Raw genomic sequence first — 57499 nt, 5'->3', positions numbered from 1 at the left:
ACTCGTTGTTGATGTGCCAGGCGAGCAGCGCCGGATGGTCCGCGTACCGCTCGGCGATGCGTCCCGCCAGCGTCGTGGACAGGCGGCGGTACGCCGGTGAGCTCGGGCAGAAGTTGTGCCGCTGCCCATAGCCGTGCCGGCGGCCTTCGAAGTCGGTGCGGTTCACCTCCGGGTGGGCCTTCGCGAGCCAGGGCGGCAGCGCGGCCGTGCCGGTGGCCAGGACGATGCGGCGCCCTGCGGCCGCCGCCCGGTCCACGATCCGGTCGAGGACCGTGAAGTCGTAGGTGTCCGGGGCCGGCTGGAGCAGCGACCATGCGAACACGCCCACCGTCAGCGTGTCGATCCCGGCTTTCCCGAACAGGCGGTGGTCAGCGTCCCAGACCTCCTCGGGCCACTGCTCGGGGTTGTAGTCACCGCCGTAGGGGATGGCGGTGGTGGCGGGCACGCCGTTCATGCGGTGAAGTCCTCCTGGGTCTCGGCGATGATCGGACGGCTGGTGTGCAGCAGTGACAGGAGCAGCACCGGAGCGAGCAGCAGAGGCAGCGCCTCGGTCCACCACAAGGTGGCCGCGGTCGCGAGCACGAGCAGACTGGCCGCGCCGAGTGTCGCCCGGCCGTGCCGCAGCAGGAAGTACCCGGCGAGCCGCGCCGTGTCGACGGCCCGGAACGTGAACAGGGACGTGAGCACCAGCGCGTGCGCGCCCCAGAGGAGCGCGCCCACGCTGATGCCCCCGAGCAGTACCGCCCACCAGCCGGGCAGTCCGGTCGAGGCGAAGTGGGTGAGGCCGTACGCGATGACGGTCAGCCAGGCGAGCAGCGGAACCCATATCCGCAACGCGGCGGCGGTGTTGAGGCGCAGCCCTCGCAGATAGGCGCGGGCCGGACGCAGTTCCGTCAGGTTGCGGCTGCGGTGATGCAAGGCGTACAGGGCGGCGGACAGGGCCGGGCCGAGCGGCGCGAGGCACAGCGCGGCCAGCGGCAGGTTCGCCGGGTCCGCGCCGAGGAACAGGAGTCCGAGCAGGCTGGGCGCCAGCGTGAGCAGCAGCAGGCCCTCGACGGTCACCAGTGTGTGGATGAGGGCGCAGGCCCGCGACAGCGGTCCGTCGCCGAAGGCGCGGGAGGCGCGCGGCAGGGCCGCCCCGGGGGAGCCGGCCTGTGCGGTGCTCATCCGGAACCTCCGTCCCCGAGTATCCGGCCCTCGTCCCACCAGTCGGGAGCCTCCTCGGTCACCGGGCTGAGCTCGACCAGCGTCACCTCGTGCCGTTCGAGCGTGAGGACGACGTCCGCCCTGAACTCCTCGATGGGCAGGCGGAGATGGGACCTGCCCGGTTCCGCGGCGTCGTGCAGCAGGTCGAGTTGGTGCGGGCGTGGTGAGCGCGGGCTGCCCATCCGGCGCCACGCGGTGTACGCGTTGCCGCGCTCCTCGTCGACGCTGGAGCGGCGCAGGAAGACCGCGCCGCGCTCGGCGTCGCCGACCGGGACGGACAGCCGCAGCGTGTGCAGGTCTGTCCCGGGCGGCGCCCACGCCAGAACCGTGACCCGCCCGTCGGGGTGCCGGGTGACGAGATGGTCGTCACCACGGGCCAGCACATCTCGGCCCATGCGGGCCATGAACGCGTACAGGTGGTACGTGGGTTTCCTGACCTGGCGGTGCGTCAGGAGCCCGAAACCGCCGTGGAACAGGGCCGTCGGAACGCCCACCTCCTCGAACATGTCGCTGAACGTCCAATACGAGAAGGAGTCCACCAGGTCTCCGCCGGCCGCCAGGACCGGAGCCAGGTACGCGGCGTGAAAGGCCGTGTCGTGGACCGGGTTGTCCGGGCGGTAGGAGGAGTTGAACTCCGTGATGTGGACCGGAAGGTCGGCCAGCGACGTTCCCTTCAGCTCGCGCCGCGGGGCCCCGAACTGCTCCAGCAGGCGCTCGGCCGGGGCCAGCGTCTGGTACGTCCCGAACGGCACCGGCTGCGCGGGCCCCGAGGTGTACGCGTGCCGTGACACGAAGTCGACCGGCAGATCCCGCCGCTCCACGAACTCCGCGAACCGCCCGAGCCAGCCCTCGTCCGCGCCGGGCGACACGGCGGGCCCGCCGACCTGGAGGGACGCGTCGACGTCCTTCACCGCATGCGCCGTCACCTCGTAAAGACGGTGGTAGGCCGCCTGGTCGGCGCCCTCCCAGAAGTCCGGCAGATCCGGCTCGTTCCACACCTCGACCGGCCAGTCGCGCACCTCCTCGAGGCCGTAACGGTCCACGAGGTGGGTCAGTGTCGCGCGCACCAGGTCCGCCCATTCCCGGTGTGAGGAGGGCGGTGTCACGTTCCCCTGCCACCAGAAGACGGTCTGCGCGCCGGACGCCAACTCGTCCGGCATGAAACCGAGTTCGAGGAAGGGGCGGATGCCGAGCGCGAGACAGGCGTCGACGACCTGGTCGACGTAGGTGAACGAATGATGCACCTGCCGGGCGCCTTGCCACTCGTACGGCCGGTACACGCCCATCCCGTCGCTGAACAGCCCGTGTCCGCGGATGTGCCGGAAGCCGATGTCCTTCTGGAGCAGCGTGAGGGAGTCCTGGTAGTCGCGGCGCAGGGCGAGTTCGAGGCGGCCCGTGCCGACGCATGCCCGCCACGCCTCGGAGAGGAGGCCCTGCGACTCGGCCGGGACGCGGATCATCCGTTGTCCTTCTTGTACCGCTCGTAGGCCTTGTTGTGCAGATCCACGAGCTGCTGCATGTTCTTGGCCTTCAGCTCGGTGACGTAGTCGTCCCACTCGGACAGCGGCCGCTTGCCGAGCGCGAACTTGAGGGTGTTCTGGTTCATGTGGTCTGTGAGCGGCGTCTCCCAGAGCGAGGCCTGCTCCTGCTCCGCGGACTGCAGCGGGTGGGCCGGGGCGATCGGCGTCTGCTTACGCCTGGCCATCACGTCCTGGAACTTCTTCTCGTCCGGGCTGAAGGTGGAGGACACCAGCTGCCAGCTGCCGCCGTAGGTGAAGACGCCGTTGAAGAAGCCGTAGTCCTTCTGCAGATCCTTGGGTGCCTTGGGGTCGGAACCCATGAGGCTGATGCCGGGCTTCAGCTTGTACTGGCCGCCGGACTTCGTGTACGTCACGCCCTCGACGCCCCACTTGCAGAAGGCCTGGCCTTCGTCCGAGTAGAAGAGCCAGTCCGTGAACTGCATCAGCGCGACGAAGTTGTCGCTCTTGAGGGCCTTGCTGGAGATCATGAGGCCGTTCTCCAGGCGGATGCCGCCGAGCACGACTTCACCGGCCGGGCCGATCGGCACCGGAATCATCTCGATCTTCGCGCCCTTCACCTGCCGCTCGAGGTTGTAGCGGTACTTCTGCACGAGCTCCTGTGGGTTGGCGCTGATCGCGAAGGACTTCTCCGCCAGCAGCTTCTTCACCGCGTTGTCGTCGGTCTGGGTGAAGCTCTCCGGGTCCATCAGCTTCTCGGCGACCAGCTTGCGCAGGTACTCGATGACCTGCCGGAACTCGTCCGTCGCCCCGGTGAAGACGAACTTCTGCGTCTTCGAGTCGAAGGTGATGTTCTCGTACGTCCAGCCGGCCCGGACGCCGTACGCCTGCCCGAGATAGCTGAGCAGGGCGGCCGCCGGGAAGACCGTGTTGGTGCTCCAGCGGTCGGAGAGGGGGTAGCTGTCGGGGTACTCCGCCTTGATCGCCTTGAGGACGTCGTACACCTCGTCCCACGTCGACGGCAGGCTCACGCCGATCTTGTCGAGGACGTCGGTGCGGAAGGACAGCGAGTATCCGGACTTGGGCTTCTCATGGAGTCCGGGTAGCAGATAGTACTTTCCGTCGGACTGACGGATGGAGTCCAGCTCGGGCTCCAGCTTCCACCGCTTCACCTTGTCCTGGAAGTTGGGCATCAGGTGCACGTACTCGCTCACCGGCAGGATCGCACCCGACGACACGAACGCGACCTCGGAGGGGTGGTACGTCTTGGGGATCAGGAAGGGGGCGTCACCCGAGCCGATCAGCAGGCTGCGCTTCTTCTCGTAGTCGCTCAGCGGGACGTCGACGGGCTGCAGCGTGATGCCGGTGCGCTTGGTGACCTCCTTCCAGAACAGCCAGTTCTTCTTCAGCGGGTACGTCGGGTTGTCGTTGTGCAGGACGGCGAAGGACAGCGCCTTGGTCGCCTTGAACTGCTCGCCGGGGTTGTACTTCTCCATGGCGCCGTTCCGCTTCTTCGACAGGTCCTTGCTGTCGCCGCCGTCGTCACCGCTGCCGCAGCCGGTGAGCACGGCGAGTCCGGCGAATCCCGCCGCGGCGAGCAGCGACCTTCTCGACAGCTGGCCCGTGTTCGTCACGTGAACTCCTTTGTTCTGCAAGTGTGTTGGGGTGTGATTGCGTTCATGCGTGAAGTGGTTGCGCTCAGCCCTTGACCGCGCCGAGCATCACGCCCGAGACGAAGTACCGCTGCACGAACGGGTAGACGGCGAGGATCGGCAGCGCCGTGAGCACGATGGTCACGGACTGGATGTTCGCGGCGGCCTGGGTGAGCTGGTCGGCCGCGGCCCCCGCGTTGCCGCCCTCGGTGGCGCCCGCGATGAGGTTGCGCAGATAGACGGTGACCGGCATCAGATCGGCCCGGTCCATGTACAGGAACGCCGAGAACCATGAGTTCCAGAACGACACCGAGTAGAAGAGCACCATGGTGGCGATGACGGCCTTCGACAACGGCAGCACGATCCGCAGCAGAGTCCCGTACGTGCTCAGGCCGTCGATCTGCGCGGCCTCCTCGAGCTCTGCCGGCATGTTCTCGAAGAACGCCTTCATCACCAGGAGGTTGAAGACACTGATGGCGTTCGGCAGGGCGATCGCCCAGATCGAGTTCTTCAGGCCGAGGCTGGTGATCAGCACATAGTTGGGGATCAGACCACCGGAGAAGAACATCGTGAAGACGGCGATGCCGACGAGGAATGTACGCCCGCGCAGGTCCTTCTTCGACAGGACGTACGCGTAGATCGTGGTGAGGGCCATGGCGACAGCGGTGGACAGCACCGTATAGAGGACGGTGTTGCCGTAGCTGCGCCAGAACGTCCCGTCCTGGAAGACGATCTTGTACGTGGTGAGGTTGAAGCCCTTGGGCCACAGCGTGACCTCGCCCGCCCGGATCTGGTGCTCCCCGCTGAACGAGCGGGCGACGATGTTGATGATCGGGTAGAGCGTGACCACCACGACCAGTGTCAGGATCACGGCGTTGACACCTTGGAAGACACGGTAGCCGCGGGTGGGGCGGGCCACGGTCGTCGCGGCGCGGGGCCGGGTCTGGATGCTCACCACAGGCTCGTCCCCACGGTCTTGCGCGACAGCCGGTTCGCGGACGTGATCAATAGGAGGCCGATGACCGCCTCGAACAGGCCGATGGCCGCGGCATAGCTGAAGGAGTTCGACTCGACACCGGTGCGGTACAGATAGGTGGAGATGACGTCGGCCGTCGGGTACGTCAGCGGGTTGTAGAGCAGCAGGATCTTCTCGAAGCCGACCACCATGAACGTGCCGATGTTGAGGATCAGCAGCGTGATCATGGTGGGGCGGATGCCGGGGAGGGTCACGTGCCAGGTCTGCTGCCAGCGGTTCGCGCCGTCGATCCGGGCCGCCTCGTACAGGTCCTCGTCGATCGTGCTCAACGCGGCGAGATAGAGGATCGTGCCCCAGCCGGCCGTCTGCCAGACCTCGGAACCGACGTAGATCGTCCGGAACCAGCCGGGCTCCTGGATGAACCGGACCGGATCGTGGCCGAACGTCGTGAGTATGTGGTTGATCGGGCCGTCCGAGGCCAGCATCTGCACCGTGATGCCCGCGACGATCACGATGGACAGGAAGTGCGGCAGGTACGAGATCGACTGCACGAACCGTTTCAGTGCGGTGCGCCTGACCTCATTGAGCAGCAGGGCCAGCACGATCGGCACGGGGAAGCAGAACAGCAGCGTCAGCAGGCCCATCCAGAGCGTGTTCCGGAAGACCTGCCAGAACGACGGGTCGTTGAGGAACATCTGCACATAGCGCAGGCCCACCCACTCCTCGCCGAGGATCGAACCGCCCGGCTCGAAGCGGCGGAACGCGATCACGTTGCCGATCATCGGCAGGTAGCGGAAGACCAGGAAGAACAGGATCGGCAGCACCGCAAGGGAGTACAGCTGCCAGTCGCGGCGCAGTGACCGGCGCCAGGAACGACGGCCGGGCGGAAGCTTCTTGCCGGGTGGCGGGTCGGGCGGGGCGCCGGTGCGGGGCTGGATGCCCGTCATGGTGGAGGAGCTCATGCAGGGCCTTTCGTCACACGGGCAGGCGGAGGTCATCACAAGGGCGGGGAATAAGCTACCGAGAACTTTCAGGAATCTTCCGGTAACGTCGCCGCAACCTAAAGCCGCTCCCGACCCCTGTCAATGGGTTCTGCGTCAAAGGGAGTTGGCTCCGTGACCGGCTGTGAGGTGCCTGTGCCCGCCTTCGACCTGCCCCTGGACGAACTCAAGCGCCACCGACCCGAGCCCGACGAACCCGCCGACTTCGACGCGTTCTGGCAGGCCACGCTGAAGTCCGCCACCCACCCCGAACCCCTGATCCGCGTCCGGCCCGTCGACAGCGGCCTGCGGCTCGTCGAGAGCTGGGACGTCACCTTCCGCGGCTTCGCCGGAGACCCCGTCCGCGCCTGGTACACGCGTCCCGCGGACGGCGGCGAACTCATACCCGCGGTCGTCGAGTTCGCGGGTTACGGCCGCGGCCGCGGCCTCCCGCACGAGCGCCTCACCTGGGCGAACGCCGGATACGCCCATCTGCTCATGGACAACCGTGGCCAGGGCGACCAGTACGGCAACGGCGGCGCGACCCCTGACCCGCACGCGAGCGCTCCCGGCGGCCCGGGACCTGCGGTGCGCGGGCTGCTCGATCCGCACGACTACCACTACCGCCGCCTGATCACCGACGCGGTGTGTGCCGTCGCCGCGCTGCGCGCCCTGCCCGGCGTCGACCGGGACCGGATCGCCGCGGTGGGCAACAGCCAGGGCGGGGGAGTAGCCCTCGCCGTCGCCGGACTCGTCCCCGATCTCGCCGCGGCCCTGGTCACGGCGCCGCTGCTGTGCGGTATCCGGCGCGCCCTCGGCCTGACCGACGCAGGGCCCTACGGCGAGATCGCCGCCTACCTCGCCGTGCACCGGGGCGCGGAGGACGCCGCGTACCGCACGCTCGGCTACGTCGAGGGCGTCTCGTTCGCTCGCCGCGCCCACGCCCCGGCCCACTTCGGAGTCGGCCTGCGCGACCAGGTCTGCCCGCCCAGCGGTGCCTACGCGGCGTACCACCGCTACGGCGAACTCAGCGGCGCGGACCCCGTCCGGGAGATCCACGCCTACCCGTTCAACGGGCACGAGCACGGCGACGCCGTGCACGTACGTCGCCAAATGACCTGGCTCCGCGAGGTGCTGGGAGCAGGGGGCGCGTAGATTCAGGGCCAGACGTTCGGCAGGTCGGACAAAAACCCGGCTTGACCGGCGCACGGTCGACGGCATGTCCTACGGTTTCCGGAAGACATCCGGAGATCTTTCAGGATGCAGAGGTCGATGGAGGTGGGGAACGTGGCCCGGGTTGGCGGCAGAGGCAAGGCAGCCACGCAGAGCCCGGACGGGCCGGCCAAGGTGACGATCACCGAGATCGCTCGGGAGGCGGGGGTGTCGGTCCCGACCGTCTCGAGGGTCGTCAACGGGCGCTCCGACGTATCGCCCGCCACCCGGGCGCGGGTCGAGGATCTGCTGCGGCGGCACGGGTACCAGCGGCGCCCGGCTGCGCCGGGTGACCGGGCGGCCCTGCTCGACCTGGTCTTCAACGACCTGGACAGCCCTTGGGCGGTGGAGATCATCCGGGGCGTCGAGGAGGTGGCGCACGAGGCCGGGGTGGGCACGGTCGTCTCCGCGATTCACGACCGGGCGGGCGCGGCCCGGCAGTGGATGACGAATCTGCGGGCCCGCGCGTCGGACGGGGTGATCCTCGTGACCTCGGTTCTCGAACCGGGGCTGCACGACGAACTGCGGCGCCTGGGCGTGCCGTTGGTGGTCGTCGACCCGGCCGGTTCGCCGGCAGGCGAGGCGCCGACCGTCGGTGCCACGAACTGGGCGGGCGGGATGGCTGCGACGGAGCACCTGCTGGGGCTCGGTCACCGCCGGATCGGGTTCATCGAGGGCCCGCCCCGGCTGCTGTGCTCGCGTGCCCGGCTCGACGGGTACCGGGCCGCGCTGGACGTGGCCGGCGTGCCGGTGGATGACGCGCTGATCGTGCCCGGCGACTTCTACCACGAGTCCGGATTCACCGGCTGCAACCAGCTGCTGGACCTGGCCGAGCCGCCCACCGCCATCTTCGCCTCCAGTGACCAGATGGCGCTCGGGGCGATCGAGGCGCTGCGCCGGCGCGGGCTGCGGGTGCCGGAGGACATGAGTGTCCTCGGCTTCGACGACCTCCCGGAGGTGCGCTGGTCGGCGCCGCCGCTCACGACGGTCCGTCAACCGTTGGCGGAGATGGGCAAGCTGGCGGCGCGCTTCGTCCTCGACCTGGCCCGGTCCGTCGCACCGGCCTCATCACGGGTGGAGCTCGCCACGGAACTGGTGGTCAGAGCCAGTACGGGCGAGCCCCGGCAGGTCTGACGCGCTCGGCACCCATCGGGGGTGTCAATGGCCTTTTTCGTCAAGGCCGTTGACACCCCCGTCGCGTGTCCGTAACTTCCGAGATCATTCACCGATAGTTTCGGGTCACTTCCGGAAGGTGTGTGATGCCGGCCTCCGTATCCCTGTCCCGCCGCCGCGCTCGACGACCTGGACCGCCGACGAACTGCGCTCGATCCTCAAGAACCACATCACGACCGAGGTGAAGCACTACAAGGGCAAGGTCTTCGCGTGGGACGTCGCCAACGAGATCATGAACGAGGACGGCACCCACCGGGAGAACATCTTCTACAAGACCCTCGGCCCCGGCTACATGGCCGACGCCCTGCGCTGGGCGCACGCCGCCGACCCCAAGGTCAAGCTGTACCTCAACGACTACAACGTCGAGGGGCTCGGCGCGAAGTCGGACGCCTACTACACACTGATCAAGCAGCTCAAGGCGGATCGCGTCCCGATCGGCGGCTTCGGCATGCAGGCCCACCTCGCCCTGCAGTACGGCTTCCCGAGCGACATGCGGGGGAACAACCCAGCGTTTCGCCGACCTGGGCCTCGACGTCGCGATCACCGAGCTCGACGTCCGTATGATCCTGCCCGCCGACCCGGCCGAACTGACCCGACAGGCCGACTGGTACGCCCAGATCACCGACGCCTGCCTGGCCGTGCGGCGCTGTGTCGGCTTCACGCTGTGGGGCTACTCCGACCGGCACTCGTGGATCCCGTCGGTCTTCCCCGGCCAGGGCGCGGCGCTGCCCTGGGACGAGAACCTCCAGCGCAAGCCCGCCTACGACGCCATCGCCGGCGCGCTCGCGGCCGGCGTGAGCTCGGCGACCGGACACTGACCGCCGGGTGGCGACGGGGACGCTTGCCCCGAAGGCGCCAGAGGCCCTCGGGGCAAGCGCGTTGGTCACCCGAGGTCGTGGCTCACGGGATACGAGTGGCCGACCGCGATCTCGTCGATCCTCAGCTGGCGGTAGAAGGGGACGACGGTCGCCGCCGACCAGGTGCTGTCCACCTCCAGCCTGATGTAGCGGGCCGTGGTGTCGAGGTCGACGTAGCGGGTGCTGCGGGCGCTCTCCATGACGCCGGTCTTCACCGGCTCGCCCCAGTGCTCGCCGTCGTCACTGACGAAGACCTTGTAGTCCTTGATCCGGGCCGAGTCCTCCTTCCTGCCGAACGACTCGCGGTTGTAGGTGGGCGACCACTCGGTCTGGTTCACGGCCAGGTACCGGGCCTTCTTCACGCCCCCGAGATCCAGCGTGACCGAGACGGGCACCTGGGCGTTCGAGTCCCAGTACCGGGTGAGGTCACCGTCGGTGAGGTTGGCCGCCGAGTGGCCGTCCTTCGTCGACGTGGCGGTGGCCCGCACCGTGTTGGAGGGGTACAGGCCCTGGCGGTGTCGCTCCGTCTCCACCTTGAAGACCGTGTCGTACGGGTCCCAGGCCGTGATGTCCTTGAGTGTCACCGTGCCGTCGTGCTGGTCGAAGGCGATGTCCTTGCCGGTGCGCAGATCGCTGATGCGCTTCACCTTGGTGCCGTTGTCGCGAAGGCTGAGGGTGCCGGCGCCGCTCGGCCGCGTCGTGACGTGGATGTACTGGCGGGTCGGGTCCTCCTTGCTCACCGTGGTGTAGCCGTAAGCCCCGTCGTTCCAGGCCCCCGGACGCAGCCCGCCGTACAGGTAGCCGCCGCCCTCCACGCCGTGCAGCGACTCCCAGATGGGGTCGAGATACTTCGACAGGTAGTCGGTGAACGCCTGCTGCTGGGGCGGGAACGTCCCGTTCACCTGGGCCTGGAGGTCCATCAGGGACTTGTACGACGTCCCCGCGTTGGCCACGTAGCGACGGATGTTGAGCGCCGTGTCGACCGGACGGTCCTGGCCGTCGTACCACCAGGCGCCGCTGGAGGGCACTTTGTAGCAGGACTCCGTCAGGCGCGGCATGGACGTCCAGTACGCCGCCGGCATGTCGTAGTCGGGCGTCATGCCCGTCTTCTGCTCATTGGACACGGTGTCCATGATCGGCGTGTCTTCGTTGTTGTTGCTCAGGAGCATGTCCGGGCGCTGCTCACGGATCTGCTCGTAGAGGTGGTGCTGCTCCCAGTACGCGTTGTCGTTGTCGATCCAGAAGCCCTTCAGGTCCGGGTAGTTGTGCATCACTTCGAAGAAGTTGTCGTAGCTGAACTCGCCGAAGCCGGGCCTGGTCGTCAGATCGACGTCCTTGCCCTTGTACGCGGAGTAGGCGGCGGAGTCGAAGGACTCGCGGCCCTGCTCGTCGTGCCACTGCGGATCGTCGGTCATATAGAGGATGACCTTGATGCCCTTGGCCTTGGCCGCCTTGATGAGCTCACCGAGGATGTCGCGCTTCGTCGAGCAGCTGCCGGGGATCTTCGACGGCCAGGGGCGGGCGTAGCCCAGGCGGCTGTGGAAGGTGGCCAGGACGATGTAGGAGCCGTGGATCTTCTGCGTCTCCTTGACCCAGTAGTCCGGGTTCCAGCCGCTGTCGTTCACGGCCTGCTGCCAGGAGTCGCAGTCGTAGTGGGCGGGCTGTGTGTACATGCCCCAGTGCAGGAAGAGGCCCGCGGTGGAGTTGCGCAGCCAGGTCTGGCGCGGGTCGGACATGCCTGGCACCGGGTCCGCCTGCGCGGTGGCGGACGTGCCGGTGGCCGTGGCCGCGGGGGCGGATGCGGGGGTGAGCAGGAGGGGGCTGAACAGGGCGAGCAGGGCCGCCCACAGGGGCCACAGACGTCGTGGCCGGCGCGCTGGTCTGCTGGACATGAGGGGTTGTTCCTCCTTCGGGTGCAGCACCGCGCGGGCGCCGGGGCACGTCCAAGGCCCGTACGCCGTCGCGGAGTTCGGGCGCGACGGGCTCCATGGAGGCTTCGTCGACGAGCACAGCGACGCGGACCCGGTCGATGAGCGCGCTGGTGGGCGCGGGCGGGCGTTCTGCCGCGGTGACCGCGATCGACGTCACGTACGTCCTCCGGGAGGGCGACTGCAGGGACGGGTGCCCGTTCGTGAGCGTTCCCGTGAGCGCTCACGGAGTACCTTGAAGCCGCTGCATGTCCCCGTCAAGACCGGTGCGAGGGATTGCTGGACTCGGCCTTGATCGTTGCAATTGCCGTACAAATGAAGGTCGTTGACAGCATGGAGTGAGCTGCTCATCATGTCCGTGAGCGCTCACGTGAACCATCCCGCATCGACGGCGGACGACACTTGGGCAGGCAGAGAGAGGAGCCTTCCCGAGATGCCCACCCCCCGTACGTCCCGGCGCGGGCGTCACGGCGTCACCATCGACGACGTGGCCCGCTCCGCGGGTGTCTCCCGGCAGACCGTCTCCCGCGCCATCAACGACAAGCCGGAGATCGACCCGGACACCCGGGCGCGGATCCTGGAGGTCGCCCAGACACTCGGCTACCGGCCCAACCGGCACGCGCGCGGCATGGCCGGCCCGGCGACCACCACGCTCGGCCTGGTCGTCGCCGATGTGCTCAACCCGTTCTTCCCCGAGGTCGTGGCCGGGGTGATGGAGGCGGCGGACGAGCGCGGCTGGCAGGTTGCCGTGTACAGCACCGGGTCGGCCCTCGAACGCGAGCAGACGGTGGCGGCCACTGTCGCCGACCATGTCGACGCGTGCGTCGGCTACTTCTTCGCCGAGAGTGCCATCGAACGGGTGCGGGGCACCGGAATCCCGCTGGTGCTCCTGGACCACGACACCCGGCCGCCGGCCGCCGGCGGTGTCCGTATCGACTTCGAGTCCGGGATGCGGCAGGCCCTCGGGCACCTCATGGCGGCCGGACACCGGCGCGTGGTCATGCTCGATGACAAGGCCCGCGGAGACGGGGCGGACCCGCACTCCCGGCGCGCCCTGTTCCTCGCCCTGGCCGCCGAGCACGGCCTCGACGCCGAGGGGACTTCGGTCGTGTCCGTGGCCAACTCCGTGCAGGGCGGCGCCGACGGCATGGACCGCGTGCTCGCCGAACACCCCGGTACCACCGCGGTGCTCGGCTACAACGACCTGATCGCGGTCGGCGCGCTGCGCCGCGCGCTGCGCCGGGGAATAGCCGTACCGGGAGACTGTGCCTTCGTCGGGTGCGACGGCCTCATGCTCGGCGAGCTCATGGACCCGCCGCTCACCACACTCCACATCGACAAGCGCCAGGTGGGCCGGGCGGCCGTCGAGCAGGTCGCGGCGCTCGTGCAGGGCCGCGGCCCGCTCGCCGAGCGGGTGATCGTGCCGCGTCTGGTGGTGCGCGAGTCGGCCTGAGCGGCGGCCGTCGATCACGGCGATGAAGGAGGCGGCGCCGTGGTCAGCAGCGGCGTCTGTGAGTGGGCTGCGGCCGACGTCGTCGCGGGGGCAGTGCGGGTCTCAGGGGCGGGGGAGAGCGGCCAGGTACGCGCGCCAGCTGCCGTATGAGGTGATCTCGTGGGCACCCTCGACGGCCTGTGGCTCGCAGAGGAAGCCGGTGACGAAGCTTCCGTCCGCGAGTTCCACGTTTCCGAGCGCCATCGGGCGGGGCAACGCGGCGAGGAGCGTACCCAGTCCCTCGGCGGGCAGTTGCCACACCTCGGCCTCGATCGTGCCTCCGCCTCCGCCTTCGCCCACCCGGACCAGTCCCGGCTTCGGAGGGAGGGTGTTCAGTGCGTACAGCCGGTAGGCGGGCGAGGTCGTGGTGGTGCGCACCAGTCGCCCGCCCACGGCGAGCAGTTGGCCGTTCAGGGGCTGTCCGGACAGGTGCGCGCCGACCACCGCGAGCCGCTGGGGCGGGGAGGTGAGCAGCCCGGCGATGCGGACGAGCCGCTCGTCCGTGAAGGCCGGGCCGATCAGCATGACACCGAACGGGAGCCCGTTCACGTCGCCTGCGGGCACGGCGACCGCGGCCTGGTCGAAGAGGTTGGTGGAATTGGTGAAGCGGCCGAGCCGGGCATTGACGCCCACGGGGTCGGCCGCGACGTCGGCGATGGTCGGGTGGCCCGGTGCGGTCGGCAGGAGCAGCGCGTCCGCGTCGCCCAGGCCGGCCTGGGCCCGGGCGCGGAGAGAGGCAAGCTTCTGCTGGTCGGCGCAGAGCTGGTGGGCCGGGATGTCCCTGGCCCGGGAGATGATTCCGGCCACGGTCGGGTCGAGGTCCGGCGAGTCCTTGTGCGCGTCGATGAAGGCGCCGACGGCTGTGTAGCGCTCGGCGACGAACGCGCCCTCGTACAGCATCGCCGCCGCTTCCGTGAACGGTGCGAGGTCGACAGGCAGGAGCTCGGCGCCCGCGTCGGCGAGCCGCTGCGCCGCCGCTTCGAACGCCTCGGTCCAGCCGGTGTCCAGCCGGCCCAGTTGCCCGAGTTCCGGGACGGCGATCCGCCACGGTCCGGGGCGACGCGCGGCCGGAGCCGGCAGCGCCCGCCCGGACGGTGCTGCCATGAGCGACAGCGCCTGCTCGGCTTCCGGGAGCGTGCGGGCGAAGACCGTGACGCAGTCGAGCGAGGCACAGGCCGGGACGACGCCCTCGGCCGGGATCAGTCCGAACGTCGGCTTGAGACCGACGATGCCGTTGAAGGCCGCCGGGATACGGCCCGAGCCCGCGGTGTCCGTGCCGAGCGCGATGTCGGCGATGCCGAGCGCGACAGCGACCGCCGAGCCGGACGAGGAACCGCCGGACACGCGTTCCGGGGCGAGGGCGTTGCGGACCGTGCCGTACGGGCTGCGGGTGCCGACCAGGCCGGTCGCGAACTGGTCGAGGTTCGTGGTGCCGAGGACCACGGCGCCCGCGGCCTTCAGACGGGCCACGGCCGGCGCGTCGGTGTCCGGCTCGTAGGCGTAGGCGGGACAGCCGGCGGTGGTCGGCAGTCCGGCCACGTCGATGTTGCCCTTGACCGCGAGCACCGTCCCGGCCAGCGGCAGCCGCTCACCGGCGGCGACCTTCGCGTCGACCGCGGCGGCGTCCGACTCCGCATCGGCCTGCGGGCGCAGGCCGATCCACACCTCGGGCCGGTCCACCTGCGCGATGCGTGTGTAGGCGGCCCTTACCCGTTCCACTGCGGTGATCACGCGGCTGCCTCCACGGTTTCGACGGGAGCGAGGACGACGAGGGCGGTGCCCGCCTCGACCTGGCTGCCCGGCTTGGTCAGGATCTTTGTGACGACACCGTCGGCGGGGGCCGGCACCCGGGACTCCATTTTCATCGCTTCCAGCGCCAGGAGCGGCTGCCCGGCCGAAACGTGGTCGCCGACCTCGACGTTGACCTGCCAGACGGAGGCGGTGAACTCGGCTTCGACCAGGTGGCCGCCCTCGGGGACCTTGACGTCGGTGGCCTGTGGGTCGGCCTCGGCGGCCGCCGGCTCGCGGGTGAACTCGCCGGCCGCTTCCCAGGCGTCGCGCTCCGCGCGGAACGCCGCGCTCTGCCCGGCCCGGAACCCGGCGATCGACTCCGCGTTCTCGGCGAGGAACCGCTGGTACTCGGCGAGTGAGAAGGAACCCTCCTCGATTCTCGGTACGAACCGGCCGGACGTGATGTCCGCGCGCAGTTCCAGGAGTTCCTCCGCCTCGACCGGGTACCACTTGATCCGGTCGAAGAAGCGCAGCAGCCAGGGCCTGCCCGGCTCGAAGGCGCCGCGCTGCTGCCAGCCCGACCACACCTGTGTGGTGCGGCCGACGAACTGGTAGCCGCCCGGGCCCTCCATGCCGTAGACGCACAGGTACGCGCCGCCGATGCCGACCGAGTTCTCCGCGGTCCAGGTGCGGGCCGGGTTGTACTTGGTCGTGACCAGCCGGTGCCGCGGGTCCAGGGGGGTGGCGACCGGTGCGCCCAGGTACACGTCTCCCAGCCCCATCACCAGGTATTCGGCGTCGAAGACGGTGCGGTACACGTCCTCCACGGTCTCCAGGCCGTTGACGCGGCGGATGAACTCGATGTTCCAGGGACACCACGGGGCGTCGTCGCGCACGCCCGCCATGTAGCGGGCGATGGCCTCGCGGGTCGCCGGGTCGTCCCAGGACAGCGGCAGGTGGACGATCCGGCTGGGAACCACCAGCTCGTCGGGGGCGGGGAGTTCCTCCTCAACGCGCCGGGCGATCTCGAGGAGCTTCTCCTGAGGCAGGACGTCGGGATCTGTCCGTACCTGGAGGGAGCGGATGCCCGGAGTCAGGTCCTCGACGCCGTCGAGCCGCTGCCCGGCCAGCGCCTGCGCGAGTGCGTGGATCCGCATGCGCAGGGCCAGGTCGAGCTGCATCGGTCCGTACTCGATGAGGAGGTTGTCGTCGCCGCTGCGCCGGTAGGTGACCGACGGGCGGGTCCCGGTCTGCGGCAGGCGGGCGAGGATGCCGCCGTCGACGACGGCCTCCCGGTCGGCGCGCGGGGCCGCTGCCGGGTTCCGCCGCAGCCCGGCGGCGGCCTCGGTGGTCACCGGGACGAAGCGGACCGTGTCGCCGGGACGGAGCTGGCCGAGTTTCCAGCGCTGTCCGGTCACGATCGTCGCCGGGCAGACGAAGCCGCCCAGGGAGGGCCCGTCGGGGCCGAGCAGGACGGGCATGTCGCCGGTGTAGTCGACGGCGCCGACGGAGTACGGGGTGTCGTGGATGTTGGACGGGTGCAGGCCCGCCTCGCCGCCGTCGATGCGCGCCCACCGGGGCCTGGGCCCGACGAGGCGCACACCGGTGCGCGCCGAGTTGAAGTGCACCTTCCAGCTGGCGGTGTAGAAGTCGCGGATGTCGTCGTCGGTGAAGAACTCGGGGGCGGCGTGGGGGCCTTCGACCGCGCCGATGTCCCACTCGCCGGCGAAGGCCGGGCGCCGGTCGAGGGGCACGACGGAGGTCTGCGGGCGCTGCTCGCCGCCGTGCAGGACGTCGCCCGCGCGCAGGGCGCGGCCGCCGTGTCCGCCGAAGCGGCCGAGGGTGAAGGTGGCCGCGCTGCCCAGGAACTCCGGTATGTCCAGGCCGCCGGCGAACAGCACGTAGGTGCGCAGGCCGTGCTCGTCGGGTGACCCGACGGCCAGGGTCTGCCCGGCTTCGACGGTGACCGGTTCCCACTGCGGTACGGCGATGCCGTCGACGGTCACCGGTGCGGGCGCGCCGGTGACGCACACCGTCGTCGGGTGGGTGAAGCGGAGGGACGGGCCCTGGAGGGTGCACTCGAGGCCGGGTGCGCCTTCGGTGTTGCCGAGCGCGGTGTTGCCGAGCCGGAAGGAGAGGTCGTCCATCGGTCCGCACGGGGGGACGCCGACCTGCCAGTGGCCGGTGCGTCCGGGCCAGTCCTGCACGGTGGTCAAGGTGCCGGGAGTGACGATCTCGATGCGCGGCGTCGGGTCGCTGACGGTGGCGAGCGAAGCGGTGGAGTGGGCCGCCTGGCGCACGTCGGCGTCCTGGAGCGCGGCGCGCACCAGACCGAGGTTGGTCTCGATGCCGTCGAGGCGGGTCGCGGCGAGGGCCGCGTCCAGCCTGTCGAGCGCCTCGGCGCGGTCGCTGCCGTGCGCGACGACCTTGGCGAGCATCGGGTCGTAGGAGGTGGTGACCTCCGTGCCGGTTTCCACCCAGGTGTCGACGCGGACGCCCTCGGGAAAGGCGACGCGGGTCAGCAGGCCCGCGCTCGGCCGGTGGCCGCGGGAGGGGTCCTCTGCGTAGATGCGTGCCTCGACGGCGTGGCCCTGCGGTGTCAAAGGCACGCTGACGACCGTGGTGTCGCCCTGCGCGAGGCGCAGCATCCACTCCACGAGGTCGACGCCGTAGATCTCCTCGGTGACCGGGTGTTCGACCTGGAGGCGGGTGTTGACCTCGAGGAAGTACGCCTCCTCGCGGGCGGCGTCGTACACGAACTCGACCGTGCCGGCGGAGCGGTAGTTCACGGTCGCGCACAACTCCCGTGCCGAGGTCGTCAGTTGCTCGCGTACCGCGTCCGGGAGACCAGGGGCGGGCGCCTCCTCCAGGACCTTCTGGTTGCGGCGCTGCAGCGAGCAGTCGCGGTCGCCGAGGGTGACGACGCGGCCCTCGCCGTCTCCGAAGACCTGCACCTCGACGTGGCGGGCGCGCTCGACGAGCCGTTCCAGGAAGACGCCGGCGGAGGAGAAGGAGGCAGCGGCCACGCGCTGCACCCGCTCCCAGGCGTCTTCGAGGGCGTCCGCGTCGTGGCATGCCTGCATGCCGATACCGCCGCCCCCGCCGGTCGCCTTGAGCATGACCGGGTAGCCGATCGCCTCGGCCGCCGCGAGGGCGGCGTCCGTGTCGGGCAGCAGCCCGGTGCCCGGGGCGAGAGGCACACCCGCCGCATGGGCGGCGGCGCGCGCGGTGTGCTTGGCGCCGAACAGCTCCAGCTGTTCGGGGGTGGGGCCGACGAAGACCAGACCCGCTTCGGCGCAGCGGCGGGCGAAGCCGGCGTCCTCGGACAGGAAGCCGTAGCCGGGGTGGACGGCGCCGGCTCCGGAGTCCTTGGCGGCCTTCAGGATCAAAGCGGCGTCGAGGTAGGAGTCCTTGGCAGGGGCCGGGCCGAGCCGGACGGCCTCGTCGGCCAGCCGGACGTGCTCGGCGCCCCGGTCCGGGTCGGAGTAGACCGCGACGGTGCGCAGGCCGATCCGGCGAGCGGTGCGGATGATGCGCGACGCGATCTCGCCACGGTTGGCGACCAGCAGGGTGTCGAACGTCATGGGCTTCAGCTCTCGTCCGGCTCGGTGATCGTCGTCTGCAGGGCGCTCGGCCGGAATCCGTTGCAGGGGTTGTTGATCTGCGGGCAGTTGGACAGCAGCGCGATGACGTCGGTCTCGGCGCGCAGTACGACTTTCAGGCCCGGGGCCGAGATGCCGTCGACGATGCCGAGGGTGCCGTCGGTCTCGACGGGCACGTTCATGTACCAGTTGATGTTGGAGACCAGGTCGCGCTTGTCCAGTCCGTGCTTGCTGCCCTCGGCGAGGAAGTTCTCCACGCAGGCGTGCTGGGACCAGGTGTGGTGTCCGTAGCGGAGGGTGTTGGACTCCTTGGAGCAGGCGCCGCCCACGGTGTCGTGGCGACCGCAGGTGTCCTCGACGACGGTCATCAGCGGGGTGTGCTCGTTGGACAGCAGCACCGAGCCGGTGGTCAGGAAGATGTTGCCCTGGGCCTGGATGGTGTCGGGGGCGCTGTAGCGCACGGAGGTGTCGTGGGCGTCGTAGACGAGGAAGTCCGCGGCCTGGTTCCCGTACAGGTCGGTGATGGTCAGAAGCTGGCCCGTGCGCACGACGGCGGACCAGGCGGAGCGGGCGGGGACGGTCCGGTCGCAGACGACGCGGCCCGCAGGGGCGGTGGTGGCGGTCATGCGATCCCCTTGGCGTGGAGGTGCTCGGCGGTGTTGAGGAAGGCGCGGCGGGCCTCGGGCGTGGCGTCCCACAGCGTGTCGCCGGGGGCCGTCGGCCTTGCCCGGTACGCGAGGACCTCAAGCGGTCCGCAGGTGTACGCGGGCCGCGGGTCCAGTGGGTGGGGGACGTTGACGACGAGTACGGTCAGCGGCTGCTCGGCGCGCAGCGTGACGGACGTGGCGGCGCCCGCGGAGCCGGTGAAGCAGGTGGCGCCGTCCTCGCTGATCCGTACGCCCTGGAAGAAGGAGACGGACGGCGGGATGTCCCGCGGGCCGAGGCCGTTCTTGAGGGCGGCGAGTTTGAACAGCTCACGTCCGGCCGGGGTGGCCGACTGGGGAGTTCCGTCCCCGTACCGTTCGGTGTTGCGGACGAGGGTGGAGGTGCCGCTGAGGGCGTCGTGCCGGCCGGAGGTGTCCTCGGCGACAGAGGCGAGAACCCGGCCCTGGTCGGACAGGAGCAGATGCCCCTCGCCGAGGTAGGCGTTCCAGAACACCTTGACCGTGTCGGCCGCGTTCAGCCGCTCCCAGGGGCGGTCGGCGCAGTACAGCAGGACGTGTGCGCACGCGTCGCCGGTGAGGTCGGTCAGGCGCAACTCGGTGCCACGCGCGAGGATCTTGTGGGTGTAGTTGCCGCCTGCCAGGGTCTCGGCCCACACGAGATCCCCGGCTGCGATGCCCTCGGGGGGCGTCGGCCAACTGCCGGCCGGGAGTACGGGCATGGTGTCGCACTGTGTGCCGTCCTGGGCGCGGGCGTGATCGCGGGCACCATAGGCCGACGCTGTCTCTGAAGCTGTCGCCACGGTTGAACCTCCGGCTCGACGCTATTTCTGTCGTGCGACAGAAATTAGGCTCAGGCCAAGTCGGGGCCATTGCCCGGGCATTTCGGCGCGGTAACCGGCATCTCACTTCGGCGGCTCGGCCCGCGGGGATCTCGCGGGCCTGTGCGAGGATCACGGAGTGAGCCCGTCCACCACCAGAAAAGTCGGCCGCCCGCGCGCCCAGGAGCGTCCCGCCAGCGGGCTCGAGCCGCGCGAAGAGGTTCTGGCCGCCGCGGCCGAGCTGTTCACCACGCACGGCTACACCGCGACCTCCACCCGGGCGGTCGCCGAGCGGGCCGGCCTGCGACAGGCGTCGCTCTACCACTACTTCGACGGCAAGGAAGCGATCCTCGCGGCGCTGCTCGAAGGGACCGTCCGCCCCTCGCTGGAGATCGCCCGCGACCTGGTGGGCCGTACAGGAGCAGCCGCCGAGGCGAGGCTGTGGGCCCTGTGCCACTCCGACGTGACGCTGCTGTGCCGTGGCCCGCACAACCTCGGGGCCCTGTACCTTCTGCCCGAGGTGCAGACGGAACGGTTTGGCGTCTTCCACCAGGTACGTACCGAACTGAAGGCGTGCTACGGGGAGTTGCTGGCGGGAACGGAGCAGGGCGCGGCTCTCGGTGCCGAGGAGCTGGCGCTCCGAACGGACCTCCTCTTCGGCCTCACCGAAAGCGTGATCCTCATCCGGCGCGCCGACCCTGCCCGCGACGCGGCGGCCCTCGCCGTGGCGACGGCCGACGCGGCACTGCGGATTGCGGGCGTGCCGCAGCGCTCCCTGGCACGGCTGCGCCGCGAGGGGCAACAGCTCCTCGCGGCGCAATGATGACGACTCCTCACGGCGCAGTGGTGACGACGTGGCCGGGCGTGTGACCGCTCAGATACCCACGGCCTCGGCCGGCTCCTTGTGCTCCGGGCCCTTGGCCGCTGGGGAGGCGCCTGCGCGGCTCCGGTACACCGCGCCGGCGGCCACCGTGGCGCCGACGAACAGGACGGTGAACCACTGGAAGTACCAGTGGCCCCCTGCCGGGTCGTACACCTGCGCGCGAGGCCAGGACAGATTGACCGTCATGAACAACCCGTAGACGACGGCGAGCACGTTGACGAGCAGACCCCAGCGGCCGAGGGAGAACAGGGGCCGGCCCAGCTCGTCACGGTCTGTGGAATCCGTCCCGGGCCACTGGCCCTTGAGCCGGCGGACCAGCATCGGCGCAGTCACCCCGAGGTACGCGAGATACAGCATCGCGATGCACGTGGTGCCGATGGCCACGAACGCCTCCGGGGAAGCAAGGTTGAGCAGCGCGAGCGCCGCGGCCAGCCCGCCCACCACCAGCGCCGGGACGAAGGGCATGCCCGTGCGCGGCGACACCTTCGCCAGCCGCGCGGAGTAGGGCAGCATCCCGTCGCGCGCCATCGAGAACAGCATCCGGCTTCCGGCGGTCTGGATGGCGAGGGTGGCCACGGAGACGGCCACCGCCACGTCCGCGAGAAGGACCTTGCCCACCCCCTCGCCCAGACTGCTGGTGAGTACGTAGCTCAACCCCTCGGTGGCGAGTCGGCCGTCGGAGAGGCTGGGTGCGGCGAGGAGACCGCCGAGCAGCAGCAGGCCGCCCAGGGCGCCCGCCGTGGCGAGGGCGCTGAGGATGGTGCGGGGAGCGGTGCGGCGTGGGTTACGGGTCTCCTCGCTCATCTCGCCCGCGCTGTCGAAGCCGATGAGGACGTATGCCGCGGTGAACGAGCCCACCAGCAGGGCCGCCACTGTGCCGTTCTGGCCGCCCGTCTTCAGGGTCACTCCGGCACCGCGCTCGACATGGGTGAACAGCAGCACGACGATGAGGATCGCGCCGATGATCTCGGCGGTCACGCCGATCCGGTTGACGGCCGACATGACGCGGTTGTCGAGCACGTTCACGGCCGTGGTCAGCGCCAGCAGGACGAGAGCCAGCAGGGCGGCGTTGGCCGCCCCGGTCGCCGTGGTGGGCGCCGGGTCGCCGCCGACGAGCTGGAATCCGGACCAGATCGGGGGCAGCACGACCTGCAGTGCGAGTGCCGCGGCGGCGACCACGACCACCTGACCGGTCACCATGATCCAGCCTGTGAACCAGCCGAAGGCCGGGCGGCTCAGCCGGGTCGACCACTGGAAGATCGCCCCCGAGATGGGGTAACGGGCGGCGAGTTCGGCGAAGCACGCGGCGACCAGCAGTTGGCCGATGAGCACGGCGGGCCAGGTCCACAAGAACAGCGGCCCTCCGAAGGAGTAGCCCAGGGAGAAGAACTGGAAGACCGTGGTCAGGACGGAGATGAAGGAGAACCCGGCGGCGAAGGACGCGTACCGGCCCATCTGCCGCCGCAGTTCCTGGCGGTAGCCGAAGGTGGCCAGCGTGCCGTCGTCCGTGACGCCGGCCGACGGAGGGGGAGGCGGTGGTGTGGAGTCGGTGGTCACGGTCATGGCGGTCCCCTGTCGCGGAGGCGTGATCCTGCGGAGTTCCTGTCGTGCGACAGAAATTAGGGACCACCCGTTTCTGCCGGGTGTCACCGCCGTGTCCGCTCCGTTAGTGACTCCTCTCCGCGGCGGGATGCCGCTCAGAGGCGGGAAGCCGGGCCCTGCCAGGTGCTGTGGGCGGGCATGACGTCGGGCAGTCTGCGAACCTCCGAAGCCCCGTCGAGACCGGGGGCTCAGCGCCAGTCGACCCCGCCCGCGCCCATGCCCTGAGCGAGTCTTGCCTCGATCTCCTCGCGCACCTTCTGCATCACGGTCACGATCCGCCGCTCGCGCTCCTCGGTGAGCCGTGCCACCGGCACCGAGCAGCTGATCGCATCCTGCGCCGGCGCTTCGCCGCTCACGCGCAGCGCGAAGCCGAATCCGACGATGCCGGTGACGCCCTCCTCGCGGTCGATCGAGTAGCCGCGGGCCCTCACCTGTGCGAGGTCGGCGACGAGCGCGGCCAGGGTGGTGTGGGTGCGTGGGGTCAGTGCCTCGTACGGTGCGTCGGGCAGTGCCGCGTCCGGATGTTCGGCCAGCAGCGCCTTGCCGAGTGCGCCCGCGTGGGCGGGAAGCCAGCGCCCCACCCGGCTGATGGTGCGCAGATATTCGTGCGACTCGCGGGTCGCGAGGTAGGCGATGTCCATGCCGTCGAGGCGGGCCAGATGGATGGTCTCGCCGAGTTGCTCCGAGGCATCGTCCAGGTACGGGCGCACCACGCGGACCACGGGGTCGGTGTCCAGATAAGTGGTGCCGGTGAGCAGTGTGCGCAGGCCGATTCCGTAGAGCGAGCCGGTGGCGTCGGTGCGCACCCAGCCGCGCGCGATCAGGGTCTGCAGCAGCGCGTACATGGAGCTGCGCGGGACGCCCAACTCGGCGGCGAGTTCCTGCAGTCGGGCGGGCCGGTCGCCGCGGTCGGCGAGGAGTTCGAGCAGTTCGACCGTGCGAGCGGCCGACTTCACCTCGCGCACGCCGGACTCGGACGGCCGGACCACGGGCTCAACAGATTCGGACATGGGTCGATCGTACGTACCGTCCCGACCTGCGTGTCCGCGCCTGCACTTGATGCCGATTCGCTTACTCGAACCCATTGACGGAGTGGTCTCCCGAGCCTACTGTCCATCCCCATGTGCGAACGTCATCTACATACGGAGACGGCATGGTGACTCGGACCCCTCTCGCCGAAACCGCGGCGCGGCTGCGCGACGGCATGGCCCAAAGCGTGCTGTCGTTCCCGCTCACCAGCTTCCAGGCCGACGGATCGCTCGACCTCGACGGCTTTCGCAGCTATCTCGCCGGGCAACTGGAGACGAACCCCGGCGCGCTCTTTCCGGCCTGCGGCACGGGGGAGTTCAGCGCGCTCGACGAGGACGAGTACGGCCAGGTCGTCGCGACCGCCGTGGAGGTGACGGCGGGCCGCGTCCCGGTCGTGGCCGGTACCGGCTACGGCTACGCCCAGGCGCTGCGCTTCGCCCGTATCGCCGAGGACGCCGGAGCCGACGCCCTCCTCGTCCTGCCGCACTACCTCAACAAGGCCCCGCAGGACGGGCTGGTCGAGCAACTGAGCAGGATCGCCGGCCGCACCCGGCTGCCACTCATCGCCTACCAGCGCGACCACGTGACGTACGACGCGGAGACCGTGCGCCGGATCGCCGCGATCCCCGGCGTCATCGGCCTCAAGGACGGCCACAGCGACCTCGACCGGCTCCAGCGCAGCACCCTCGCCGCCCCTGACGGCTTCCTCTTCTTCAACGGCGCCCCGACAGCCGAGCTCCAGGCCCGCGCCTATGCGACGGTCGGCATCCCCGCCTACTCCTCGGCCGTCCACGCCTTCGCCCCGGAGATCGCCAACGCCTTCTTCCAGGCCCTGTCGGCAGGCGACAACAGCCGTGTCGACAAGCTGCTCGCCGACTTCTACGTGCCCTTCGTGGAGCTGCGCGACCGGCGGCCAGGGTATGCGGTGTCCCTGGTCAAGGCGGCGGCCCGGCTGCGCGGCCGCCCCGTCGGACCCGTCCGCGCGCCCCTCACCGACCCGACCCCTTCGGACCTCGCCGACCTCGAAACACTGCTCACCACCGGCCTGAACCTCGTTGGAGCCGCCCGATGAACGACCTGACGATCACCGACGTCCGGCTGACCCCGATCCTCGTCGCCGACCCGCCGCTGCTCAACGCCCAGGGGGTGCACCAGCCGTACACCCCCCGCCTGATCATCGAGGTCACCACCGCGGACGGGATCACCGGCCTCGGCGAGACCTACGGCGACACCAAGTACCTGGAGCTGGCCCGCCCGTACGCCGAGAAGCTGGTCGGCCGGTCCGTCGCAGACCTCAACGGCCTGTTCACCCTCGCGGACGAGGTCGCGGTGGCCGAGGAGCGGGTGACGAACCAGGTGGACGTGGGTGGCCTGCGAGGCGTTCAGACCGCCGACAAGCTGCGGCTGTCCGTCGTCTGCGGCTTCGAGGTCGCCTGCCTGGACGCACTCGGCAAGGCACAGGGCCTGCCGGTGCACGCCCTGCTCGGCGGCAAGGTGCGCGACGCCGTCGAGTACAGCGGCTACCTCTTCTACAAGTGGGGCGAGCACCCGAAGGGCGTCGACTCCGAGGCGGACGACTGGGGCGAGGCCGTCGACCCGGCCGGCATCGTCGACCAGGCACGCAAGTTCACCGAGCGCTACGGCTTCCGCTCCTTCAAGCTCAAGGGCGGCGTATTCGCGCCCGAGCAGGAGATCGCGGCGATACGCGCCCTCGCCGAGGCGTTCCCCGGAAGCCCGCTGCGACTCGATCCCAACGGCGCCTGGTCCGTCGAGACCTCCGTCAAGGTCATCGAGGCGCTGCAGGACGTCCTGGAGTACATGGAGGACCCCACGCTCGGTACGCCCAACATGGCCGCCGTCGCCGCCCGTACCGACGTGCCGCTCGCCACCAACATGTGTGTGACGACCTTCGACGAGGTCAAGGAGGCGTTCATGCGCGACGCCGTCCAGGTCGTCCTGTCCGACCACCACTACTGGGGCGGCCTGCGCAACACCCGCGAACTCGCCGCCATCTGCCGCACCTTCGGCGTCGGAGTGTCGATGCACTCCAACACCCACCTGGGCATCTCGCTCGCCGCGATGACACACGTGGCATCCACCGTCCCGAACCTGCGCCACGCCTGCGACTCGCACTACCCCTGGCAGTCCGAGGACGTGCTGGACGAACGGATCACCTTCACGGACGGCCAGGTGACCGTCTCCGACGCCCCGGGCCTCGGCGTCACCCTCGACCGCGACAGGCTCGCCGTCCTGCACCAGCGCTGGCTCGACGACGACGGCACGATGCGCGAACGTGACGACGCGGCCGCGATGCGCGTCGCCGCCCCGGCCTGGGAAACCCCGGCCTTCCCCCGCTGGTGACACCGACTGCCTGACGGGATCCGGGAGGTTCGTCGTGAACTACATGGACCGGGTCAACATCGGCTTCGCCAAGGACGAACTGAGCGCCGACACCGGTCTGTCGGCGGCCGCGTTCGGTGTCGGTGCGGGCATCTTCTTCATCGCTTACGCGACTTCCTCCTCGGCGTCGCGGAAGCGGGCTTCTTCCCCGCAGCCATCTACTACTTCTCCCGCTGGCTCCCCGACTCCCACCGCGGCCGCGCCACCTCCGTCTTCCTCATGGGCTCCGGCACGGCGACCGTCATCGTCGGCCCGATCTCCGGCGCGCTCATGGAGATGCACGGCCTCCTCGGTCACGCCGGCTGGCAGTGGATGTTCTTCATCGAGGGCCTCTTCTCGGTCGTTCTCGGCTTCGTCGTCCACCGCTTCCTGGACAACAGCATCGAGAGCGCCGACTGGCTCACCGACGAGGAGAAGCAGGGCCTCGTAGCCACGATCGACGCCGAACAGGCCGCCCGCGAGAGCAAGCGCGGCACCGCGAAGATCTCCCGCTGGAAGCTGCTCGCCGATCGTCAGATGCTGCTCTTCCTCTGGATCTACTTCGCGATCAACGTCGCCCTGTACGCGGTGACGTTCTGGCTCCCCTCGATCTTCGACGACATCGGCGACCTCTCCGAGTTCCAGGTCGGCCTCCTCACCTCCGTCCCCTGGCTGTTCGCGATCGCCGCCGTCTGGGTCTCCGGCCGGATCTCCGACCGCATGGGCAAGCGCCGCCCCCTGCTGATCATGCTGCTGCTCATCGGCAGCCTCGGCACGCTCCTCGCCGTCTACGTCTCGCCGTGGCTCGGCCTCGGCGCCCTCTGCGTCGCCGCGGTCGGCTTTCGTACGAGGGGGCGGCAGGAACGACAGCGCAGGAGCGGGGTGGTGGACTCGGCAGCCGGCGCCTCGGCGGCGGTCGATCCCAAACCCGCTTCCGCCTGACTGTCGATACAGAAGGCGGTGGGCGCGCCGGGGCGGCGACGGTGAGCACGAACGGCAGGACGCCGACGAGCGTGGCGGCAGCGGCAGTGCGATGATGAGTCATTGAGCAGGCCTCTCGGTCGGCGCGATGACGTGCCGTGTCTGACGACGCCGCGAGGCCGAGCGTTCACCGTGCCCCGAAACCCACCGGCCCGAGCGCATGCCGGTTGCGCATGTCGGCGTTGCCGGGTGAGGTCGGGCACATGGCCGGTTCGCCCCGCTGTTTACCGGCCCCCAGCACGGGTCCGATACACGTTGATCCGCGCAGCGCCAGCCTGTCCCCCACCGCGGGAGGTATGTCGCATGAGCTCAGTACGGCCGAACACCACCACACCCGGCAAGGCCCGGTTCGACGACATCTACAATCAGCCGGATCCGCGCGCCTACTTCCACAGGCTCGCACCACTGGAATACGAGATCCCGCAGCATGGCCAGGACGTGTTCCGTCGCGCCCGGGCCGACCGGGCAGCCGTCCACGGCACGCACGATCCCGTCACGGTGCTGGATCTGTGCTGTTCTTACGGCATCAATGCCGCGCTGCTCAATTACGACCTCAGGCTCGCCGAGCTGTACGAGCACTACACCGGCCCCGAGGCAGAATCCCTCACGACCGCTGAACTCATCGAGGTGGACAAGGAGTTCTACGCCTCCCGGCGCCGCCCGGACGCGACACCGGTCATCGGAGTCGACGCGGCGGACCAGGCCGTCCGGTATGCCCTCGACGTCGGCCTGCTCGACGAGGCCTACGCCGAGAACCTCGAGCAGGCACCGCCCGGCCCAGGCCTGCGGCGCGCCGTCGCGCGCACCGGGCTGATCACGGTCACCGGAGGGATCGGCTACATCACCAGGACCACCTTCGAGGCGCTTCTGGAGTGTGCCGAGGTCCCGGTCTGGGTGTACGCCTTCGTCCTGCGGACCGTGCCGTATCACCCGGTGGTCGACACGCTGAGCGCCTTCGGGCTGGCCACCGAGACGGACCCGGCGCGGACCTATCCGCAGCGCCTGTTCACAGGTCCGGAGGAACAGCGCTACGCCATCGAGCAGGCGCGCCTCGCGGGTAACGACCCGACCGGGCTGGAGACCGCGGGCCGGTACCACACCCAGCTGTACCGGTCCCGACCCCGCACGGTCTGAGGGCCTTCGGCCCCTGCCCGGCAGGCCCGCCCCCGACTTCTCGCCGCGGATGTTGTCTCCTCACCGGCACGGATGCGGTCATCCGTGCCGGTGCCGCCGATCGGGACACACTCGCACCACTGCCCGCCTCGGCGCACCCGGCACGCCGGACCCCGTCGCCAGGAGCGCCTGCCCACGCCGCGGTGCCGCACTCGCTCCTAAGCTGGAAGCAGCCCGCACACCAGACCGGGGAGGCCGCAGATGGCCGAGACACCCTTCGAGCAGCATCCGTCCCAAAGCCCCCGCTACCTGCCGATCGCAGAGCACGGACTCATCGGCGACCTGCGCAGTGTGGCCCTGGTGGGCACCAACGGCACGATCGACTGGTACTGCTGCCCCTCCTTCGACTCACCGAGCGTCTTCGCGGCGATCCTGGACGCCGAGCGCGGTGGCCGCTTCGAGCTGGCCGCCTCCGTACCCGCTCGCACCAAGCAGTTCTACTTCCCCGACACCAACGTGCTGATCACCCGCTTCTTCACCGAGGAGGGCGTCGGCGAGGTGCAGGACTTCATGCCCGTAAGCTGCGACGGTTCGGGCGAGGCGCCCCGGCACCGGCTGATCCGGCGCGTGGTGTGCGTGCGCGGCACCGTGCCGTTCCGGTCCCTGATCGCCCCTCGGTTCAACTACGGCGCCGATCGGCACACTCTGCGCTCCCTGGACGGCATGATCCTCTTCGAGTCCCCGGAGCGGTCCCTGGCGCTCACGTCCACCGTCTCGCTGGAGAGCGACGGCAGCGACGCGTGGGCCGACTTCAAGCTGGGCGAGGGGGAGACGGCGGTGTTCGCCCTCGACCAGCTCGGCGAACACGTGATGCCGCGCGGCTGCGCCCACGCCGAGGCCGAGCACGAGTTCAACGCCACCGTCTGCTACTGGCGACGCTGGCTGCACGAGTCGCGCTACCGGGGCCGCTGGCGCGAGATGGTGCACCGCTCCGCTCTCACTCTGAAGCTCCTCACCTATGCCCCGACCGGCGCCATCGTCGCCGCACCCACCACCAGCCTGCCCGAGCAGCTGGGCGGCGAGCGCAACTGGGACTACCGCTACGTGTGGGTCCGCGACGCCGCCTTCGCCGTTTACGCGCTGCTCAGGCTCGGCTTCAGCGGCGAGGCCGAGGCCTTCATGAACTTCCTGACGACGCACATCAGCCCCGGCGACGCCTCCGGCTCCGGGCCGCTCCAGATCATGTACGGCATCGACGGCCGCTGCGACCTGCCCGAACGCGCGCTGTCCCACCTGGAGGGATATCAGGGCTCCGCCCCGGTGCGGGTCGGCAACGCAGCCGCCGACCAGCTCCAGCTCGACATCTACGGCGCCCTCATCGACTCCATATATCTCTACGACAAGTGGGCGCAGCCCATCTCCAGCGGGCAGTGGGACGACCTGTGCCAGTTGGTCGACTGGGTGTGCGACAACTGGGACCAGCCCGACGAGGGTGTCTGGGAGACCCGCGGCGGCCGCAAGAACTTCCTGTACTCGCGGCTGATGTGCTGGGTCGCGATCGAGCGGGCCATCCGTCTCGCCAACCACCGCGGGCTGCCCGCCGACCATCGCCGCTGGCGCCAGGCCCGGGACACCATCTACCGACGGATCATGGACCACGGCTGGTCGGAGCGCCGGGGTGCCTTCGTGCAGTACGAGCACGCCGACGTGCTCGACGCCTCCGTGCTGATGATGCCGCTCGCCAAGTTCATCGCGCCCACCGACCCGAAGTGGCTCTCCACCTTGGACGCCCTCACCGAGGACCTGGTCTCCGACTCCCTCGTCTACCGCTACGACCCTCAGGTCAGCCCCGACGGACTGCGCGGCGACGAGGGAACCTTTTCCATCTGCTCCTTCTGGTACGTCGAGGCACTGGTCCGGGCCGGCCGGCTCGACGAAGCCCGGCTGGCCTTCGAGAAGATGCTCACCTACGCCAACCATCTCGGCCTGTACGCCGAGGAGATCGGCCGCACCGGTGAGCAACAGGGCAACTTCCCGCAGGCGTTCACCCACCTGTCCCTGATCAGCGCGGCCTTCAACCTCGACCGCGCCCTCGGCTGAGTCCGGGGGACTCCGGCAGGCGCTTCCCGCGCGCGCAACGCCAAGGCGGTTGCTGCCCGCTTTTGGTGTTCGTGCAGGTGAGGGTGGGTGCGGACCGCTTCGAGAGCAGTGCGTCCGGCTGCTGGGGGCGTTCCGTGAGGGGGCTCACCGGAATGTCGTACTGACCGAGTTGGTGGCAGCACAATGGAGGACAGTGTTTGCCGGAACCTGGAGGAGGTCGCCGACACGGAACGCGACGCCGGGGAGCACTTCGTCACGGCCTTCGTGCTCGAGATCCCGGACGACGGCCGGCTGGCGGAGCTCTGAGCTGCGGCCATCCGCCTCCGTTGCTGGTGCACGGGCGCCAGGTATCGGAGCTGTCGGCGCGCCACCCCGCGCCGCCGCTGGGATGGGCAGCCTGTCCGCACCGGTTCTGCGCGCGGGCCGCTTCGCCTTCGCGGCCGGGGACTGCCTGGTTCTCTACACCGACGGAGTCATCGAGGCCCGCTCGCGCGCGGGAGCCTTCTATCCGCTGGCCGAGCGGGTCGCATCCTTTCCCGTGGCGGGCCCCGACTCCCTGCTGCGCCACATCCACCGGGACCTCCTCGCCCACACCGGCGGGCAGCTCAACGACGACATCGCGCTCCTCGTCATCGAACGCACCCCCACCCGCCAGCCACCCCACCCGCACCTCGATGGTCGGCCGGCGCGGAACGGCCCGATGAGCGGCCCGACGAGGCGTCGCCGTCCGCGTCAACGCTCCCGCCGCCCCCACCGCACCTTCTGCCAGGTTGCCCTGTAGATCGTGATCCTCAAGTCTGGGCGGCTCGGAGCGACGGCACACTCTCGAGCTGTCTCTTAACCCAAATGGTGCGATACGTCACATTGCGTGTCGGCAGGGAGGGCGAAACTCCTGGGCCCCGCCGCCCGCACCGGAGCGACCCTTGTTACGGCCCGCTGGCGCTGGCACGCCGGCTCCGTCCCTGGTTGCGACCACCCCTCTTGCTGGCCGCGGCCGCCTCTCGATGGCTCTCCCAGCGCGGGTTCAGCTACGCGCTCCTGTTCGCGGCGCTCGGAAACGTATGGGTGTCGCGGTGCCGCGCGATGCTGTCGGATCGTGGACACGCGGTTGCGGGAGCAGCATGGAAGGGAAGGCCTCAACCAGCACGCGTCCTGAGTGGGCTTGCGCTGAGGAGGGAGCTCTCCAGGATGGATGTCCACGAGCCACGCCCCGAGCGGGAGGGGGACGGCGGGGCGGGGGCGGCGCCGCCGGGAGGGTTGCTAGATCTGCTCAGCGTGGCTGCGGTCGTTCTGGACGCCAGTGGCCGGATCGTGTTCTGGAGCCCTCAGGCCGATGAGGTGTTCGGGTACACGGCCGAGGAGGCCCTGGGCCGGTACGCGGCAAGGCTGCTGGTCCACGAGGAGCGGCGGGACCTGGTGGTCAAGCTGTTCGCCGAGGTGATGGGGACCGGCGAGAGCTGGGCGGGCGCGTTCCCGATCCGGCACAAGGACGGCGGTACGCGCCTGGTGGAGTTCCGCAACATGCGCCTGGTGGACGACCTCGGCGACGTCTACGCCTTGGGCATCGCTGCCGATCAGAGCACCTTGCAGCGGATGGAGACGGACCTGGCCCTGTCACAGCGCCTGATCTCGCAGGCTCCCATAGGCATCGCCCTGCTGGACACGGACCTGCGCTACGTGATGGTCAACCCGGAGCTGGAGCGCATCAACGGCCTGCCGGCGGCCGATCACCTCGGCCGGCGCCCGCATGACATCCTCACGTCCCTCGACGTCGACTCCATCGAGTCCGCGATGCGCCGGGCGCTGCTTACCGGCTCTCCTCTGATCGACCAGCGCACCGTCGGCCGCACCCGCGCCGATCCGGACCACGATCACGCTTGGTCGGTGTCGCACTACCGGCTCGAGGACGCCAGCGGGCGGGTGATCGGTGTGGCGAACTCGGTCATCGACGTCAGCGAACGCCACCGGGCAGCTGCCGAGACGGACCGGGCCCGGCGCCGCCTGACCATGATCGCCGACGCGTCCGCCCGTGTAGGCACGACCCTGGAGATCGAACACATCGCCCAGGAACTGGTGGGGGTGGCGGTGCCGGACCTGGCCGACGTGGCGTCGGTCGATGTCCTTGACGCCGCTCTGGCCCTGCGCTCCTCTCCCTCCAAGGACCCGGAGCTGTTTCGCTCGCTTGCCGTGGCCGCGGCCTATGCCACTCCGGCCGCGGGCGCCCTTCAGGCCGGCGGCCGCGCCCCGTACGGCGCGGACCGGCTGATCACCCAATGCGTTCACACCGGACGGCCCGTCGTCGTCACCAACGCCGGACAGAAGGATCTGGAGCGCATCGCCCTCGGCGCCGACAACGCGGCAATCTTCGCCCAGGCAGGCGTGCACTCCTACCTCGCGGTCCCGCTGATCGCCCGCAACGAGGTCCTCGGCGCGTTTACCCTGCTGCGGGCCCGCAACCAGCTCCCGTTCGACGCGGACGACGTACTGCTTGCCGTAGAGCTGGCCGCCCGCGCCGGCGTCGCCATCGACAACGCCCGCTTGTACCAGAGCGTCCGCAACACCGCCGAAACCCTCCAGCGAAGCCTCCTGCCCGGCGAACTCCCACAGCCCACCGGGCTGGACGTCGCCTCCCTCTACCAACCCGCACAGGCATACAGCGAGGTCGGAGGCGACTGGTACGACGTCATCCCCCTTGCGGGCGACAAGACCGCACTGGTCATCGGTGACGTCATGGGCAACGGCATCGACGCCGCCGCCACCATGGGCCGCCTGCGCACCGCCACGTCCGCGTTCGCCGACCTCGACCTGGCTCCCACGGAGGTCCTGCGGCACCTCGACAAGATCACCTGTGGGGTCGAGCACTACATCGCCACCTGCATCTACGCCACCTACGACCCGCACACCCACCGGTGCCACATCGCGAACGCCGGACACCTCCCGCCCGTCCTCGCCTCACCCGGACGGCACCCTCGACTCCTGGAGCTCCCTCCTGGTGCACCCCTCGGTGTCGGCGGTGTCCCCTTCCACACCACCGCGTTCGACCTGAATCTTGGCGACCGGATCGTCCTCTACACCGACGGCCTCGTCGAGACCCGCCGCCAATCCATCGACGAGCGCCTGAACACTCTCCTGCACACCCTGGACGAACCCCGAAGACCACTCGACGAAACCTGCCGGTGGCTCCTTGACACCCTGCGCGACCCGGACGACCACGACGACGTCGCCCTCCTCATCGCGCAAGCCACACCCGTGGTCCCCCAACCGCGCCCCACCTGACGCGGTCGGGTGGGGCAGCTCCGTCAGTGCGCAGCCAGAAGCCGCCGAAGCGTCAGGACCATTGAGTCGCCGAGCGTACGAAGACCCTCCGCGGCGGCGCGGTGCCCATGCCGTCAGCCGCAGGGTCCATCAGTCCGGCGGCTCCGTTGGGCGAGGCCGGCCCGGCTTCGGCTCCGGAGGGTCGGGCTCATCCGGGCTGGGGGGCGCGGGCGGCTCAGGTGGCGGGACGGGTGAGCCGGGCGGTGGCGGGGGATCCGGTGGGCTCGGCGGCTCGACAGGTTTCGGCCCATCGGGTGGTTCGCCGGGGTCTGGGGGCTTCGGGCGTGGCGGGGGTTCGGGCGGCGGCACGGGCGTGACGTCGGGGTCGGTTGGTACAGGCACAGTTCCCATGATCATGGCTCCTGCCGGCCGAGGCTGTGTTCGAGTTTCCATGAGGATCACTTTCGCGGCGCCGGCTCGCGGCCTCGCACACCGCTCCGTTCGGGTCCGTTCGGGCCAATCCGGCCGAGGGCGATCAGCAGCAGCCGGTCGCCACGGACGCCGACGCAGCAGCGCACACGCGCCCCATGCCACTGCTGGTGCCAGTGGTCACCACCGTGCGGCAAGCGCCTGCGTGATGCGTCATACGGTGCGGGTTTCCCTGATCAACGTCGGCAAACGGCCGTGGGGACCGTGCCGCGGGGGTGGTCTGATCGTAGGGTCGAGAACAGGCAGACGAGGCGCGAGCGAGGGAGGCAGCTGATGCCGGTCGTGACGCTGTTGCCTGCCGATGGGCCCTCGCCCGCCATCATCTACGGGCACCCGATCGCCTGGACCGAGGCGCTTGCCCAGTTCGGCCACGGTCGAGCGACGGCGCGCATCCACGGGGTGAGCGGCAGGTGCGGTGACCTGTCGCTGGACAACGTGCCTGGCAACAGTGAGGACGGTGGCGGGGCCGGGGCGGTCAGAACCGCGAATCGGGTGTTGTTCGCACGGCTCCGGCCCGACATGCGGGCCCTTGGCTGTGCGTCCGGGCTGCTGCGGACGCTGAAGAGGCGCGGCCGGTGCCTGGACGCCCACGTCTGTCTTGCCGGACTCCTCGCCAGTCCCGACGGCGGTGCGCTCGCGGCCCCTGCCCGCTACGCGCCCGAATTCGTCTGGCCGCAGTGCCGTGAGTGAGAAGTCCGGCGCCGACTACACGGTCTCTGTCGAGTTCTACGATCTGCTTCAGGCCGAAACCGACCGCCGTTTGGCACAACGGCGCTTCGCCGAGGCGGCCCGCCACGCCCGGCACGGGATCCTTGATGTCGGTGCGGGTACCGGGATCGTCACCGAGACCCTGCTGACCGCCTCCGCCGCGCCGATCCACGCGGTCGAGCCCGCGGCCCCGATGCGCGCGGCCCTGCTGTCCCGCCTGTCCGGTCTGGGCGCTGACCAGCGTGCCCGCGTCACCCTTCACCCCGAGTCCATCGAAAAGGCGGGACTCGAGGAGGTCGCAGACCTGGCCGTCGCCTCCAACGTCATCGCCTGCCTCGACCCCGCCACCCGGCGCTCCACCTGGCAGGCCGTCAGCCGCGCGCTCCTGCCCGGCGGGCTACTGCTCTTCGACCCTCCGCCCACCGAACTGCCGACCGGGCGCGAGAAGGTGGGACGGCTCGGTCCGGTCCGGGTAGGCCCGGACATCTACGGCGCGGATATCACCCGAGAACCCGACGCGGGAACCGTGCGGATGGTCTTCACCTATCACGTCGAACGAGACGGACGGGTATTGCGCCGGCAGCGGGAGACGTTCGAGCTGTGGCCGGCCAGCGCTTCGCAGATCGGCGCAGAACTCGAGGCACAGGGCCTGCAAGTCGTGCACGCCCCAAGGCCCGATCTGCTGGCCGCGCGCCGCCCCTCATGCTGAGCACGATGCGCGCGGGCAAGCGCAGGAGCACACGGACCTGTTGCGCGAGTTGATCTCGTTCATTGATGGTCATGTCGCATGGGATGTGATGCCGTGTCTGCAGCGACCGCGTCGACGCCCGGGTGGCCGCACCGTTCCACAGGGCCGACGTCTCTGTCGGCATGGGTATTCGTGCTCCCGCAGTTCACTCCTGCGGTCCCGTGTCTTCGCCCTCGCCTCGCTCGCGTGCCTCTTGTGCCTCGACCGTCGCGTCCAGCTCGCGTCGTTCACCGGCGGCACGGGCGCGGTCCTTCGCGGTGGCTTCTGTGACGTCCAGGAAGACCTGGTCGGCGAGAGGCCAGCGGTGGGTCAGGTCCGACTTGATGCGGACGAGTACCTCTTCGACTTCCTCGCTGTCCATCCCGCCGACCAGGTCGACGCGGACGGCGACGAGTGTGGATCGGGTGCCCAGGCGCATGGTCAGCAGGGTGCTGACGGTATCGATCTCCCGCTGCTCGTCGAGAAACTCGTGGATCTCGCGGCGCAGGACAGGGTCGGCAGCCTCGCCGATCAGCTGTTCGCGCGATTGGCTTGCCAGTTGGAACGCGACGAAGACGAGCAACGCACCGATGAGGAGCGAGGCCCAGGCTTCGTAGGCGATGTCGCCGGTGAGCATATGCAGGCCCACGCCGGCGATGGCGAGCACGACACCCAGGCAGGCGGTGGAGTCCTCGGCGAGCACCGTCCGCAGGGCAGGGTCGTCGCCCGCGCGGATCTCGCGCACCATGCCGCGCGAGGCGTGCCGGGCATTGCTGCGGGTCTGCACCAGAGCCCTCACGAGAGAGGATCCCTCCGCGAGGAGCGCGACGCCGAGGACGGAGAGACCGACGACGTAGCCGGTGCGTGTCTCGGAGCCGCCCGAACGCAATGCCTCGATCCCCTGGAAGAAGGAGAAGCAGCCGCCCATCACGAAGATGCCGACGGCGGCGAGCAAGGACCAGAAGTAGCGTTCCTTGCCATAGCCGAAGGGATGTCTGGCGTCCGCGGCGCGGGTGCTGCGCTTGAGAGAGGCCAGCAGGAAGACCTCGTTGAGGGTGTCGGCCACCGAGTGCGCCGCCTCGGACAACAGGGCGGGCGAGTGCGCGAAGAGTCCGCCGAGCAGTTTGGCCAGTGAGATGACGAGATTGGCGCCGAGGGCGACAAGGACGGTGACCGTCGTCCTCTTGTCCTCATCCGGACCACTTCGCTGCTGCTGGGCGTCAGGCATCGTTCCACCATGGTCGCGAGCAGGGGCGGGGCGATTCGCGCGCGAGGCCGGGCCGGGGCGCGCCTGAGCAGACGGGCCGGCCACATGGTGTTCGGAGCGCGGGCTTTGCGCTCGGTCGCGGGCCGCGCCCATCCTTGAGCTCCGGCTGACAGGAGGAGTACGGCGATGGTGGCGATACTGGGCACCGCGAAGGCGGAGTAGTCACTGCCGTGCCCTGAATGCAGTCGTGGCGGGGACAGTGCCCGGCGGTCGCAGTGCCAAGTGCCGCGGTGCACGGCTGTCCGGGCAACCCCGGCCGCGGGGCCCGTGGGCAGCGGCCCGAGAAGCACTCCGGCGGCTCTCCAGGGCCGGGGGCGTGGTGGACGGGACCGTCGTGATGGCGTGGGTCACCTCAGCAACGTAGCCAATGTGGTCGGTGAAGGAGTGGGCGGCGCGACTGGCGGCGGTGCGAGGGCTCTCCGATGCCGGCACCGAGCCGGAAGCGGCCACCCAGCTGTAGGGCCGTTGTGGACGAACGGACGACTCCGCCCTTGGCTGCCGTTCCAGGGATGGCCATGGTCGGAGATCCACAGGGAGCTGCGGGCAGACGGCCGGTAGAGCCGGCTGGTGTGCTGTTGCGAAGCTCGTCCTGTTGGAGTGCCCTGGATGCCGACGGCCCGTACGTTTCAGTGCATCTCGACGCTGAGACGTCAGCAGAGGCAAGGAGAGAGAAGATGCCCAGAGGCTCTGGTCCCAAGCGGGAACGGCAGTATGAGCACATCAAGGAGAGCGCCGAAGAGCGTGGTGCTTCGAAGGGCCGGGCGAAAGAGATCGCTGCGCGCACCGTCAACAAGGAACGCGCCCGGTCGGGCGAATCGAAGTCGGCCGGCAAGACTTCCACACAGGACAAGAAGTCGGCCCCGCAGCGTGGCGGGGAACGCTCGCACACCGGCGCGCAGGGACCGACGAAGGATCAGCTGTACGCGGAGGCGAAGAAGCGCAACATCGACGGGCGGTCTTCGATGAACAAGCAGGAGCTGCGCGAGGCTCTCGGCCGCTGACGGCTCACGGCCTGTTGTCTGGCCACCTCGCCGACCTCTGTCATGAGGCCTGGGTATCCGTGTTCGGTGAGGTGGCGGTCATCACCGGGGCGGGGCGAGCAGGGCTCGTACGCCTTTACTTGTGAGGATCACGCCGTCGTGGTGGCCAGGGTCGATGAGCAGTGCCAGGTCTTCGTCGGTGGGCCAGTTGGCTGCCAGCAGTCCAAGCTGTATCTGGTGACTTTCGAGAACGTCGGGGAGTGCCTGCCCCATTCGCTCTGCTGATGTGAAGACGGGGACGGCGCGGAGGTGTGGCGGGTCGTCGATCACGGGAAGCGTCAGTCCGCCGTCTTCCGAGTGGTCGTGAGTGTCGAGTTCGGTAGGTTCAGGAACGAGAATGTCGCAGGCGGCCAGCGTGTCCAGCGCGGCCAGATCGTCGGGTGCTCGACGGAGGTCGCGCAGGGCGTCCTGGGCGGCGGCCGCGAACAGTTCCTCGGGGATGCTGTTGTCACACATCGTTTGTCCCCTCGTGGCTCCGAGTGGGCCGCCCGGCGTGGGTTCGCCGGGTGGGGGTCTGCCATCTCCGCTCTCCGGTACCCAGGTGTGATCCAACTATGCGGCACCATCATGTCCCCGGCGAGGACGGTCCGTCACGCCGGCGATGGGGGGTGTGCTCCGAGCCGCGAGATGCGAGTGACTGCGGAGGCCGACAGCGGGCATCTGCCACCGCGCGGGCGGGTGCGGACCGCGTGTTCGCGAGCAGGAGGTACACCGACGGGGTATGCAGCCGCATCAAGCTGTCTCGTCGCTCAGGGCTCTGCGCGCTCCCTGACGACGTCGGCCGGGTTCTTGTCGTCTCGTAGCCCCAGGTAGCGAGGGTGGCGCAGCATGCCGTCGCGCGTCCATTCCGAGAAGGCGATCTGCGCCACGAGCCGCGGCCGCACCCAGTGGGCGGTCCGCTCGGCGATCCGTCCCTCGAAGGGTGAGTCGGCTGCCTGGAGGTGGTCGAGTTCCTGCCGCAGCGCGAGCAGGGTGCGCCGGTCGAACCCGGTGCCGACCTTGCCTGCGTAGCGCATCCGACCGCCCTCGTAGTAGCCGATGAGGAGCGCGCCGATACCCACCCGGCTGCCCGCGGGTTCGGTGAAGCCGCCCACCACGAACTCCTGGCCCCGGGCACACTTCAGCTTGAGCCAGTCGCCCGAGCGGCGTGACTGGTATGTACTGTCGGCACGCTTGGCGATGAGTCCTTCCCAGCCCCGTCGGCACGCGTCGGCGAGAAGTTCGGGACCGCCCTCGTTGCGATGTGTACTGAACCGCAATGGCGCCGTGAACGTGATCGAGCGTCGCAGGAGGGACTTGCGGGCGCGCAGCGGCAGCCGACGCACGTCCACGCCGTCGAGGCGCAGCAGATCGAAGACGTAGTACGTCACCGCCACCTTGCTTGCCGCGACATCGGCATGGCGGGTGAGTCCCATGCGCTGCTGGAGCCGCGCGAAATCCGTGCGGCCGTGCGAATAGGCGACGATCTCGCCGTCGATCGTGAAGTCCGTACCGTCCTGTGCGGCGAGGGCGTCGACGATCTCGGGGTATGTTGCGTCGAGCCGTCGCCCGGAACGGGACCGGAGCGTCACAAGGCCGTTCTCGCGCACCGCCAGGACCCTCATGCCGTCCAGTTTTCGCTCGAAGATCCAGCCCTGGGGGAAGTCACGCCGATCGCTGAGCGTCGCCAGCATCGGAGAGGCCGCCAGTTCGACTCCCGGAGCAGCCACGCGAGTGCGGCGGTCCAGTTCGGGCGGCAGGGCGTCCAGCAGGCCGGTCATTCCCGCTCACCACCTGTCGCGTCCCATATCGGCGCGTCCGGCGCCTCGGCGACCTGGCGCAGCGTTCGGCCGCTGCGGGCCGAGCGGGCCCGCCGTGGATCGAGGGTCCTGCCACCGCTCCCGTGTCCGTGACCCGTCCGCACGAGAAGCCATGTCGGCTTCTTGGCGACCCCGTCGCTCGCTTCCTCACGGCCGTGGAACCGGGTGAGTGCGTACTGGCCGTGCAGCTTCTTGCCGTGCAGCTCGAACGTGGCGTGGCCGTCCTCCAGGGCCTGCCCGAACGGCACCGGCCGGTTCCGCTTGTCATGGCTGGTCGGCCGGTACGTACCACGGTCCCAGACAATGACGGTTCCGCCACCGTACTCGCCCTCTGGGATCAAGCCCTCGAAATCCCTGTAGTCCAGGGGGTGGTCCTCGGTGGGGATGGCGAGTCGCTTGTCCTGCGGGTCGGGGGAGGGCCCCTTCGGGACCGACCAGGACTTCAGTACTCCCTCGACCTCGAGGCGGAAGTCGAAGTGCATCGTGCTCGCGTCGTGGATCTGCACCACGAACGTGGGCTCCTCGCCCATGGCCGGTGGCGCCTCGGCCTCCATATCGCGCTCGCCGCTCGGCTCACGCGTCCGGGCGAAATGCCGCTTCCCGCGATAGGTCCGCAGTTTGTCCTTCTCGCTCACGGCAGCTCCCTCCGCCGGGCCGCGGGTCCGTAACGGTCGAGTACCCGTCACGGTCACGGACACACGACGTCGGGCCAGTGTGTGACCTGGGGAATCCATGAGTTCGCTGCACACGCGCTGACCACGGGCCTCCGGCCCGTAGTCCTCCGCCGCGCAGCACTGCGCGGCGGCGACCCGCGACTTCTGGTCCGGGTGGTTGACGGCTCTCCTCGCGGCTGCTCGGCGGGGCGGCACGCTCGGCTCACTCCTAGCGATCCCTGAATGTCCGTGGGGTGCGTGCGTTGGAGGCGGGATCGCGGCGGAACGATCAGCTCAGAAGCCGCCCGGCCCCCCGGCGTGCCACCTTCACGGGCGCGCGACTCCGGCCATGAGGCCCGGTGACACTGTGCGACCGTCCCGCGGGCGATCTTCTTTCGTCTCTCCTACGTTGGAGGAGAAGGCGTCACACAAGACGCCACAGAGAACGAGGAGTTGTCATGGCCGGTAAGCGCGGCACGGGCAAGGCCAAGGGCAAGGCCAAGGAGATGACCGGCAAGGTCACTGGCGATCGCGGCAAGGAGGCCGAGGGCAGGGCCGACCAGGCGAAGGGTGAGGAATCCCTGCGCGAGGTCCACGACCGTGCCCGAGGCGCTGCTGAGCCCATGAAGCGCCGCCACAACTGACCTCTTCGTGAATCGCCTGGTGCGGTGACCGAGTCCTTCGCCCCTCCAGTTACGGAGGGGCGAAGGCTTGTGGCTCTCCCGCCGGGGGCAGAGGGGCCCGGGCCACGCTCACCCAGAGCACGGGTGCCCAATCGCGATGCTGAGACCCGCCCAGACCCTCGGCGGGCGCCGATGCGCCGGACCGGTTGTGTGTCGTTTCAGGCTGCCTGGGTGTCCTCGCCCTGCTCTCCGTCGCGGGTGGCTTCCTCGCGTACGCGCTGGCAGCTGGTGTGGATGAGGCGGGAGACATGCATCTGTGAGATCCCGAAATGCTCCGCGATCCGGCTCTGCGTCATGTCCTCGAAGAACCGCATGTAGAGGATGGTGCGTTCGCGTTCGGGGAGGTGTTCCAGGCCGGCCTTGGCGGCTTCCCGGTCGGTGATCACGTCGTAGGCCCCGTCGGATGCGCCGAGCGCGTCCGCGAGGCTGAAGGCGTCGTCGTCGCCTGAGGGCAGGAGCCCCGCATCGAGGGACAGGGCGCTGAAGCCGTTGATGGCTTTGAGGCCGTCGCGGACCTCGTCCTCGGTCAGGTGCGTGTGGGTGGCGATGGCGGCCACGCTGGGTTCTGAGTTGCCGCCGGGCTGCTGGGAGAGGTCGCGGCGGGCTCGGCGGACCGTGTTGCGCAGGTCCTGCACGCGCCGGGGGACGTGGACGTCCCACATGTGGTCGCGGAAGTGGCGGCGCAGCTCGCCCCTGATGGTGGGGACGGCGTAGGGCTCGAACCGGCCACGTCGCGGGTCGTAGTTGTTGACCGCTTTGAGCAGACCCATGGCCGCGACCTGCCGGAGGTCCTCGATGCTTTCGCCCTTGTCGTGGAAGCGGACGGCGATACGGTGCGCCACGGGGAGCCACGCCTCAACGACCTCTTCACACAACAGGTCCCGCTCGGGCCCTTCGCTCAGGCCTGCGAGGTGGGCGAAGGCAGTCGCCGTGTCTGGGCTGTCGTCGTGCAGACGACGCGACGGCGCGCGCCGGGAGAGTGGTACGCGGTTGTGGGTGAGCATGAAAATTCGCTCCTCAACGGTCTGCTGTGGGGGCCGCCGCGAGAAGCGAAGAAGGCGCGGCACCCGGACCGTCATCGACCGGGGAGCGGAACGCCGCTCGCGGTGGATGCCTCTGGTCCGAAGCACCGTTGTTGTTCGCCTGTCCCCTCATTCTCTCCCCGAACGACCCTGCCCTCAAATGGGGACCCGCGCGCCCGTGCGGCAGGGTCACGTCCGTTGGAGTGGTGTATTGACGGCCACTCGGCGGTCTCGTTTCGTGCGGGGCGGTCTCGTCAGCTTCTGACTCGATCGGGACGACGGCTATGAGGAGTTGGCGCCAAGCGGCACCGGACGGTCAGCCTGGTTTTGCGGTCTGCGGATTCTTTGTATGACTCACCCGTGCCTCAACTTGTCGTGTGTGTGGGCCCATTGGGGCCAAATACGCCGGAGGCGCGGACAGTCGCCAGTGGCCTGCCGGTGTCCTCCGGTCACCTGTCTCCTCGTATCAGAGACGCCGATCTCGCTCTTCGTCGATGAGCGAAGTGGACGACGGCACGACGACCCGCCTGCGTTTGGCGATGCTGGTGAAGGCCAGCACCCCGATGACGCCGACGATCATCATGATCGCGCCGACCACATCGAGGTTGACGCTCCGCATCTGCCAGTCGGTGCCGAACGTGAGAATGGCACCTGCGCCGATGAGCAGAATGCATCCGCCTAAGCCCATGGGATTCGCCTCCAGTGTCGGATGATGGTGGTGCACATTGCCTTCGGCTACCCGAGGCGTTCGCCGTCATACACGATTCGGGTCTCTTGATAGCCACTGCGGCGGCGATGTGGCGGACTTGGACGACTACATGTCCTGCGTCGACCTCCTGCTCGCGCCACGGGACTCGTCGGCGCGAGCGTGTTCCTTGTTCAGGGTGCGGGCGGCGAACTTCCTGGCCCACATTGACGGCTGGGTCCCATGCTGCTGCTCGGCTGTGACGAGGAGCTCGTGCTCGGCGCCACGCACCCGGTCGGGGTTCCCGGAGACAATCCCGGCGTCGGCGTCGAGTGCGAGGAACAGACGGCCGCGAGGTTCCCGTACGAACGCAAGTACCTGCGTCTGATCTGTCCGATTGATCGGAGGTCTTGAGGAGGTTTCTCTGCCTTCACTCTGGCGCTGCCCGGCCTGACTCAGTAACCTCCCCTCCAGTTCACGTGGTCTACACCACGAGCCTCGGAGGTGGCCAAGTGCCGCGCAGGGCAAGTCGGTTGATAAACGCGGCTGCGGCCGCACTCGCCGTCGTCGGGGCGCTGTCGGCCCCCGGCGGTGCCTCCGCGGCAGCTCCTGCGGAGGTCGCAGCCGCCCCCGCTGTGGTACCGCCCCTGCAGAACTGGTCGGGCGGAAGCGGCCAGTTCACGCTCACCCGGCAGTCCCGGATCGTCGTTGACGGTGCACCCGGCTCCCGGCTGGTCGCCGACGCGCGTGCGTTCGCCGACGACCTGGCCGCGCTGGGCGCTCGGCGACTGCCGGTCGTCGCCGGTGGCACCGTGCGCAAGGGCGACGTCGAGGTCAGCGCGCGGGACAACGCCGGCGAAGGGTTCGGAATCGACGTGACCCGGGGCTCGGTCCGCCTCTCCGGCGACGGCCCGGCCGGCGCCTTCTATGCGGAGCAGTCGGTCGAGCAGATGCTGAAGACCTCCGATGACCACGCCTCGCTCCCGGTCGGCTCCACCCGAGACACCCCCGCGCAGCGGACCCGAGGCCTCATGATCGACACCGCGCGCACGTACTGGTCGGTGGAGTCCATCAAGCAGACGATCCGTCAGCTGGCGTGGACGAAGTTCAACACCCTGCACTGGCACCTGACCGACTCGGAGTTCTTCCGGCTCGACCTGCCCGGCTACGAGGGGCTCGCGGCCGCGCAGTCGTACACCCCCGCCGATCTCCGCGCCGTGCAGGACTACGCGGCCCGCTATCACGTCACCGTGCTCCCGGAGTTCGACATCCCGGCGCATGCCACCGCGATGTCGAAGTACCGGCCGAGCCTGCGCTGGGACTGCGCGTCCATGAACGCGATCATCGACACCGCCCGGGTCGACCCCGGGTTCACCATCGACATCACCAAACCGCAGAACGTGGCCTGGCTCGACGGGCTGGCCGAACGGATCGTGGACCTCTTCGACTCACCGGTCATCCACCTCGGAGGCGACGAGACACCACGCGCCGCCACACAGGACAAGTGCCCCGAACTCGCCGCGTACGCAAAGGCGCAGGGCTACTCCCGGACCCAGGACGTCTTCCTCGCGTACGAGAACCACCTGAACGCGCTGCTCGCCCGGCACGGCAAGAAGATGCAGATCTGGGGCTGGTGGCCGCAGGCCGGGGGAGCGGGCTCGGTCACCGTCGACAAGGACATCCGCATCCAGGCGTGGCTGGGCGACGAGCAGACGTTCATCGAGCAGGGCTACGACGTCGTGGTGAGCAACGAGTTCTCGCGCCTGTACGTCGTCCCCAAGGCCATGCCGGGCACGGCCAACGGCCAGTACATCCCCGATGACGACGCGCTCTACCGCACGTACGCCGTGAGCACCTCGGACCGCGTGCAGGGCCTTGAGATGGCGCAGTGGGGCGACCGTCAGTACACGGCGCCGGAGGCGTACTCGCTGTCGTATCTGCGGCGTCCGCTGCAGATCCTCGCCTCCACCGCGTGGGGCAGTCCGCGCAGGGAGAGCTATCTCGACTACGAGGCGATGGCCGACACCGTCGGGACCGCTCCGGGCGTCGCCGAGACCGCGGACCCCGACGCGCGGCCGGTGAGCGCCACGGCGTACGGGCCCGAAGGTGTGGCGAACGCCGCCGACGGCGACCCGGCGACCGCGTTCGCCGCGGATGCCGCGGGTGCGGCCATCGGTCTCGATCTCGGGGAACACGGCGCGGTGCGCCCGGCCGCGGTGCGGCTGCTGCCCCGCAGCACATCGACCGCCGACCTCTCCTCGCTGGTCGGAGTCAGGATCGAGGGCTGCTCCGCCGGACCGGACAGCGGGTGCACGACGCTGACGAGCGTGGAGTGGACGCCGACGCGCGACTGGCAGACGCTGCCCCTGGACACCGCGCACGCCTACCGGTGGGTGCGCCTCGTCGGCGCCGCGAAGGCCAAGCCGGTCCTGGCCGAACTGGAGGTGCTCGCCGCCCCACAGGACGTACACGTCACGGTGAGAGCACCGCGCGATCTGTCGCAGGGCCACCACAGCGTGGTCGAGGCCGAGGTGACGAACACGACGGGCCGGGCCCTTCCCCGGGTCGAGGTGCGCCTGACTGCGCAGCACACCCGGGACAACACCGCCCTGGCGCACGCGATACCGGCGCGGCAGGTCACCCTACCGCCGCATCAGCGCCGCACCGTGCGGTTCACCGTCACGCCCGACGAGGCCGCGCACGCGGGCCCCTACCGGCTCGCGACGACGGCCGATTTCACCATGGGAGAGGGCAGCCGACGAGTGCGGGGCTCGGCGCTGTCGGCGCTGCCCCTGCGGGACCTGACCGAGGCCTACGACAACATCGGCATCACGCAGGACGGCAACCCTCAGCCCGGCGACATCGACGGCGCGCAGTCGAGCCTGTCCGCCGAGGGCCTCGCGGTGGCGGGCGTCGAGCGGGGCCGCACGGTCCCGGCTGACGGATTCGCCTTCGTCCTGCCGTCGCCGGATGCCACCGACCGGGACAACGCCGTGGCCGACGGTCAGCGCATCCCGCTCACCGGCCACGCCGCCCGCGTGGGACTCCTGGTCACCGGCACGTACGGGACATCAGCGGGAATCACCGGCAAGGTCACGCTCGCCTACGGCGACGGCACCACCGCCACCAGCGAGGTGACCGTGCCTGACTGGGGCGCCACGACGATTCCGTCCACCACCGCGATCGCCGCCGACGCGGGAAAGGCCAACGGCAGCGGTCGTGCCCAGACCACCCGCCCGGCGCAGTTGTACGCCGTCCACGTCGACGCCGACCCGGCCAAGCGCCTTGTCTCCGTCACACTGCCCACCGCGTCGGGGCCTCTCGGCGCCAAGGCCCCGCTGATCCACGTGTTCGCCCTCGCCACCGACGACCGACAGGGGACCTCCTGATGCGTCACCGCGTCATGCCAAGTCTGGGACACGCAAAGGCCGTTGTACCCCTGGCCTTCGCCACGGTCCTCGCGGGTGTCCTGCTTCCCGCGGGCGCCGCCACAGCAGGTGAACCGCCCGCCGTCGTCGTGCACGCGGCCCCTCACGGCGGCGGCAGCGCATGCTCGTCCAGGCATCCGTGTTCGGTCGAGGGAGCCAAGGACCGAGTGCGGCATCTGCTTCCGTCGGGGCCGGCGCGCGACGTCGTGGTGGAACTGGCCGACGGGACGTACCGCCTCGACAAGCCCTTGGTATTCGGGCCCGAGGACTCCGGCCGCGGCGCTCACCGGGTCACATGGACGGCGGCACACGGCGCGCATCCGGTGCTCAGCGGCGCGCTCAGGATCACCCACTGGAGGCTGCGCGACAAGGACAAGAACATCTGGGAGGCTCCGCTGCCCAAGGGCCTCGACACCCGTCAGGTCTACATCGACGGCCAGCGTGCGCCCATTTCCCAGGTGACCCCGGCCGACCTGGATCTGTCCTTCACTGCGGCGAGCGGCGGCTACACCACCTCGCCCGCCACCTGGGGCCAGGACCTTCTCGACGCCGTCGGCGCGGACGCACTGCGCAAGGTCGAGTTCGTCTACACCGGTGGCAACGGCCCCTGGACCCAGTCGCGCTGCCGCATCGAGTCGGAAAAGGACTCAACTCTCCTGATGCAGCAACCCTGTTGGGGCAATGTCACGAAGCGGCCGACGTTCACCCAGGCGTCGGGCTCCCTGCCCTCGATGAAGGCGGGCACGCCGCCGACCCGCATCGAGAACGCCTACCCCTTCCTGCATCCCGGACAGTGGTACGTGGACCAGGAGCGCGGCGTCCTCGACTACATCCCCGCCGCCGGTGCCGACATCCACTCCCTCGACGTGGAAGTACCCCGTCTCAGCACTCTGGTGAACGGCGCCGGCACGCTCGACGCACCGGTGCGCAACCTCACCTTCTCCGGCCTCGACTTCGCGTACGCCACCTGGCTGGAGCCGAGCAGCCCCGCCGGATTCGCCGACGTACAGGACAACTTGCGACTCACCGGGGACGACCCCACCCGGCCGCAGGGCACCTGCACCTTCGGCACGCCACCGGGTACCTGCCCGTTCGGCGCGCTCACCCGGCAACCCGGAAATGTGCAGTTCACCGCCGCCCACAACATCGTCCTGCGCGGCAACGCCTTCAGCCACCTCGGCGCGGCCGGACTCGTCCTCGAACACGGCAGCCGCGACAACACCGTCGAAGGCAACACCTTCGCCGACATCTCCGGGAACGGCATCATCCTCGGCAGCACCACCGACCCCCACCCCTCCGACGCCGGCGCCGACGACCGTGAGATCAACTCGGGCAACACCCTGGTGAACAACCTCATCCACCATGCCGGCGCCGACTACCCGAGTGCGGCCGGCATCACTCTCTTCTTCACCCAGCACACCCTCGTCACCCACAACGAACTGCGCGACCTGCCCTACACCGGCATCTCCGCAGGAGTCATCCAGGGCCACGTCGACAATGCCGCACATCCCGAGAACACCACCAACATCAACAGCGACAACACCATCAGCCACAACCTGATCCACCGTTACATGCAGGTCCTCAAGGACGGCGGCGCGGTGTACGTCGAGGGGCATCAGGGCCAGACCATCAAGACGGCCGACGGTGCGGTGGACCGGGCCGCGAGCATCGCGCACGGCCTGACCGTGTCGGGCAACGTCGCCTATGACCAGGGCAACGTCAACTTCACCTGGTACGACGACGCCGGCGCGCAGTGGCTGAACTGGACCGGAAACCTGGAGTGGGGCGCCAAACAGGCGCAGGGCGGCTGCCAGACCACCGGCCATCTCGACTACGCCGGCAACGTCCAGTCCGGCCTGACCGGCGAGTTCCACTGCTCACCGCCCGTACCGGTGGACACCCGCATCGAAGGCAACCGCGCCATCCCCAGCACGCCGGACGCCGCCGACCTGCCCGCCGGCACCGTCGCGCACGCCGGGCTGACCGGCCGCTGGCAGCGCCTGACGACCTCGACGGCGCCCGGCGTCGGCTACGCCCACAAGGCGACGGACAGCGGTGATGTCCTGGTGGCGGGCCACGGATTCGGCCCCGGCACCCGCGTCGACTTCGACGGTGTACCCGCCGCCCGGATCACCGTCCTTTCCAACGGCGTGCTCAACGCGGTGCCGGCGTCAGGCACTGACCCGGTGCGGGTGACAGTGACCACGCATACCGGTAGCGCCACGGCGGTGCTGTTGTGACCGGCACCCGTGAATGTGCCCTGAAAGGAGCACCAGCCGATCCATTGATTCACGGGGCGAGGGCGGATCTCCGTCTGTGCCTCGTGGGGCTCCAGAGCCGAAACCCAGGAGGACAGCATGCACGACAACGGGATGTCACGCCGCAGCATCATCCGCACCGTGGGCGCGGCCGGGGTCGTCGCCGCACTGCCGGGGACCCTTGCCTTCGCCGACGGCCCTGCCGTCGCAAGCGCCCGTCCGGCACTCGTCGACCCGGCGACCCCGCTCGACGCGCAACCACACGTCGGGCCCTTGGCAGCACGGGCCGCGACCACTCTCGTCTTCAGCGACGAGTTCACCGGCACCAGCGTGGACACCGACAAGTGGAACATCCTCGACGTCGACCGTGGTGACTACTGGTACAAGGCCTCCAACGTCCGGGTGACGAACAGCGCGCTCGCCATCGACATCAGCAACGTCGGCGACGGTACCTACGGCGGCGGCCGCATCGACAGCCAGGGCCGGTTCGACTTCACGTTCGGCACCATCGAGTACAGCATCCATATCCCCCCGACGCAGGGGCACTTGGCCGCCGCGTGGCTGCAGGCCAGCAACGGGGTGACCCCCGGCGGCGTGGTGGACGGCACAGCGCGGGACGGCGCCGAGATCGACATCATGGAGACCTTCAGCACCTCCGACCAGTACGGCGTCACCGTCCACTGGGACGGATACGGCGCCGATCACCAGCAGTCCGGCACCGACGTCAGCGCCCCCGGCCTGCACGACACCACCTGGTACCACACCGTCACCCTGGACTGGACATCCACTCGGATGACGTTCAGTTACGACGGCACCGTGGTCCGCACCATCACCGACCCCAATCTGATCAGTCAGGTCCGAGAGTTTCCCATCGCGTCCCACGAGGTCATCCCGTACGCCCAGGGCAACATTGCGGACGCTCCTCTGGACTACACCTCCACCATGTATGTGGACTACATCCGCGTCTGGCAGTAGTCACCCAGCCGATGACGAAAATGAACCACGCCTGCCCCCCCGTCCACGCCTCCATCGAGGAGCTGATGCCGTGGTCGAGCGATGATCCCGTTCAGCGGCGACTCGTGCGACGGTCGGCGAGGTGGGCTCAGGCCGGAGTGACCGGTTCGTAGACGGGTGATGACGGCGTGTACGTTCCGTCGAGCATGAAGCTCAAGTATCGGCCCGCGTTGTGCAGGTACTCGTCCTTGCTGGTGGCCGCCGCCTCGATCGCCGGGCTGGCCGGGCGGGCGAGGCCGGCGTCGATGAACGTGAGTGCGTTGATCGCCTGGAGGCGGACACGGACGTCGGCGTGCTCGGCGAGTGTGCGGCTGAGGAAGTCCACAGCCTCGGTGACGTGGTGGCCCTGGCGGATCAGGGACTCCGCGGCGCTGATCCGTATCTGTGCGGATGCGTCGGTGCGCAGGGTCCGCGTCAGACGCGGGAGTGCGGGCCCTGCGGCGCGACCGAGCAGCAGCAGTCCTTGCGCACCCCAGTACCTGACGACTTCATTGTCGTCGTCCAGTTCCCTCACGAACTCCGGCAGATGGCGGACATCGCGTTCGATGGCGTGCCGGGCCAGGCGCATGACGCGGCGCAGGGGGTAGGCCCCTGGCCGTCTGCTCTCCTCCCAGCCCTCCGCAGCGCTGCCCTCCGGAATGAATCCGTTGTCGTGCACGGCCACGATGTGCTCGTCCAGCGCGCGCGACAGCCGCTCCAGCGTGTGGGCGTGTGCCGGATCGCCGGCCAGGTTGTGGACCTCGTCGGGGTCGGCGTGCAGGTCGTACAGTTCCTCGGCGGGCTTGGTGCCCCAGAAGCGGTCCTGTACGGGGTCGAGTGCGCCGTCCAGGTGGGCCTGCTGCCACGACTGGTAGCCGCGGGCCAGCCACGCGTAGGCGCCGTGCTGGCCCCACGGCCGGTGGGGGGCGTAGTTGCGCAGGTATCGGTAGCGTTCGTCGCGAACCGTACGGACCATGTCGTAGCGCTCGTCCATCCGGTCGCGTCCACCGAACGCGTAGTGGGCCGGCGGCAGATGACGTATTCCTGCGAAGGGGCGGCCCTGTATGTGGTCGGGTATGTCCACGCCCGCGAGGGCCAGCACGGTCGGCCCGTAGTCGACCGACGTCACCGCGCGCCGCTCCACGGAACCGGCCGGGCGGGGCGCCAGGTGTGCCCACTTCTCGGGGAACCGTACGATCAGCGCCGTGCGCAGGCCTTCGTCGTAGCAGTGGCGTTTGCTGCGGGGCAGGACGCCGCCGTTGTCGGAGTAGAAAAAGACGATGGTGTCGTCGGCGAGGCCGGCCGCCTCCAACTCGGCGAGTTTCGTGGCGACATGGCCGTCCATGGTCTCCATCGCGTCGTAGTAGTGCGCGAAGTCGCCGCGGATCTCCGGGGTGTCGGGGAGATAGGCGGGCAGCCGGATCTCGTCGCGGCGCGTGCGGCCGTCCTGGGCGGTGAACAGGCTCGACTCGTGGGTCGTCATGTCGTTGAAGACCGCGAAGAACGGGGCGTCCGCGGGACGGTCGCGGTAGTGGGCACTCGCGCTGGACGCGTCCCAGGTGGCCGACATGTCGACGACGGCGTTGTAGTCGGTCTTGGAGTTGTTCGTGGTGTAGTAACCGGCTCCGCGCAGGTATTCGGGAAACCCCTTCAGGAATGCGGGAGTTCGGCCGAGAGCCCGCATGTGCTCGGCGGGCCCGGCGCTCTGTGGCGCGACCCCGGTCAGCAGTGCGAACCGGGACGGCGCGCACACTGGTGCCGTCGAGTACGAGTTCTCATAGCGGACGCCTTCGCGGGCGAGCCGGTCCAGGGCCGGCGTGCGGGCGACGGGATCCCCGTACGCGCCGACGAACGGGTAGTGGTCCTCGGCCACGAGCCAGAGGATGTTGGGGCGCTCGGTCGGCGGCCGGCCCGTAGCGGCACCGGCAGCCGGGGTGGTGGCGGCGCCCGCGGCGGCGGCTCCGGCCAGCGCGGCGAAGGTGCGGCGGGTTACAGGGACGTCGAAGGGTGCGGGCATGTCAGAACTCCCGGGTGCGACTGTGCAGGGCGGCAAGTGCGGTGATTGCGGGCGCTGTTCAGCGGGGGAGCGACACAGGGCGCTGGACTGCCGGGCCAGGTCGACATGCAGGCGCTCGACGAGCGTCGGCTGAAGATGCGGGTCGGCGGTGTGCATGGTCCGTGATCATGCGGGACGTGACCGCCGGACGTCAATGCATGGGGCAACTTTCTGCAGGGGCGGCCCTGGCCCGCTTGTGGCCGACCTGAAGAAGGTTACCGATCTTGCTCATCAACCGGCCTCTCCTCGAACGCGAGGCTCAGGTCGACGTTTTCCGCTCTTCACAACATCTCTTTCGAAACAACTGTTGTAGATCTATCCTCAGTGCATGGTCGCTTCCTCCGCTGCACCCGCCGAGCCTTCGGGACGGGACATCGAGCTCGACACCGCTGCCTTGCGCGTACTCGCTCACCCGTTGCGCCTGAACGTACTCACCCTGCTGCGTGAGCGTGGTCCGTCCACCGCCACCCGGGTCGCCGGCGAACTCGGCATCAACCCGGGCGCGGCCAGCTACCACCTGCGTCGCCTTGCATCGGGCGGACTCATCGTGGAGGAGCCGGACCGTGGCACCGGGCGCGAGCGGTGGTGGAAATCCGTCCATCGCCAGTCGATCCACGATCCCGCTTCCGCGCCTGCGGAGCAGCGCGAGGCCGGACGCGCATACGCGCACGCAGTCGCCCTTGCCGCCGCGGATCGCCTGCGCAGGGCTGCGCATGATGTGCCGCTGCTCCCTCAGGAGTGGCTCGACGTCACCACCTACAGCGACTTCCTTCTGTACCTGACCCCGAGCGATGTGGACCGGATACGGGCCGAGATCTTCGAGGTGATCTCGCGATATCGACATGGGGAGAGCGAGGCGCCCGAAGGGGCCTCGCCAGTAGCACTGCAAGTGCAGGCGTTTCCGGTGCCTGGCACGGCCCTGCCGCCGGCCGGTGACGCGTGAACGCGGACGTCATAGCCGCGTCCGCGCGGCCCGCTTACCGGGACGTCAATGTCCTGCGTTGGCTTACCGCGTACACCGCTTCGGTCACCGGCGACGTCGTGTACTTCCTCGCCCTGTCCTGGGCCGCCACACGCACCGGCGGGCCGTCACAGGTGGGCCTGGTGGTAGCGGCCGGAGCTCTTCCCCGTGCGGTGTTCATGCTCGGGGGCGGCGTGGTGGCCGACCGGTTCGGGCCGCGCCGGGTTGCTGTCGTCAGCGACGCGGTTCGCTGCGCGGTCATCCTGGCCGCTGCAGCCGCGGCCATGCTGGCGTCCCCGAGCGTGTGGCTGCTGGTCACGGTCGCGTTGATCTTCGGATTGGTCGACGCCGTATTCATGCCGGCGGTGGGCGCGCTCCCGCCGCGCATCACGGCACCTGAGCAACTCGCCCGGGTCCAGGGGATGCGCGGGTTGTCGATCCGGCTGAGCAATGCCGTCGGCCCCCTCCTGGCGGGAACCGTTCTGGTGATGGGCGGTGCGGCCGGCGCGTTCACAGCCGCAGGAGTTCTCTTCGCTCTCTCGCTCGTCACTCTGCTCACGGTGCGGACTACCTCTCCGGCGGAGGTGTCCCAGAGCGCCTCCGTGTGGCGTGAACTGGGGGACGGATTGCGATACATCCGCCGGCACCGGATGCTCGCCCCGCTCGTCACGGTGATCGGTCTGAGTGAAATGTGCTTCAGCGGTCCGGTCGCGACGGGCCTGGTGCTCCTGGCCGACGAACGCGGCTGGGGCGCCTCGGGCATGGGGTGGATCGCAAGCGCCTTCAGCGTCGGAGCGGCAGCTTCGGCGCTCCTGCTCACCGCCGCGACCCGGATACCGCGCGCCGGGCCGGCGATGTGCGGCGCGTTGCTCGCCACCGCTGCGGGAGCGGTCGCCTTGGGGAACGCACCCTCACTGCCCATCGCCGTCATGTTCGGTTCCCTGATCGGGCTGACCAGCGGGTTCACCACTACCCTGACCGGCGCCCTGGTCCAGACGGAGACAGACCCCCGCTACCTCGGACGGGTCACCGCGGTCACGACTTTGTGCACGCTGGGCCTCGCTCCCGTGCTCTTCCCGGCCGTCGGCATCACGGTGGCCCTGTGGGGAGCGGACATGTTCTTCATCGGATGCGGCACGATCTGCCTGCTGGCCGCAGCGCTCAGCGCTTGCGTCCCCGTGATACGGCGCGCCGAACTCCAACCATCCAGGTCCACATCGCCGACCGGCCGGTGACGGAAGTGGACAGGTTCACGCGTCCGTACCTTCGTCGGCCGGCTCCTGATCGCCCGAGAATGCCCAGTTGGTGACGTGTCCACCGGGCTGGCCCCCGTCGATGAGGACCACCTGGACGCCGTGCCGGACGCTCAGCCTGCCTGCCGCCACACCGTCATGTCCGCGGACACAAACGCGATGTCCGGCATCGCGGTCGACTTCGTCTGGATCACGAGCAGCGCGATGTCGCCGTTGCGGTGCCGGACGCAGATCTCAGTGCCCGACGCCGCCGCGGCGAGCGGGAGGCGATGGCTCGTTTGACTCTTGGTGAGGCGGCGGCACTCGTCGAGGTCCGCGCCCGGTTCACCGAAGACCATGGTGAACACGCTGGTGTCGCTCTCCAGCGCGCAGCTGACCTCCTTCGCGCAGGTGAAACGGATGTCCCCCGTGCGGTCCTTGCGCTGGACGGGTTCCTTGAAGCTCAGTGAGTTCTTCGCGTCCAGCCACTGCCCGGAGTGCGGTTCGCCCCGCACCGGACCGGCCGCGGTCGGGGTGTCGCCCGCGGTGCCCCCCGTCCGGGCCGATTGCTCGTCGGCTCCGTTGCCGTCTGCCCCCGATGTCTTCCCCGCTGCCCGAGGTGAGGCCGATGACGACGCCGACGCGCCTGCCGAGGTCCGTGGATCGGCCCCCGCCGACGTGCCCGTACGACCCGATCTCGTATCTCCGCGGTCGCGGAACACCCCCGTCGCGTCCATGACCGTCCACGCCAGAACCGAGAGGACCAGCACGGCAGCCGTCACGGCCACGCCCACGGTCAGTCTGGACCCGCGTCTTCGTGACAGGACCGTGCCCGGGTCCGTCGGCGGCGCCCATGGGTCGTGCGCCTGCCACGGCTCCGCGGCGGGCAGCGGGAGCGTGTGTACCGGCGTGGGACCGGACACCGGCGGCGGCACCGTCACCTCCGGCCCCATGACCTCTTGCCAGACCGCCGGTCCCGCGCCCGCGTCGGCGTCCTCGCCCAGTTGCTGCCGGCACCACTCCACGACCTCCGCGAGGGTGGCTCGTTCCGCTGGATCGGCGGCCAGGCAGCGGGCGATCAGCGGACGGAGCCGAGCGGGCAGCAGCGACAGATCGGGCTCGGAGTGCACGATCCGGTACAGCACGCTGACCGCGGGACCATCGCCGTACAGGGGCTCACCGAGCGCCGCGAACGCCGCGGTCTGGCCGAGCGCGAACACGTCGGTCGCCGCTGTGACCTCGCCTGCGGACGCCTGCTCGGGAGCCATGAACTGGGGCGTGCCGATGGTGGACCCGGTGGCGGTGTGTGAACTGACGCCCGTGGCCAGCGAGATGCCGAAGTCGATCACGCGCGGTCCGTCGGACGCGAGCAGGACGTTCGACGGCTTCAGGTCACGGTGCACGATCCCCGCGCCGTGGATGGCCTGGAGAGCCTCGGCGACTCCGGCCATCAGCCACAGCACCGCGGGCACCGCCAGCGCCCCGCGCCGGCCGACAGCTTCCGCCAGGGAGGGGCCGGTTACGTACAGCGTGGCGAGCCAGGGCGGTGCGCCGTCTGCGTCGCCGTCGATCAGCTCCGCGGTGTACGCGCCCCTGACCCGCCGGGCGGCCTCCATCTCCCGGCGGAAACGCCGCCGGAAGGCGGGGTCGTCGGCCAGTTCGGGCCGGACGACCTTGATCGCCACGGGTCGGCCGCCCTGCGTGTGGGACAGATAGACCCGTCCCATGCCGCCTGCGCCGAGCCGCGCGGCCAGCCGGTAACCGGCCACCACGGACGGATCGTCCGCCTGCAGCGGCTCGAATACCTCATGCGCGTCGCACGTCGCCACTCGTCACCCCCTGATCCCCGGATCACCGGACCCCGGATCCCCTTGCCCCTGGTCAGCAAGCGAGTTGCTGCCGACCGACGGCAGTAGCCTAAGCCGTCCCCGCTCCTGAGGGATCTACCTGGCGAAGTGGGTTGACGCCCGGCAAACCCTGGGCCCTTGGGCCCTCGGCGTGTCAGTCCGGCGAGCGCCCGGGGTGGTCCGGCTCGGGCCGGGTACGCGGGATGCGGAGTTCGCTGAGTACGGACCAGGCGACCGACACCATGGGAACGGACACGACCGCGCCGACCACTCCAGCCAGGATGCTGCCGGTGATAACGGAGACAGCCACCACCACGGGGTGCAGCCGCACCGCCCAGCCCAGTACCAGTGGATGCAATACGTGGCCTTCGATCTGGCCGACGACCACGATCAGGGCGAGCACCACGATCGCGGTGACCGGGCCCCGCGCGGCCAGGGCGACGACCGTGGCCACCGCCAGCGCGATGGGTGAGCCGACCAGAGGGACGAAGGCGGCGAAGAACTCCAGCAGCATCAGCGGCAGGGCCAGCGGCACGCGCAGCGCGAACAGGGCGATCCCGACCAGTACGGCGTTGGATGCCGCCACGATGATGATGCCCCGCGTGTACCCGGCGAAGGTGCGCCACGCCGCCCGTCCCGCACGGCCCCAGGTGTCCCGGGCGCCCTCCGGCAGCAGATGCTGGAACCAGTACCAGTACTTGTCCCCGGAATGCATGAAGAAGCAGGAACAGAACAGGGCAAGCGCCGCCGCGGTGAGGACTTCCACCAGCCGCCCGGCGCCGCTAAGCACGCTGCTGATGAGTCCCGAACGGTGCTGCGAGACGAACGTGGACACCTTGCCCTGCAGATCAGAGAGCACCGCGTGGCTCACGTGGAAGGGGGAGCCCTCGAGCCACCGTTGGATCCGCCCGACGCCCCCGGAGAATTCCTGCCCCAGCCGTGTCGATTCCCCCGCGATCAGGCCGCCGACCAGCACCAGCAGCCCGAGCACGACCATCAGGCTGCCCACCACGCTCAACGCAACTGCCGCGGCCCTCGGCAGACGCCGCGCCAGCAGATCAGCGAGCGGACGCAGCACCGAGGTCACGACCAGCGCGAGGAAGAGCGCCACGCCGACCAGCTGCAACCGCCCCAGGATCGTGAAAACCGCGTACACGGCCACTCCGAGCAGCAGTAGCCGCCATGCGTACGCCGCCGCCACGCGCAGCCCGCGGTTCACGGCCGTGCCGTCGTGGTCCCAGTCGCGCCGTACCGCCGACCCAGCCGTACGTGCCCGTGCCTCCGCCCCCACCCCGCGGGCGGGTCGGCTCCTCAGCACGACATACCGCCGCCGTCGCCCACCGCGACCGGAGCGGGGACGCGAGCCGGGCCCGCCCGGCTGCTGCCGCTGCGAACGACGCGAACCGTCGTCCACTTGTGTGTCACCGCCTCCCGTCGTCGAGTCGCGCAGCTACGTGTTCCCCAGAGGGCAGCTTCGGACAACGCCGTCGGAATCATGTGACTGGGCCGGAGCGGAGCGAACACAAGGGCGTCATGGACAGGGTGTGGCGGCAGAAGAGCCGTCGCAAGCCGGGACGGGGCCGGCCAAACCCCTGCCCGGGCGCCCGACACCCTCCGCTCACGGCCTCTCGGGCATGGGGCAGCCTTCTTCTCCCGCATCGGGGCGCTCTGGTGCTCGGTGTGGCTGGCTGATCGGCGACAGTGATCGGCCCTGGGCCATCCGGGCTCGGCGGCACGACAACAGTGAACTGTTGCGCCGCAGGTCAGCCAGCCGGCGAGGAGAGCGCCGACGGCTCCGACTCTTCGACTGAGGATGGGGGCGCCGGGCCGTTTGGACACATCCGGCGTGTGTCTGGCAAGGTCGCCCGTCCGTTCCCCTATGAACCGGAAGGACGTGGCGCGGTGACCGAGGTGAGCACTCGCAGTGTCCAGGAAGCCGCTGCGGTGGAGCAGCTGCGTGCGAACACCACGACGCTCTCCATCCCCAAGGGCTTCGACCTGTGGCAGCCCCAGGAGATGGAGGACTGGCTGAGCGACGTGGAGGAAGACCCGGACGTCTCGGACGTCGACTTCTACGAGGCCCGCCAGGCGGTCCTGCGAGCGATGGGCAAGGACGCCGACTGACGGTCGGAAGGCCGGACGTCCTTCATGGCGTCGGCAGGCGTTGTGCGGGATCTTGTTCCTTTCCTCCCGCGTCCGCGCAGCTCGGCGCGGCCTGGCAACTCCCGCCCCTGGTTGCCTTCTTCGTCCGCTCAGGCCCTCACGCCGCCGCCGACACCTCGGGGCGCGACGGGGGCGTGGCCGAGGGGCCCGGCGGCAGCAGCTCGGCGGTGACGAAGGATGTCACGGCCGCCAGGATCACCACGGGGATCGTCTCGGAGTTCCCGAGCAACAGGACCACCAGGGCCACGGCGCTGACCGGAAGCCGCAGGGCGGCCGCGGATGCCGCGGCCATGCCCGCGGCGGCGGCGGGGATCACCCCGAGTCCGGGCAGCGGAGCGAGCAGCACACCTGCCGCCGCGCCCAGGAAGAGTACGGG

General features: G+C 69.7%; 46 protein-coding genes and 1 pseudogene (2 of these 47 cut by a window edge). 24 read left to right on the top strand and 23 right to left on the bottom strand.

Annotated features, from left to right (window positions below; translation table 11 throughout):
* From ACWIGU_RS24395 to ACWIGU_RS24370, 6 genes are all read right to left on the bottom strand, one after another.
* A protein-coding gene (locus ACWIGU_RS24395) for a beta-galactosidase (protein ID WP_454403815.1) crosses the window boundary here: on the bottom strand, positions 1-454 show its 5' portion. Its footprint begins 1574 nt before the window's first position; only the first 454 of its 2028 coding nucleotides appear in the window; the start codon lies at positions 452-454; its stop codon lies off the left edge, out of view.
* Positions 451-1167, bottom strand: coding sequence for a hypothetical protein (locus ACWIGU_RS24390; RefSeq protein ID WP_454403814.1), 717 nt, complete (start codon positions 1165-1167; stop codon positions 451-453). Before ACWIGU_RS24390 ends, ACWIGU_RS24395 begins: the two co-directional genes overlap by 4 nt.
* The gene (locus ACWIGU_RS24385) at positions 1164-2666 is read right to left on the bottom strand and encodes a GH39 family glycosyl hydrolase (protein WP_454403813.1); all 1503 of its coding nucleotides are present in this window, start codon (positions 2664-2666) and stop codon (positions 1164-1166) included. The genes ACWIGU_RS24390 and ACWIGU_RS24385 overlap by 4 nt, the downstream gene beginning before the upstream one ends.
* The gene (locus ACWIGU_RS24380; RefSeq protein WP_454403812.1) at positions 2663-4318 is read right to left on the bottom strand and encodes an ABC transporter substrate-binding protein; all 1656 of its coding nucleotides are present in this window, start codon (positions 4316-4318) and stop codon (positions 2663-2665) included. The genes ACWIGU_RS24385 and ACWIGU_RS24380 overlap by 4 nt, the downstream gene beginning before the upstream one ends.
* A 64-nt stretch (positions 4319-4382) precedes the next feature.
* Positions 4383-5255, bottom strand: a complete 873-nt coding sequence (locus ACWIGU_RS24375; RefSeq protein ID WP_454404017.1) for a carbohydrate ABC transporter permease — start codon at positions 5253-5255, stop codon at positions 4383-4385.
* A gap of 32 nt (positions 5256-5287) precedes the next feature.
* Positions 5288-6274, bottom strand: a complete 987-nt coding sequence (locus tag ACWIGU_RS24370; protein WP_454403811.1) for an ABC transporter permease — start codon at positions 6272-6274, stop codon at positions 5288-5290.
* 174 nt (positions 6275-6448) lie between these two features.
* On the opposite strand from ACWIGU_RS24370, the gene ACWIGU_RS24365 reads away from it, so the two are divergent.
* The 3 genes and pseudogenes from ACWIGU_RS24365 to ACWIGU_RS24355 all read left to right on the top strand — a co-directional run.
* Positions 6449-7447 (top strand): acetylxylan esterase, encoded by a 999-nt coding sequence (locus ACWIGU_RS24365; protein ID WP_454404016.1) that lies wholly within the window; start codon positions 6449-6451, stop codon positions 7445-7447.
* A gap of 132 nt (positions 7448-7579) precedes the next feature.
* Positions 7580-8638, top strand: a complete 1059-nt coding sequence (locus ACWIGU_RS24360) for a LacI family DNA-binding transcriptional regulator (protein ID WP_454403810.1) — start codon at positions 7580-7582, stop codon at positions 8636-8638.
* Between the two features lie 166 nt (positions 8639-8804).
* Positions 8805-9495, top strand: a pseudogene (locus tag ACWIGU_RS24355) (endo-1,4-beta-xylanase); the annotation flags it as partial.
* Positions 9496-9560: 65 nt separating this feature from the next.
* On the opposite strand, the gene ACWIGU_RS24350 reads toward ACWIGU_RS24355, so the two are convergent.
* The gene (locus tag ACWIGU_RS24350) at positions 9561-11426 is read right to left on the bottom strand and encodes an alpha-L-fucosidase (protein ID WP_454403809.1); all 1866 of its coding nucleotides are present in this window, start codon (positions 11424-11426) and stop codon (positions 9561-9563) included.
* Between the two features lie 469 nt (positions 11427-11895).
* On the opposite strand from ACWIGU_RS24350, the gene ACWIGU_RS24345 reads away from it, so the two are divergent.
* The gene (locus tag ACWIGU_RS24345; RefSeq protein ID WP_454403808.1) at positions 11896-12915 is read left to right on the top strand and encodes a LacI family DNA-binding transcriptional regulator; all 1020 of its coding nucleotides are present in this window, start codon (positions 11896-11898) and stop codon (positions 12913-12915) included.
* Between the two features lie 102 nt (positions 12916-13017).
* Here ACWIGU_RS24345 and atzF read toward each other — a convergent pair whose 3' ends face one another.
* Genes atzF through ACWIGU_RS24325 form a run of 4 tightly spaced genes read right to left on the bottom strand, consistent with a single transcriptional unit; the run spans position 13018 to position 19671 of the window.
* Positions 13018-14685 carry an allophanate hydrolase gene (gene atzF, locus ACWIGU_RS24340; protein WP_454403807.1) on the bottom strand — a complete coding sequence of 556 codons (1668 nt, stop codon included), beginning with the start codon at positions 14683-14685 and terminating at the stop codon, positions 13018-13020.
* Positions 14682-18269: an urea carboxylase gene (gene uca, locus ACWIGU_RS24335; RefSeq protein WP_454403806.1), complete on the bottom strand. Its 3588-nt coding sequence runs from the start codon at positions 18267-18269 to the stop codon at positions 14682-14684. Before uca ends, atzF begins: the two co-directional genes overlap by 4 nt.
* Positions 18270-18274: 5 nt before the next feature.
* Positions 18275-18913 (bottom strand): urea amidolyase associated protein UAAP2, encoded by a 639-nt coding sequence (locus ACWIGU_RS24330; RefSeq protein WP_454403805.1) that lies wholly within the window; start codon positions 18911-18913, stop codon positions 18275-18277.
* Positions 18910-19671, bottom strand: coding sequence for an urea amidolyase associated protein UAAP1 (locus tag ACWIGU_RS24325; protein WP_454403804.1), 762 nt, complete (start codon positions 19669-19671; stop codon positions 18910-18912). Before ACWIGU_RS24325 ends, ACWIGU_RS24330 begins: the two co-directional genes overlap by 4 nt.
* Positions 19672-19909: 238 nt before the next feature.
* Here ACWIGU_RS24325 and ACWIGU_RS24320 point away from each other — a divergent pair, with 238 nt between their 5' ends.
* Positions 19910-20593, top strand: a complete 684-nt coding sequence (locus tag ACWIGU_RS24320) for a TetR/AcrR family transcriptional regulator (RefSeq protein WP_454403803.1) — start codon at positions 19910-19912, stop codon at positions 20591-20593.
* A 51-nt stretch (positions 20594-20644) separates the two neighbouring features.
* Here ACWIGU_RS24320 and ACWIGU_RS24315 read toward each other — a convergent pair whose 3' ends face one another.
* The gene (locus ACWIGU_RS24315; RefSeq protein ID WP_454403802.1) at positions 20645-22216 is read right to left on the bottom strand and encodes an amino acid permease; all 1572 of its coding nucleotides are present in this window, start codon (positions 22214-22216) and stop codon (positions 20645-20647) included.
* 227 nt (positions 22217-22443) lie between these two features.
* Positions 22444-23265: an IclR family transcriptional regulator gene (locus ACWIGU_RS24310; RefSeq protein WP_454403801.1), complete on the bottom strand. Its 822-nt coding sequence runs from the start codon at positions 23263-23265 to the stop codon at positions 22444-22446.
* 143 nt (positions 23266-23408) lie between these two features.
* Between ACWIGU_RS24310 and ACWIGU_RS24305 the strand changes: the two genes are divergently transcribed.
* From ACWIGU_RS24305 to ACWIGU_RS24260, 10 genes are all read left to right on the top strand, one after another.
* Complete coding sequence (locus ACWIGU_RS24305; protein ID WP_454403800.1) at positions 23409-24356, top strand: 5-dehydro-4-deoxyglucarate dehydratase; 948 nt, start codon at positions 23409-23411, stop codon at positions 24354-24356.
* The gene (locus ACWIGU_RS24300; RefSeq protein WP_454403799.1) at positions 24353-25645 is read left to right on the top strand and encodes a glucarate dehydratase family protein; all 1293 of its coding nucleotides are present in this window, start codon (positions 24353-24355) and stop codon (positions 25643-25645) included. Before ACWIGU_RS24305 ends, ACWIGU_RS24300 begins: the two co-directional genes overlap by 4 nt.
* 6 nt (positions 25646-25651) lie before the next feature.
* On the top strand, positions 25652-26605 hold the full coding sequence (locus ACWIGU_RS24295; protein ID WP_454404015.1) for an MFS transporter: 954 nt from the start codon (positions 25652-25654) through the stop codon (positions 26603-26605).
* A 342-nt stretch (positions 26606-26947) separates the two neighbouring features.
* Positions 26948-27778: a hypothetical protein gene (locus tag ACWIGU_RS24290; protein ID WP_454403798.1), complete on the top strand. Its 831-nt coding sequence runs from the start codon at positions 26948-26950 to the stop codon at positions 27776-27778.
* 240 nt (positions 27779-28018) lie between these two features.
* Positions 28019-29857, top strand: a complete 1839-nt coding sequence (locus ACWIGU_RS24285) for a glycoside hydrolase family 15 protein (protein WP_454403797.1) — start codon at positions 28019-28021, stop codon at positions 29855-29857.
* A 183-nt stretch (positions 29858-30040) separates the two neighbouring features.
* Entirely contained in the window at positions 30041-30163 is a 123-nt protein-coding gene (locus tag ACWIGU_RS24280) for a hypothetical protein (RefSeq protein WP_454403796.1), read from the top strand.
* 82 nt (positions 30164-30245) lie between these two features.
* Positions 30246-30638: a SpoIIE family protein phosphatase gene (locus ACWIGU_RS24275; protein ID WP_454403795.1), complete on the top strand. Its 393-nt coding sequence runs from the start codon at positions 30246-30248 to the stop codon at positions 30636-30638.
* Positions 30639-31045: 407 nt separating this feature from the next.
* Entirely contained in the window at positions 31046-33133 is a 2088-nt protein-coding gene (locus ACWIGU_RS24270) for a SpoIIE family protein phosphatase (RefSeq protein WP_454403794.1), read from the top strand.
* 741 nt (positions 33134-33874) lie between these two features.
* Positions 33875-34291 carry a hypothetical protein gene (locus tag ACWIGU_RS24265; protein ID WP_454403793.1) on the top strand — a complete coding sequence of 139 codons (417 nt, stop codon included), beginning with the start codon at positions 33875-33877 and terminating at the stop codon, positions 34289-34291.
* On the top strand, positions 34284-35018 hold the full coding sequence (locus tag ACWIGU_RS24260) for a class I SAM-dependent methyltransferase (protein ID WP_454403792.1): 735 nt from the start codon (positions 34284-34286) through the stop codon (positions 35016-35018). The genes ACWIGU_RS24265 and ACWIGU_RS24260 overlap by 8 nt, the downstream gene beginning before the upstream one ends.
* 184 nt (positions 35019-35202) lie before the next feature.
* Here the strand turns inward: ACWIGU_RS24260 and ACWIGU_RS24255 are convergent, their stop codons facing one another.
* Complete coding sequence (locus ACWIGU_RS24255; protein ID WP_454403791.1) at positions 35203-36264, bottom strand: cation diffusion facilitator family transporter; 1062 nt, start codon at positions 36262-36264, stop codon at positions 35203-35205.
* 713 nt (positions 36265-36977) lie between these two features.
* On the opposite strand from ACWIGU_RS24255, the gene ACWIGU_RS24250 reads away from it, so the two are divergent.
* Positions 36978-37304, top strand: coding sequence for a plasmid stabilization protein (locus ACWIGU_RS24250; RefSeq protein WP_454403790.1), 327 nt, complete (start codon positions 36978-36980; stop codon positions 37302-37304).
* 81 nt (positions 37305-37385) lie between these two features.
* On the opposite strand, the gene ACWIGU_RS24245 is transcribed toward ACWIGU_RS24250, so the two are convergent.
* From ACWIGU_RS24245 to ACWIGU_RS24235, 3 genes are all read right to left on the bottom strand, one after another.
* Positions 37386-37799 (bottom strand): SseB family protein, encoded by a 414-nt coding sequence (locus ACWIGU_RS24245; RefSeq protein ID WP_454403789.1) that lies wholly within the window; start codon positions 37797-37799, stop codon positions 37386-37388.
* A 293-nt stretch (positions 37800-38092) separates the two neighbouring features.
* The gene (ligD, locus tag ACWIGU_RS24240; RefSeq protein ID WP_454403788.1) at positions 38093-39103 is read right to left on the bottom strand and encodes a non-homologous end-joining DNA ligase; all 1011 of its coding nucleotides are present in this window, start codon (positions 39101-39103) and stop codon (positions 38093-38095) included.
* Complete coding sequence (locus ACWIGU_RS24235) at positions 39100-39777, bottom strand: DNA polymerase ligase N-terminal domain-containing protein (RefSeq protein ID WP_454403787.1); 678 nt, start codon at positions 39775-39777, stop codon at positions 39100-39102. The genes ligD and ACWIGU_RS24235 overlap by 4 nt, the downstream gene beginning before the upstream one ends.
* A gap of 476 nt (positions 39778-40253) precedes the next feature.
* Between ACWIGU_RS24235 and ACWIGU_RS24230 the strand changes: the two genes are divergently transcribed.
* Positions 40254-40439, top strand: a complete 186-nt coding sequence (locus ACWIGU_RS24230) for a CsbD family protein (RefSeq protein WP_454403786.1) — start codon at positions 40254-40256, stop codon at positions 40437-40439.
* 197 nt (positions 40440-40636) lie between these two features.
* Here the strand turns inward: ACWIGU_RS24230 and ACWIGU_RS24225 are convergent, their stop codons facing one another.
* Together ACWIGU_RS24225 and ACWIGU_RS24220 are read right to left on the bottom strand one after the other, a co-directional pair.
* A complete protein-coding gene (locus ACWIGU_RS24225; protein ID WP_454403785.1) occupies positions 40637-41482 on the bottom strand; it encodes a SigB/SigF/SigG family RNA polymerase sigma factor in 846 nt (281 codons plus the stop codon).
* Positions 41483-41966: 484 nt separating this feature from the next.
* Complete coding sequence (locus tag ACWIGU_RS24220) at positions 41967-42188, bottom strand: hypothetical protein (protein WP_356290091.1); 222 nt, start codon at positions 42186-42188, stop codon at positions 41967-41969.
* Positions 42189-42428: 240 nt separating this feature from the next.
* Here ACWIGU_RS24220 and ACWIGU_RS24215 point away from each other — a divergent pair, with 240 nt between their 5' ends.
* The 4 genes from ACWIGU_RS24215 (at position 42429) to ACWIGU_RS24200 (ending at position 48846) form a co-directional block, all read left to right on the top strand.
* Positions 42429-42599, top strand: coding sequence for a hypothetical protein (locus tag ACWIGU_RS24215; protein WP_454403784.1), 171 nt, complete (start codon positions 42429-42431; stop codon positions 42597-42599).
* Between the two features lie 119 nt (positions 42600-42718).
* Positions 42719-45574, top strand: coding sequence for a family 20 glycosylhydrolase (locus ACWIGU_RS24210; protein ID WP_454403783.1), 2856 nt, complete (start codon positions 42719-42721; stop codon positions 45572-45574).
* Positions 45575-45780: 206 nt separating this feature from the next.
* The gene (locus ACWIGU_RS24205; RefSeq protein WP_454403782.1) at positions 45781-47853 is read left to right on the top strand and encodes a right-handed parallel beta-helix repeat-containing protein; all 2073 of its coding nucleotides are present in this window, start codon (positions 45781-45783) and stop codon (positions 47851-47853) included.
* Between the two features lie 117 nt (positions 47854-47970).
* Positions 47971-48846 (top strand): glycoside hydrolase family 16 protein, encoded by an 876-nt coding sequence (locus tag ACWIGU_RS24200; RefSeq protein WP_454403781.1) that lies wholly within the window; start codon positions 47971-47973, stop codon positions 48844-48846.
* A gap of 127 nt (positions 48847-48973) precedes the next feature.
* Here ACWIGU_RS24200 and ACWIGU_RS24195 read toward each other — a convergent pair whose 3' ends face one another.
* Positions 48974-50881 carry a sulfatase-like hydrolase/transferase gene (locus ACWIGU_RS24195; RefSeq protein WP_454403780.1) on the bottom strand — a complete coding sequence of 636 codons (1908 nt, stop codon included), beginning with the start codon at positions 50879-50881 and terminating at the stop codon, positions 48974-48976.
* Positions 50882-51248: 367 nt separating this feature from the next.
* On the opposite strand from ACWIGU_RS24195, the gene ACWIGU_RS24190 reads away from it, so the two are divergent.
* Both ACWIGU_RS24190 and ACWIGU_RS24185 read left to right on the top strand, forming a co-directional pair.
* Positions 51249-51863 (top strand): ArsR/SmtB family transcription factor, encoded by a 615-nt coding sequence (locus ACWIGU_RS24190; RefSeq protein ID WP_454403779.1) that lies wholly within the window; start codon positions 51249-51251, stop codon positions 51861-51863.
* On the top strand, positions 51860-53116 hold the full coding sequence (locus ACWIGU_RS24185) for an MFS transporter (protein WP_454403778.1): 1257 nt from the start codon (positions 51860-51862) through the stop codon (positions 53114-53116). Before ACWIGU_RS24190 ends, ACWIGU_RS24185 begins: the two co-directional genes overlap by 4 nt.
* A gap of 131 nt (positions 53117-53247) precedes the next feature.
* Here the strand turns inward: ACWIGU_RS24185 and ACWIGU_RS24180 are convergent, their stop codons facing one another.
* Both ACWIGU_RS24180 and ACWIGU_RS24175 read right to left on the bottom strand, forming a co-directional pair.
* Entirely contained in the window at positions 53248-54840 is a 1593-nt protein-coding gene (locus ACWIGU_RS24180; protein WP_454404014.1) for a serine/threonine-protein kinase, read from the bottom strand.
* Positions 54841-55114: 274 nt separating this feature from the next.
* A complete protein-coding gene (locus ACWIGU_RS24175) occupies positions 55115-56374 on the bottom strand; it encodes an AI-2E family transporter (RefSeq protein ID WP_454403777.1) in 1260 nt (419 codons plus the stop codon).
* A gap of 497 nt (positions 56375-56871) precedes the next feature.
* Between ACWIGU_RS24175 and ACWIGU_RS24170 the strand changes: the two genes are divergently transcribed.
* Positions 56872-57084 carry a hypothetical protein gene (locus ACWIGU_RS24170; protein ID WP_356290061.1) on the top strand — a complete coding sequence of 71 codons (213 nt, stop codon included), beginning with the start codon at positions 56872-56874 and terminating at the stop codon, positions 57082-57084.
* Positions 57085-57220: 136 nt separating this feature from the next.
* Here the strand turns inward: ACWIGU_RS24170 and ACWIGU_RS24165 are convergent, their stop codons facing one another.
* Positions 57221-57499, bottom strand: the 3' portion of a protein-coding gene (locus tag ACWIGU_RS24165; RefSeq protein WP_454404013.1) for a chloride channel protein. Its footprint extends 99 nt past the window's final position; the window shows 279 of its 378 coding nt (coding positions 100-378); the start codon falls outside the window, past its right edge; it ends in the stop codon at positions 57221-57223.

The organism is Streptomyces sp. NPDC055400 (assembly GCF_053644375.1).
The sequence above is the reverse complement of the archived record's forward strand: the minus strand, read 5'-3'. Positions and strand labels throughout refer to the sequence as shown.

What these genes read in the sequence shown, in the direction of transcription:
- ACWIGU_RS24245 (WP_454403789.1), bottom strand. Translation starts at nt 37,799, where the DNA reads ATGTGTGACAACAGCATCCCCGAGGAACTGTTCGCGGCCGCCGCCCAG.
- ACWIGU_RS24300 (WP_454403799.1), top strand. Translation starts at nt 24,353, where the DNA reads ATGAACGACCTGACGATCACCGACGTCCGGCTGACCCCGATCCTCGTC.
- ACWIGU_RS24345 (WP_454403808.1), top strand. Translation starts at nt 11,896, where the DNA reads ATGCCCACCCCCCGTACGTCCCGGCGCGGGCGTCACGGCGTCACCATC.
- ligD (WP_454403788.1), bottom strand. Translation starts at nt 39,103, where the DNA reads ATGACCGGCCTGCTGGACGCCCTGCCGCCCGAACTGGACCGCCGCACT.
- ACWIGU_RS24275 (WP_454403795.1), top strand. Translation starts at nt 30,246, where the DNA reads ATGGGCAGCCTGTCCGCACCGGTTCTGCGCGCGGGCCGCTTCGCCTTC.
- ACWIGU_RS24255 (WP_454403791.1), bottom strand. Translation starts at nt 36,264, where the DNA reads ATGCCTGACGCCCAGCAGCAGCGAAGTGGTCCGGATGAGGACAAGAGG.
- ACWIGU_RS24350 (WP_454403809.1), bottom strand. Translation starts at nt 11,426, where the DNA reads ATGTCCAGCAGACCAGCGCGCCGGCCACGACGTCTGTGGCCCCTGTGG.
- ACWIGU_RS24180 (WP_454404014.1), bottom strand. Translation starts at nt 54,840, where the DNA reads ATGGGACGGGTCTATCTGTCCCACACGCAGGGCGGCCGACCCGTGGCG.
- ACWIGU_RS24315 (WP_454403802.1), bottom strand. Translation starts at nt 22,216, where the DNA reads ATGACCGTGACCACCGACTCCACACCACCGCCTCCCCCTCCGTCGGCC.
- ACWIGU_RS24270 (WP_454403794.1), top strand. Translation starts at nt 31,046, where the DNA reads ATGGATGTCCACGAGCCACGCCCCGAGCGGGAGGGGGACGGCGGGGCG.
- ACWIGU_RS24230 (WP_454403786.1), top strand. Translation starts at nt 40,254, where the DNA reads ATGGCCGGTAAGCGCGGCACGGGCAAGGCCAAGGGCAAGGCCAAGGAG.
- ACWIGU_RS24305 (WP_454403800.1), top strand. Translation starts at nt 23,409, where the DNA reads ATGGTGACTCGGACCCCTCTCGCCGAAACCGCGGCGCGGCTGCGCGAC.
- ACWIGU_RS24225 (WP_454403785.1), bottom strand. Translation starts at nt 41,482, where the DNA reads ATGCTCACCCACAACCGCGTACCACTCTCCCGGCGCGCGCCGTCGCGT.
- ACWIGU_RS24200 (WP_454403781.1), top strand. Translation starts at nt 47,971, where the DNA reads ATGCACGACAACGGGATGTCACGCCGCAGCATCATCCGCACCGTGGGC.
- ACWIGU_RS24325 (WP_454403804.1), bottom strand. Translation starts at nt 19,671, where the DNA reads ATGCCCGTACTCCCGGCCGGCAGTTGGCCGACGCCCCCCGAGGGCATC.
- ACWIGU_RS24290 (WP_454403798.1), top strand. Translation starts at nt 26,948, where the DNA reads ATGAGCTCAGTACGGCCGAACACCACCACACCCGGCAAGGCCCGGTTC.
- ACWIGU_RS24215 (WP_454403784.1), top strand. Translation starts at nt 42,429, where the DNA reads ATGCTGCTGCTCGGCTGTGACGAGGAGCTCGTGCTCGGCGCCACGCAC.
- ACWIGU_RS24220 (WP_356290091.1), bottom strand. Translation starts at nt 42,188, where the DNA reads ATGGGCTTAGGCGGATGCATTCTGCTCATCGGCGCAGGTGCCATTCTC.
- uca (WP_454403806.1), bottom strand. Translation starts at nt 18,269, where the DNA reads ATGACGTTCGACACCCTGCTGGTCGCCAACCGTGGCGAGATCGCGTCG.
- ACWIGU_RS24385 (WP_454403813.1), bottom strand. Translation starts at nt 2,666, where the DNA reads ATGATCCGCGTCCCGGCCGAGTCGCAGGGCCTCCTCTCCGAGGCGTGG.
- ACWIGU_RS24265 (WP_454403793.1), top strand. Translation starts at nt 33,875, where the DNA reads ATGCCGGTCGTGACGCTGTTGCCTGCCGATGGGCCCTCGCCCGCCATC.
- ACWIGU_RS24280 (WP_454403796.1), top strand. Translation starts at nt 30,041, where the DNA reads ATGGAGGACAGTGTTTGCCGGAACCTGGAGGAGGTCGCCGACACGGAA.
- ACWIGU_RS24330 (WP_454403805.1), bottom strand. Translation starts at nt 18,913, where the DNA reads ATGACCGCCACCACCGCCCCTGCGGGCCGCGTCGTCTGCGACCGGACC.
- ACWIGU_RS24370 (WP_454403811.1), bottom strand. Translation starts at nt 6,274, where the DNA reads ATGAGCTCCTCCACCATGACGGGCATCCAGCCCCGCACCGGCGCCCCG.
- ACWIGU_RS24285 (WP_454403797.1), top strand. Translation starts at nt 28,019, where the DNA reads ATGGCCGAGACACCCTTCGAGCAGCATCCGTCCCAAAGCCCCCGCTAC.
- ACWIGU_RS24195 (WP_454403780.1), bottom strand. Translation starts at nt 50,881, where the DNA reads ATGCCCGCACCCTTCGACGTCCCTGTAACCCGCCGCACCTTCGCCGCG.
- ACWIGU_RS24390 (WP_454403814.1), bottom strand. Translation starts at nt 1,167, where the DNA reads ATGAGCACCGCACAGGCCGGCTCCCCCGGGGCGGCCCTGCCGCGCGCC.
- ACWIGU_RS24190 (WP_454403779.1), top strand. Translation starts at nt 51,249, where the DNA reads ATGGTCGCTTCCTCCGCTGCACCCGCCGAGCCTTCGGGACGGGACATC.
- ACWIGU_RS24310 (WP_454403801.1), bottom strand. Translation starts at nt 23,265, where the DNA reads ATGTCCGAATCTGTTGAGCCCGTGGTCCGGCCGTCCGAGTCCGGCGTG.
- ACWIGU_RS24250 (WP_454403790.1), top strand. Translation starts at nt 36,978, where the DNA reads ATGCCCAGAGGCTCTGGTCCCAAGCGGGAACGGCAGTATGAGCACATC.